The organism is Sphingopyxis sp. LARHCG72, assembly GCF_052871675.1.
In genome coordinates this window covers 275,467-332,806 of record NZ_JBIXJU010000006.1, presented here as the reverse complement: position 1 = coordinate 332,806, position 57,340 = coordinate 275,467, and the positions used below count along the sequence as shown (strand labels likewise).

49 protein-coding genes (1 of these 49 cut by a window edge) are annotated in these 57,340 nt (G+C 65.0%); 18 read left to right on the top strand and 31 right to left on the bottom strand.

The genetic code is table 11. From position 1 onward, the window contains the following. Positions 1-984 precede the first annotated feature (984 nt). Positions 985-1,488 (bottom strand): hypothetical protein, encoded by a 504-nt coding sequence (locus tag ACIPPQ_RS15870; protein WP_446545028.1) that lies wholly within the window; start codon positions 1,486-1,488, stop codon positions 985-987. Between the two features lie 515 nt (positions 1,489-2,003). Between ACIPPQ_RS15870 and ACIPPQ_RS15865 the strand changes: the two genes are divergently transcribed. After that, a complete protein-coding gene (locus ACIPPQ_RS15865) occupies positions 2,004-2,414 on the top strand; it encodes a hypothetical protein (protein WP_446545027.1) in 411 nt (136 codons plus the stop codon). Between the two features lie 41 nt (positions 2,415-2,455). Here ACIPPQ_RS15865 and pal read toward each other — a convergent pair whose 3' ends face one another. The 6 genes from pal to ACIPPQ_RS15835 form a co-directional block, all read right to left on the bottom strand. Beyond that, complete coding sequence (pal, locus tag ACIPPQ_RS15860) at positions 2,456-2,956, bottom strand: peptidoglycan-associated lipoprotein Pal (RefSeq protein ID WP_446545026.1); 501 nt, start codon at positions 2,954-2,956, stop codon at positions 2,456-2,458. Positions 2,957-3,010: 54 nt separating this feature from the next. After that, the gene (locus ACIPPQ_RS15855) at positions 3,011-3,730 is read right to left on the bottom strand and encodes an anti-sigma factor family protein (protein WP_446545025.1); all 720 of its coding nucleotides are present in this window, start codon (positions 3,728-3,730) and stop codon (positions 3,011-3,013) included. Continuing rightward, positions 3,711-4,253 carry a sigma-70 family RNA polymerase sigma factor gene (locus tag ACIPPQ_RS15850; RefSeq protein ID WP_446545024.1) on the bottom strand — a complete coding sequence of 181 codons (543 nt, stop codon included), beginning with the start codon at positions 4,251-4,253 and terminating at the stop codon, positions 3,711-3,713. The genes ACIPPQ_RS15855 and ACIPPQ_RS15850 overlap by 20 nt, the downstream gene beginning before the upstream one ends. After that, a complete protein-coding gene (locus ACIPPQ_RS15845; protein ID WP_446545023.1) occupies positions 4,250-5,488 on the bottom strand; it encodes a glycosyltransferase family 4 protein in 1,239 nt (412 codons plus the stop codon). Before ACIPPQ_RS15845 ends, ACIPPQ_RS15850 begins: the two co-directional genes overlap by 4 nt. A gap of 112 nt (positions 5,489-5,600) precedes the next feature. After that, complete coding sequence (locus ACIPPQ_RS15840; RefSeq protein WP_446545022.1) at positions 5,601-7,301, bottom strand: sulfatase-like hydrolase/transferase; 1,701 nt, start codon at positions 7,299-7,301, stop codon at positions 5,601-5,603. Positions 7,302-7,335: 34 nt separating this feature from the next. Then, positions 7,336-9,597: a TonB-dependent receptor gene (locus ACIPPQ_RS15835; RefSeq protein ID WP_446545021.1), complete on the bottom strand. Its 2,262-nt coding sequence runs from the start codon at positions 9,595-9,597 to the stop codon at positions 7,336-7,338. Between the two features lie 240 nt (positions 9,598-9,837). On the opposite strand from ACIPPQ_RS15835, the gene ACIPPQ_RS15830 reads away from it, so the two are divergent. Then, entirely contained in the window at positions 9,838-10,533 is a 696-nt protein-coding gene (locus ACIPPQ_RS15830; protein WP_446545020.1) for a CerR family C-terminal domain-containing protein, read from the top strand. Between the two features lie 69 nt (positions 10,534-10,602). On the opposite strand, the gene ACIPPQ_RS15825 is transcribed toward ACIPPQ_RS15830, so the two are convergent. From ACIPPQ_RS15825 to ACIPPQ_RS15810, 4 genes are read right to left on the bottom strand one after another with little or no spacing between them, the layout of a single operon-like run. After that, a complete protein-coding gene (locus ACIPPQ_RS15825; protein WP_446545019.1) occupies positions 10,603-11,280 on the bottom strand; it encodes a helix-turn-helix transcriptional regulator in 678 nt (225 codons plus the stop codon). A 57-nt stretch (positions 11,281-11,337) separates the two neighbouring features. Further along, the gene (locus ACIPPQ_RS15820) at positions 11,338-12,354 is read right to left on the bottom strand and encodes an ornithine cyclodeaminase family protein (protein WP_446545018.1); all 1,017 of its coding nucleotides are present in this window, start codon (positions 12,352-12,354) and stop codon (positions 11,338-11,340) included. Continuing rightward, positions 12,351-13,676: a spinster family MFS transporter gene (locus ACIPPQ_RS15815; protein ID WP_446545017.1), complete on the bottom strand. Its 1,326-nt coding sequence runs from the start codon at positions 13,674-13,676 to the stop codon at positions 12,351-12,353. The genes ACIPPQ_RS15820 and ACIPPQ_RS15815 overlap by 4 nt, the downstream gene beginning before the upstream one ends. Positions 13,677-13,701: 25 nt before the next feature. Then, positions 13,702-15,855, bottom strand: coding sequence for a TonB-dependent receptor (locus ACIPPQ_RS15810; RefSeq protein ID WP_446545016.1), 2,154 nt, complete (start codon positions 15,853-15,855; stop codon positions 13,702-13,704). Between the two features lie 277 nt (positions 15,856-16,132). Here ACIPPQ_RS15810 and ACIPPQ_RS15805 point away from each other — a divergent pair, with 277 nt between their 5' ends. Next, on the top strand, positions 16,133-17,503 hold the full coding sequence (locus tag ACIPPQ_RS15805) for an amidohydrolase family protein (RefSeq protein WP_446545015.1): 1,371 nt from the start codon (positions 16,133-16,135) through the stop codon (positions 17,501-17,503). A 41-nt stretch (positions 17,504-17,544) separates the two neighbouring features. After that, positions 17,545-18,720, top strand: coding sequence for a dipeptidase (locus ACIPPQ_RS15800; protein WP_446545014.1), 1,176 nt, complete (start codon positions 17,545-17,547; stop codon positions 18,718-18,720). A 1-nt stretch (position 18,721) separates the two neighbouring features. On the opposite strand, the gene gnd is transcribed toward ACIPPQ_RS15800, so the two are convergent. The 11 genes from gnd to ccoN all read right to left on the bottom strand — a co-directional run bounded on the left by gnd (position 18,722) and on the right by ccoN (position 29,097). Further along, on the bottom strand, positions 18,722-19,705 hold the full coding sequence (gnd, locus tag ACIPPQ_RS15795; RefSeq protein ID WP_446545013.1) for a phosphogluconate dehydrogenase (NAD(+)-dependent, decarboxylating): 984 nt from the start codon (positions 19,703-19,705) through the stop codon (positions 18,722-18,724). 105 nt (positions 19,706-19,810) lie between these two features. Further along, positions 19,811-21,115, bottom strand: coding sequence for an oxygen-independent coproporphyrinogen III oxidase (gene hemN, locus ACIPPQ_RS15790; protein WP_446545012.1), 1,305 nt, complete (start codon positions 21,113-21,115; stop codon positions 19,811-19,813). A 59-nt stretch (positions 21,116-21,174) separates the two neighbouring features. Then, positions 21,175-21,405: a hypothetical protein gene (locus ACIPPQ_RS15785; protein WP_446545011.1), complete on the bottom strand. Its 231-nt coding sequence runs from the start codon at positions 21,403-21,405 to the stop codon at positions 21,175-21,177. Then, positions 21,402-21,560, bottom strand: coding sequence for a cbb3-type cytochrome oxidase assembly protein CcoS (ccoS, locus tag ACIPPQ_RS15780; RefSeq protein WP_446545010.1), 159 nt, complete (start codon positions 21,558-21,560; stop codon positions 21,402-21,404). Before ccoS ends, ACIPPQ_RS15785 begins: the two co-directional genes overlap by 4 nt. Next, positions 21,557-23,671 (bottom strand): heavy metal translocating P-type ATPase, encoded by a 2,115-nt coding sequence (locus ACIPPQ_RS15775; protein WP_446545009.1) that lies wholly within the window; start codon positions 23,669-23,671, stop codon positions 21,557-21,559. The genes ccoS and ACIPPQ_RS15775 overlap by 4 nt, the downstream gene beginning before the upstream one ends. Then, positions 23,668-24,096: a FixH family protein gene (locus ACIPPQ_RS15770; protein WP_446545008.1), complete on the bottom strand. Its 429-nt coding sequence runs from the start codon at positions 24,094-24,096 to the stop codon at positions 23,668-23,670. Before ACIPPQ_RS15770 ends, ACIPPQ_RS15775 begins: the two co-directional genes overlap by 4 nt. Positions 24,097-24,134: 38 nt before the next feature. Next, positions 24,135-25,592: a cytochrome c oxidase accessory protein CcoG gene (gene ccoG / locus ACIPPQ_RS15765; RefSeq protein WP_446545007.1), complete on the bottom strand. Its 1,458-nt coding sequence runs from the start codon at positions 25,590-25,592 to the stop codon at positions 24,135-24,137. Continuing rightward, entirely contained in the window at positions 25,579-26,514 is a 936-nt protein-coding gene (ccoP, locus tag ACIPPQ_RS15760; protein ID WP_446545006.1) for a cytochrome-c oxidase, cbb3-type subunit III, read from the bottom strand. The genes ccoG and ccoP overlap by 14 nt, the downstream gene beginning before the upstream one ends. Beyond that, complete coding sequence (locus tag ACIPPQ_RS15755) at positions 26,507-26,665, bottom strand: cbb3-type cytochrome c oxidase subunit 3 (RefSeq protein ID WP_327455895.1); 159 nt, start codon at positions 26,663-26,665, stop codon at positions 26,507-26,509. Before ACIPPQ_RS15755 ends, ccoP begins: the two co-directional genes overlap by 8 nt. Next, positions 26,662-27,426, bottom strand: a complete 765-nt coding sequence (ccoO, locus tag ACIPPQ_RS15750; RefSeq protein WP_446545005.1) for a cytochrome-c oxidase, cbb3-type subunit II — start codon at positions 27,424-27,426, stop codon at positions 26,662-26,664. The genes ACIPPQ_RS15755 and ccoO overlap by 4 nt, the downstream gene beginning before the upstream one ends. Positions 27,427-27,438: 12 nt before the next feature. Next, entirely contained in the window at positions 27,439-29,097 is a 1,659-nt protein-coding gene (gene ccoN / locus ACIPPQ_RS15745; protein WP_446545004.1) for a cytochrome-c oxidase, cbb3-type subunit I, read from the bottom strand. Between the two features lie 170 nt (positions 29,098-29,267). Here ccoN and ACIPPQ_RS15740 point away from each other — a divergent pair, with 170 nt between their 5' ends. Continuing rightward, positions 29,268-29,939 (top strand): OmpW/AlkL family protein, encoded by a 672-nt coding sequence (locus tag ACIPPQ_RS15740; RefSeq protein WP_446545003.1) that lies wholly within the window; start codon positions 29,268-29,270, stop codon positions 29,937-29,939. 10 nt (positions 29,940-29,949) lie between these two features. On the opposite strand, the gene ACIPPQ_RS15735 is transcribed toward ACIPPQ_RS15740, so the two are convergent. Both ACIPPQ_RS15735 and ACIPPQ_RS15730 read right to left on the bottom strand, forming a co-directional pair. After that, the gene (locus tag ACIPPQ_RS15735) at positions 29,950-30,639 is read right to left on the bottom strand and encodes a Crp/Fnr family transcriptional regulator (RefSeq protein WP_446545002.1); all 690 of its coding nucleotides are present in this window, start codon (positions 30,637-30,639) and stop codon (positions 29,950-29,952) included. A 53-nt stretch (positions 30,640-30,692) separates the two neighbouring features. Further along, complete coding sequence (locus ACIPPQ_RS15730) at positions 30,693-31,487, bottom strand: universal stress protein (RefSeq protein WP_446545001.1); 795 nt, start codon at positions 31,485-31,487, stop codon at positions 30,693-30,695. 187 nt (positions 31,488-31,674) lie between these two features. Here ACIPPQ_RS15730 and ACIPPQ_RS15725 point away from each other — a divergent pair, with 187 nt between their 5' ends. The 3 genes from ACIPPQ_RS15725 (at position 31,675) to ACIPPQ_RS15715 (ending at position 36,286) form a co-directional block, all read left to right on the top strand. After that, a complete protein-coding gene (locus ACIPPQ_RS15725) occupies positions 31,675-32,433 on the top strand; it encodes a response regulator transcription factor (protein ID WP_446545035.1) in 759 nt (252 codons plus the stop codon). 3 nt (positions 32,434-32,436) lie between these two features. After that, the gene (locus ACIPPQ_RS15720) at positions 32,437-33,756 is read left to right on the top strand and encodes an ATP-binding protein (protein ID WP_446545000.1); all 1,320 of its coding nucleotides are present in this window, start codon (positions 32,437-32,439) and stop codon (positions 33,754-33,756) included. 166 nt (positions 33,757-33,922) lie between these two features. Then, positions 33,923-36,286 carry a TonB-dependent receptor domain-containing protein gene (locus tag ACIPPQ_RS15715; RefSeq protein WP_446544999.1) on the top strand — a complete coding sequence of 788 codons (2,364 nt, stop codon included), beginning with the start codon at positions 33,923-33,925 and terminating at the stop codon, positions 36,284-36,286. 34 nt (positions 36,287-36,320) lie between these two features. On the opposite strand, the gene ACIPPQ_RS15710 is transcribed toward ACIPPQ_RS15715, so the two are convergent. Further along, the gene (locus ACIPPQ_RS15710; RefSeq protein ID WP_446544998.1) at positions 36,321-37,076 is read right to left on the bottom strand and encodes a helix-turn-helix domain-containing protein; all 756 of its coding nucleotides are present in this window, start codon (positions 37,074-37,076) and stop codon (positions 36,321-36,323) included. Between the two features lie 144 nt (positions 37,077-37,220). After that, positions 37,221-38,114 carry a MurR/RpiR family transcriptional regulator gene (locus ACIPPQ_RS15705; protein ID WP_446544997.1) on the bottom strand — a complete coding sequence of 298 codons (894 nt, stop codon included), beginning with the start codon at positions 38,112-38,114 and terminating at the stop codon, positions 37,221-37,223. Positions 38,115-38,392: 278 nt separating this feature from the next. On the opposite strand from ACIPPQ_RS15705, the gene ACIPPQ_RS15700 reads away from it, so the two are divergent. From ACIPPQ_RS15700 to ACIPPQ_RS15680, 5 genes are all read left to right on the top strand, one after another. After that, positions 38,393-40,537: a TonB-dependent receptor plug domain-containing protein gene (locus tag ACIPPQ_RS15700; RefSeq protein WP_446544996.1), complete on the top strand. Its 2,145-nt coding sequence runs from the start codon at positions 38,393-38,395 to the stop codon at positions 40,535-40,537. A gap of 87 nt (positions 40,538-40,624) precedes the next feature. Next, a complete protein-coding gene (locus ACIPPQ_RS15695) occupies positions 40,625-41,560 on the top strand; it encodes a phosphate/phosphite/phosphonate ABC transporter substrate-binding protein (protein WP_446544995.1) in 936 nt (311 codons plus the stop codon). Beyond that, positions 41,557-42,282, top strand: a complete 726-nt coding sequence (locus ACIPPQ_RS15690) for a phosphonate ABC transporter ATP-binding protein (RefSeq protein ID WP_446544994.1) — start codon at positions 41,557-41,559, stop codon at positions 42,280-42,282. The genes ACIPPQ_RS15695 and ACIPPQ_RS15690 overlap by 4 nt, the downstream gene beginning before the upstream one ends. Then, the gene (phnE, locus tag ACIPPQ_RS15685; RefSeq protein ID WP_446544993.1) at positions 42,279-43,274 is read left to right on the top strand and encodes a phosphonate ABC transporter, permease protein PhnE; all 996 of its coding nucleotides are present in this window, start codon (positions 42,279-42,281) and stop codon (positions 43,272-43,274) included. The genes ACIPPQ_RS15690 and phnE overlap by 4 nt, the downstream gene beginning before the upstream one ends. A gap of 34 nt (positions 43,275-43,308) precedes the next feature. Next, a complete protein-coding gene (locus ACIPPQ_RS15680; RefSeq protein ID WP_446544992.1) occupies positions 43,309-45,420 on the top strand; it encodes a phosphocholine-specific phospholipase C in 2,112 nt (703 codons plus the stop codon). An 18-nt stretch (positions 45,421-45,438) separates the two neighbouring features. Here ACIPPQ_RS15680 and ACIPPQ_RS15675 read toward each other — a convergent pair whose 3' ends face one another. Next, positions 45,439-46,197 (bottom strand): AraC family transcriptional regulator, encoded by a 759-nt coding sequence (locus ACIPPQ_RS15675; RefSeq protein ID WP_446544991.1) that lies wholly within the window; start codon positions 46,195-46,197, stop codon positions 45,439-45,441. A gap of 176 nt (positions 46,198-46,373) precedes the next feature. On the opposite strand from ACIPPQ_RS15675, the gene ACIPPQ_RS15670 reads away from it, so the two are divergent. Genes ACIPPQ_RS15670 through ACIPPQ_RS15660 form a run of 3 tightly spaced genes read left to right on the top strand, consistent with a single transcriptional unit; the run spans position 46,374 to position 48,909 of the window. After that, complete coding sequence (locus ACIPPQ_RS15670) at positions 46,374-47,330, top strand: alpha/beta hydrolase (protein ID WP_446544990.1); 957 nt, start codon at positions 46,374-46,376, stop codon at positions 47,328-47,330. Next, positions 47,327-47,905, top strand: coding sequence for an FMN-binding negative transcriptional regulator (locus tag ACIPPQ_RS15665; protein ID WP_446544989.1), 579 nt, complete (start codon positions 47,327-47,329; stop codon positions 47,903-47,905). The genes ACIPPQ_RS15670 and ACIPPQ_RS15665 overlap by 4 nt, the downstream gene beginning before the upstream one ends. Next, positions 47,902-48,909, top strand: a complete 1,008-nt coding sequence (locus ACIPPQ_RS15660; RefSeq protein WP_446544988.1) for a histone deacetylase family protein — start codon at positions 47,902-47,904, stop codon at positions 48,907-48,909. Before ACIPPQ_RS15665 ends, ACIPPQ_RS15660 begins: the two co-directional genes overlap by 4 nt. Before the next feature lie 48 nt (positions 48,910-48,957). On the opposite strand, the gene ACIPPQ_RS15655 is transcribed toward ACIPPQ_RS15660, so the two are convergent. Next, positions 48,958-51,150 (bottom strand): TonB-dependent receptor, encoded by a 2,193-nt coding sequence (locus ACIPPQ_RS15655; RefSeq protein WP_446544987.1) that lies wholly within the window; start codon positions 51,148-51,150, stop codon positions 48,958-48,960. A gap of 293 nt (positions 51,151-51,443) precedes the next feature. Here ACIPPQ_RS15655 and ACIPPQ_RS15650 point away from each other — a divergent pair, with 293 nt between their 5' ends. Continuing rightward, the gene (locus tag ACIPPQ_RS15650; protein ID WP_446544986.1) at positions 51,444-53,579 is read left to right on the top strand and encodes a S9 family peptidase; all 2,136 of its coding nucleotides are present in this window, start codon (positions 51,444-51,446) and stop codon (positions 53,577-53,579) included. A gap of 4 nt (positions 53,580-53,583) precedes the next feature. On the opposite strand, the gene ACIPPQ_RS15645 is transcribed toward ACIPPQ_RS15650, so the two are convergent. Both ACIPPQ_RS15645 and ACIPPQ_RS15640 read right to left on the bottom strand, forming a co-directional pair. Beyond that, positions 53,584-54,375, bottom strand: coding sequence for a sulfite exporter TauE/SafE family protein (locus tag ACIPPQ_RS15645; protein ID WP_446544985.1), 792 nt, complete (start codon positions 54,373-54,375; stop codon positions 53,584-53,586). Continuing rightward, positions 54,372-55,730 carry an ATP-grasp domain-containing protein gene (locus ACIPPQ_RS15640; protein WP_446544984.1) on the bottom strand — a complete coding sequence of 453 codons (1,359 nt, stop codon included), beginning with the start codon at positions 55,728-55,730 and terminating at the stop codon, positions 54,372-54,374. Before ACIPPQ_RS15640 ends, ACIPPQ_RS15645 begins: the two co-directional genes overlap by 4 nt. A gap of 203 nt (positions 55,731-55,933) precedes the next feature. On the opposite strand from ACIPPQ_RS15640, the gene ACIPPQ_RS15635 reads away from it, so the two are divergent. Continuing rightward, on the top strand, positions 55,934-57,052 hold the full coding sequence (locus ACIPPQ_RS15635; protein WP_446544983.1) for a diguanylate cyclase: 1,119 nt from the start codon (positions 55,934-55,936) through the stop codon (positions 57,050-57,052). Positions 57,053-57,125: 73 nt separating this feature from the next. On the opposite strand, the gene ACIPPQ_RS15630 is transcribed toward ACIPPQ_RS15635, so the two are convergent. Further along, on the bottom strand, positions 57,126-57,340 hold the 3' portion of the coding sequence (locus tag ACIPPQ_RS15630; RefSeq protein WP_446544982.1) for a sugar MFS transporter. It continues 1,081 nt past the right edge of the window; 215 of the gene's 1,296 nt are visible here — the last part of the coding sequence; its start codon lies off the right edge, out of view — the gene reads right to left on this strand; the stop codon is at positions 57,126-57,128.

Genomic DNA, 57,340 nt, shown 5'->3' with positions numbered 1-57,340 from the left:
CACCCGCCGAGATCGCCGGCCAATGGTCCTGGGGGCATGCCCCCAGGACCATTGCCATCCCATCAATCAACCATCATGAAGGAGCCGGACTCTACCTCTGACTGGTAACAATCAGGGGAGCACGTCACCTGCCCCTCGCGCCGCGCCTGGCTCACGGCCATCAACGCCATCTGATGGTGGTGGAGAAGTTGGTTGAGGTCCATGATCTTGCTCCTTCGGCGGGAGCGCAATGGTCTCTCAGTCGCCAGCACGCGGTGGAAGCGGGCGATGCCATAGAGGTGGTGTCACCTCCCCTCGATTACAATGAGCACGCATTCAGAATTGTCGGCGACCGACGAGAAGCTGCTCATATATCCGTACTTCCTTCGCAACGAGCTTGCCCTTTTCCGACATTTTGCGGACGGAGGGTTTCGGGCAGTCGCTTCGTGACCGCCTGCAGCCTAGTCGCGGGCGCGAAGCCGCCAAGAGAATCGGGATAGGCTGTAGGTGAATTTGTGACGTGCTAGCTGTCGATCAACGTTATTCCCTGTCTTTCATTGCCATCCAAACCGAACACGAATGCATCCAAGATCCTGATTTATTTATCTAAATCTCTTAATCCGCAGGTCCTAGGTTCGAGCCCTAGTGCGTCCACCATTTTCTCTCAATGAAATCAGAGAGCTGGAAGAAGACTGGCGAAGCAAATGCTTCTCGCCGGCCTGCTAAGACGACATCTTGGCAGGGCTATGGCATCGGCATGGCAACATCCCTTCGAGTTCCATGAAAGGGCTTGCAACGGCTTGAGACGAATTCTGGTAAGTTTTCCCGGCGGCCCGCTGATCTTAGGGCGCGGCATTCAAGCTCAAGTCCGCTTCGCTCCGTCAGCAGCGCCAGAGTCCATGCATGGCCGGTAGCGGACTGGCAGCTTTCAGACGCAGATCGCGGAAAGCAGACCCTGGCCCTTTACTGGCATGAAGCGACCATTTCTATACACTCGACCTTATGTTACGCGATGCCCGACTGAGCTAGAGCAAAGGCAGCCAGACCATGGCATGGCATCGACAATTTCCAGTCGGGTTCTTCGGTGTCGCGGCGTTGCTCGCAGCGGCTGCCGCGAGTGCTGATCCATACACTGCGCCGCTTCCGCCAGGATATCAGCCATCCGGAGAGAGATTGGTCGATGGCCTGTACGCCGAAGTCAACGGATTGAATTCGGTCTTCGATGATCAGGAGATCCAGGAATTGGAGAGCGCGTGTCAGGCCGACGGCAAAGAGGTTAGCTGGCAGGATCGGGATCTGGGTTCCAGTGGTGCAGTCCGGATCTACCGCACAAGCAAGGCTGTGGCAGTTATCCGTGACACCGTCCGGCTGGTTACCGATCGCAAGACTTGCGTCGCTAGATACGCGATTGACCGGCAAGCGACTGTAAAGACCGGCCGATGGAAATACAGCGATGTACCTAACTTCGAGGACCCGAACTTCACGTGCAGCAAGGTATTGATTTTCCACCGATGCGCCGAGGGAACCGTCACAGGAATCAATGTCACCTGCCTCAATCGCGGAGACGGTTTTGTCGGTGACGTGATCTGTGTCTCACGCCGACGTGACCTTACGCGCGGGCTACTTGTAAGCTACTCTTCTTACGTCGATGACGGCTCGGTCCCGACCGGCGAGTGGCAATTGTCCAGGGTCGAGCCAACCGCCCTGATAGATCCCGTAATTTTTCGTACCCGGCCGAATGATTAAAGAAGCCGATTTGGACAACGCGCCCTGGTGCATCTCCGACGTCGCGCAACTTGCGTAGCTCGGACCTCCTCAACGCGGACCGGAATCGTCTCTCTTCCCGGCAGTTTCATTGATCCTGATTGGACAGCGACTAAACTTCCCGTGCCGCTGTCGTTTCGTTTCACTTAAGTGCCTCGCGCTCGACTTTTCCCGATTGCCGCCCCCCACAATCTAAATTAGACGTCGCTTCATCGCTGGGCGCGAAGCACTTGCGGAACAGGGGTTGGGGGCTGCACCGAATGAACGCGATCTTCGCCCGAGCGGGGCTAGCTGCGCTTGCGCTCGGAATCGCCGTGCCCGCCCATGCGGGCGTATCGGAAGATTTCTCCGAATGCGACGGGCTCAAGAAGCCCAAGAGCAGCGACGACGGGGTGCGGGGCGAGGCGACTTTCCCTTCCTACCGCTTCGGCGGCCGCGATGCGCCCAGCCAGACGCTGGCCGCGTGCAACCGCGTGCTGGAGAGCGGGAAACTCCTGCCCGAGCAGACACTGCGCCGCGCCCATGTGCTGCGAGGCGAGCCCGAGCCCGAGGGCACCGCCGTTGATGATTACCTTCTTGCCGGCCAGACCCAAGTCCATCACGTCCTCCTCTCGCTATTTTGCAAGGAGGTTATCGCGGTGACGCGCTATGGGACATCAACAAAAATGTGAGCGGTGTCCGGCGGGCACGACAAGAACCCGCCAGCGCTTCGCTACGGGCGCTCGATCACCACCGTTACCGCCCGCCGGTTCTTCGCATAGGCCTCTTCGTCGGATCCGACGGCCGCCGGGCGTTCCTTTCCATAGCTGATCACGGTGATCCGCCCCGGATCGACGCCAAGCGTCGAGAGATAATTTTTCGCGGCATTCGCCCGCCGCTCGCCGAGCGCGATGTTATAATCGCGTGTCCCGCGCTCATCGGCATGCCCCTCCAGCGTCACGCGGACGGCGGGATTGCGCGCAAGCCACGCAGCTTGGCTTTGCAGCGTCGCCATATCCTCGGCATCGACATTATACTGGTCGAACCCGAAGAAGATGCGGTCCGAAGACACATTCGCCACGAAATCCTGCTGCGAACCCGGGACGACGCGATCGGTTTCCTCCGGCCCGCAGCACGCGGGCGGCGGCGGCAGGTCCTTCGGCGCCTTCTTGGCACAGCCACCGACCACGAGCATCGCGGCCATCGCACCCATTATAATCGCTTTCTTCGTCATATTTCCCCCCTCATGCTGGAGAACCCACCCTGTCGGTTCCGGAAATCGTCTTTGTCAGGAGCGTGTTCGTGCGAGCGTTTCCGCACGAGCGTCGATTGCTGCGGGCCCGCTGTCGCCGACCAGCGCGTAGGACATGTCGCCGCGCCGCCAATAGGCGACCGAATGCTCGCCTTCGCGGACGGCGTCGGGCCGTTCGGGCGCCCCTTCGCGTCCGCGCTTGGCAAAGAGCGACAGATGGTCGCCTTCGCCGGTCTTGAGCGCCATCACCAGCGCCGGCCCGCGTTCGGTCGGGAACAGCTGCACATCGGTGACCTTCCAGTCGGCCGGGACTTCCGGGACCGAAATCCTGGTCGCGCGCCGGATTTCGCGCGCATCGAACTTCGGCGCCTCGAGCTGCGAGACCATGTCGGCCCGCATTCCCGCCACCAGGTGTGACGTTAGCGCGTCATCGACATAGCCGGGCGGTCCCTGGAATGTCACCAGCAGCACCGCCGCGATTCCGGAAGCCGACAATCCTGCCGCCGGTGCCCAACGCCGCCAGCGTGCGCCCACTGCCGGCGAACCGCCCCGCATGGCTTCGCGTATTCCGCGCGGCAGTGGCTCGCTGCCGCGTGCGAGCAGTTGCAGTGCGCTCCGCGTGCCCAGGTCGCCCATCACGCGCGCCGCGAGGTCGGGATGCTCGCGCAGATAGTCTTCGACGGCAAAGCGTCCCTCGGTATCGAGCTGCCCGTCGACATAGGCGTCGATCTCCTGATCACTTGGTGCGGCTGTCATCCCGTCCTCCCACGATACGCAGCGCCGGTTCGGCTTGCCGCTCGTCCTGTTGCCTCAGTGTCGCGCGCGCGCGCGCAATTCGCGACATGATTGTTCCCACCGGGACGCCGAGCACGTCGGCGCACTCCTGGTAACTCAAACCCTCGATCGCCGTCAGGTGAAGGACGGCGCGGTGATGTTCGGGCAGTGCGGCAAAGCTCCGCGCGATCTCGCCGAGACGCGCATGATGTTCCTGCGACGCGTCCGTATGCGCGACCTGCATCTCGGCGAAGCGATCGTTGCGCCGCGCCTCCGCCACCTCGCGCCGCGTTCCCGAGATAAAGACATTGTGGACGATCGCGAACAGCCAGCGCCGCCGGTCGCGTCGCGCCTGATAGGTGGCCTGACGCTCGATCGCGCGGACCAGCGCATCCTGCACCACATCGTCGGCATCGTCGCGATCGCGCGTCAAAGACCGCGCATAGCGGCGCATCGCCGCGACATCGTCGGCAAAGCCGCTGGATTTTCCCCAACGGATCTTCATGCCGCATATTGCCGGGCGAGTGCCGGAGAATGCAAGGCCACATCACGGCCGGCCAGCCGTTCATAGACGCGCGCTACGTCGGCTAGGACCGCATCCCAGCGATAGCGGTCCGCCACCTCTGCCGCTGCCCTGCCCAACCTGTAACGGCGCGCGGGCTGGTCGATCAGCGAAGCGGCGGCGGCGGCATAGGCTCCCGGATCATGCGGCGGGACGAGCAGCCCCGTACGGCCGTGATCGATGAGCGCCGAGGCGCTGTCGACATCGGCGGACACGACGGCGAGGCCCGACGCCATCGCTTCGAGGTTGACGTTGCCGAACGCCTCGGTGACGCTGGGGTTGATCAGGATATCGGCGCTGGCGACGGCCTCGCCAAGCGCCGCGCCGTCGAGGAAGCCGAGAAAAGTCACGTTGGGGAGCCGCCGCGCGAGCCAATCGCGCGCAGGCCCATCGCCGACCACGATCGGCCGAACCATATGTCCGCGTTCGCGCAACGCCGCGATCGTCCCGGCGAACACATCGAGGCCCTTTTCAAGGACGAGGCGCCCGAAGAACAGTGGCACCAAGTCGTCCGGCGTATAGCCCAGAAGCTGCCGGAAAGCCTGGCTACGCAGCGCCGGCCCGAACATCTTCGGATCGACCCCGCGCGACCATATCGACACTTTCCCTGGCCCGAATTGCTCGCCCAACGCGTCGCGGATCGGGGGCGTGGGTGCCAGGATATGATCGGCATCGCCGTAAAAGCGCGCGAGATAGCGGTCGACCGGACCGCGCAGCAAGCCGAGGCGATAATAGTGGAGGTAGGTTTCGAAGCGCGTGTGCAGGCTGGTCACCACCGGAATCCCTGCTGCCCGCGCATAATTCTGCGCTTGCCGCCCGAGGATGTCCGGCGCCGACAGGTGAACGATGTCGGGTGCGAACGCTTCCATATCCTCGCGCGCTGCCTTGGTGAAACCCAGCGCGAGCCGATACTCGGGGCGTCCCGGAATGCAGGCCGAGCGCACCGGAACGATATCGCCGACCGACGCGAAGGCCTTTTGCGGAGCGACCGGCGAGTATATGCGCACCTCGGCCCCCGCTTGTTCGAGCAAATAGGCGACGAGACGGTTGAGCGCGCGGTTCGCACCATCGCGGACGCAGTCGTAATTCCCCGAAAACAGCGCGACACGCAGCGGCCGGGGCGCGAAGGCTCGATATTCAGGGACAATGGGGGAAATGGCAGGGAGAATCGTCGTCATGCGGCGCATACGCCTGCCGCACGGATTCTATTCCATGTGCCATGGACCAACGGGGCCCTGGACTATCCTTCAGACCGATCCCCGGCTGGCGGCTATGCCCGCCGCCGCAACCTCATCCGGGCCATGCGCGATTATATAGCCCCACCGGTCCCGGATATTCGCTTCCGTCGTCTCTTCCGACCTCACGCGCGATCAACGCGTTGACCATGGCATTCAGGCGCAAGATGTTGCGCCGTTGATCGGGATGCGATGCGAGATTGACGAGTTCGTTCGGGTCGGCCTGCGTGTCGTACAGTTCGAGGTCGCTATTCCCCGCCAATTGCTTCCAGTTTCGCGGTTGCTGATGATGCTCGGGCGCAAAATAACGCGCGAACTTCCAGCGACCGTCGTGGACACCGCGGTGCAGCCGGCGGCGTGACAGGTCGAAGCGGTCGGTGAACGGCGCGGTCGCGGGCTGGCCTGCCTTCGGCGCCCAGCCATAGGCCACCGCATAGTTGAACAGATGCCCCCGAATGTCGCGCTCGGTCCGCGCGTCGGGATCGGTCAGCAGCGGCGTCGCGTCGATGCCCGGCAGGCCCGGAAAATGCGCCTTTCGCCAGGCCAGATCCTTGCCGCCGAGCGCGAGCAGCGTCGGGGCGATATCGACCGCGCTCATCAGCCGGCGCGAGCGGCGGCCGCCCGGCGCATCGGGGTGGACGATGATCATCGGCACGTTCGTTTCCTCGCGATAGATCGTGCCGCCCTTTTGTCGCATCCCGTGCGCCCCGGCGCGCTCGCCATGGTCGGAGGTGTAGACGATGATCGTGTTCTCGAGCTGCCCGCTCGTCTCGAGCGCCCAGAGGAGCTGGCCGATCCGCCGGTCGACGTCGCGAATGCAGTTGTAATAATAGTTGCGGAAACGGCGCCACGAGGCCTCGTCGCCATGATCGAGCGTCCCGTAGGTACGGACGTTCGATTGGGCGATCGCGCGATGTGCCTCGGGCTTGCCGCTCAGGTCGTCGCGATAGAAGCTCTCCGGCAGTTCGAAGCCATTGTCCTCGGCATAGAGCGGGTCGCCCGGCTCGCGCCGCAGCGGCCCCAGAAGATAGGGATACGCGCGCGTTTCGGTCTGCTTGCCCGTCGCATCGTAGAACATGATGTCGTGCGGGTTGAGCAAGCCGACGACCATGAACCACGGCTTGCCCCCGGCCTTGTCGCTCCCCTTGAAGTCGAGGATGCTGCGTGATGCGTCGGCAGCGATATATTGATCGTGCCGGTAGCCGTCCCACGTCAGGCCGACCGCCTCGCCGTCGAAGCCGTAATCGTCGAAGCCATATTCTTCCATGGCCTTTTCGGTGGCGGGATAGATCATGCCCGACACCTGGTTCCAGTTGCGCTTCTCGTTGATCGGCGAAAGGTGCCACTTCCCCTTGTAGCTGGTGTAATAGCCCGCCGCGCGCATCATATGGCCGAGCGTCGGCAGGTCGGTCGGCAGCACCGGATCGTCGGCGCCGCTCGAATTCAGATAGATGCCCGTGCGCTGGGTATGATGTCCGGTGAAGATCGTTGAGCGCGACGGGCTGCAAGGGGTTGTCTGGACATGGTAATTTTCGACGAGCAGCCCGCGCGCCATCAATTCGCGATGCCCCGGCAGTTTTTCGAGCAATCCGGGCGGAAAGCTCGCGATGCCCTGCTCCTGATCGGTGACGATCATCAGGACGTTGAGCTTGCGCCCATCCACCGCGGACACATTGGCCCGCGCGCCGGACGCCGCGAGCGCCCCGGCGCCCCCCATGCCGGCAACGAACGTACGACGATCAACAGTCCAAACCATCCCGGAACCTTCCTTATCGCGTTCGCCGTTCCGCCTAGAAGCGCAGCACAGCTTCCAGATTGACCGTCCGCGGCGGGTTGATCATCACGACATGGCTGTTACCGCCGAGCAGCGGCGTGTTGATCGCCTGGCTGAACGTCACCTCGTTGGTCAGGTTGCGCCCGACGAGCGCGAGTTCCCAGGCGCCGTCTTCCTTGCGGATCGCGAGGCGCGCGTCGAACTTGGTATAGCCCGGCTGCGCGTTCAGCGGGTTCATGTCGCCCTGCAGATAGGAGGTCGACGTGTAATCGGCCGCGCCGCGGGCGCTGACGATCAGGTCGTCGCCCACCGGCACGTCGAACTGCACATAGCCCGACGCCTTCCATTCGGGCGCGCGCGTCAGGCGCACGCCGGACAGGTTGTTCGTCGCGGGCGTGCAGGTCGACGGGGCGTTGTACAGGCAGGGTCCGCCCGGATAGTCGTTATATTTCGCGTCCAGATACGCCCCCGTGGCGCCAAGACTGACAACCGAACTCGGCCGGTAGCGCGCCTCGACCTCGACACCTTGCGCGGTCGCCTTCGCGGCGTTGCCGGTGATGAAGGCGGTGCCGTTGTACGACGACACCTGCAGATTGGCGAAGCGGGTGCGGAACAGCGCGATGTCGAGGTCGAGCTTGCGGTCGAACAGCCGCATCTTGGTGCCGAGCTCCCACGCCCGCGCGCGCTCGTCGTCGAAGTCGAAACGGCCGTTGTTGTTGCGGATGTTATAGAGCAGCAGGCCATCGTTCGACAGGAAGCCACCGCCCTTCGTCCCCGTCGCATAGCTGACATAGGCCGAGACGGCCGGGCTGAATTCGTAACGGAGGCGCAGCGAATAATCCCAGAGCTTTTCGGTGCGTTCGCCGCTGATGTCGAAATCGAGGTTGTTGGCGGGAATACGCGGCCCGACATTGGTGCTGGTCCCGCGCGCCTCCTTCTTTTCATAGCTGTAGCGGAGGCTGCCGCTGAAGGTCAGCGCATCGGTCAGCTCCGCATCGACGATCGCGAAGGGCGACAGCGACCAGGATTTCTGGGTGAAGCCGCGCGTCCCTTCGGCCTGCGGCAAGGTCGTCCCCACCAGGTTGCCGTTGTAGCTGATGAGCTGGAGGATATCGAGATCGGCGTCGGTGTAGGTCGCGCCGAATGCGAGGTTGACGCCCGCGGCGACATCGCGCGAGACGCGCAGTTCCTGGAAGAACTGGCTGCTCTCCTCGGCCTGCAGCGTGTTGAGCAGGTTGATCGGGCCCGGGATGGTGTTGAATGTGCGTTCCGAATCCACAGCCTGGTAAGCGGTGATCGACGCGATCGTCCAGTCGCCGGGGGTCCAGTTGACCGTCATCGCACCGGTGCGCGACTTGGTGACATCATATTCCTTCGGGAAGCCGCGGCTGAACCGCCAGAAACCGGGCTTGTCCTGCGCCGCCGCGCCGCCGCTGGCGTTGCGGACGATGTTGCAGAGATTGCAGTTCGCGTTGCCGATATTGTTATAGACCGCGTTCGATCCGTTGATCTCGTTGCGGAATCCCTCGACCTTGAGCAGCACCTCGAAATCGTCGCTCGGCTCCCACAGGAGCTGCGCGCGCCCCGACCGGTATTTCGAGCCATTGTCGTCGAACCCGGTCAGCCGGTTTTCGATATAACCGTCGGCCTGCCCGGCGCCCCCGCTCACGCGCAAGCTCAGCGTGTCGCTGATCGGCCCCGACAGGAAACCGCTGAAATTCATGCCGCCCTGCGCCAGTTCGGTACCGGCGCGAAACTCGGCCTCGAAATCGCGCGTCGGGCGGCGCGTCACCATGCTGATCGCGCCGGCATTGGTGTTCTTGCCGAACAGCGCGCCCTGCGGCCCGCGAACGACCTCGATGCGCTCGACATCGAGGAACGGCACCTGCAGCGACCGGGCGCGGCTCGAATAGACACCGTCGACGAACAGCCCGACCGACTGCTCGAACGCGAGGTTGTTCGCGCCCGACCCGAGCCCGCGGATGGTGATCGCGTAATTGCCGTTAGTATTATCGATCTGGAGGTTGGGAACCGACGACTGGAGGTCGGTGAACAGGCGCTGCCCCTGCTGCTCGATCGCGGCACCCGTCACGACGCCGACCGAGATCGGCACTTCCTGCAGCGTCTGCGGACGGCGCGACGCGGTGACGATGATGTCCTCATTGCCCGCGTCTGTCGCGCCCGCCGCTTCGGCTTCCTGCGCCGCCGCCGGAATGGCGATGGCCATCATTAGCGTTCCGGTGGCGAGTGCCGTCATGGCTCGGTGGTTGCGTGTCATCCCTCTCTCCCTCGTGCGCAGCCACCGTCGGGATGACGCATCTGCGCTCCTCGACTCCATGGCCTTTCCTATTATGTATCAATTGATATATTTTGAGATGGCGAAAATCAATAGTATTCTAAGTATTTTTCCAAAGGTGTCGAAAGCCCGATATTCCGCCGGGAATCGGATGTTTGCCAACCCGCGGGCATTTGCTTTACGCACATGAGGTCCGTTGCAGCGCAGCGCATTGAGGTGATCATGACGATGGGAGATTCGGTCGAAGGACCCGGTGCACAGCCCGGACGGGACGCGGTGTCGAATGCGTCGCGCAAGGGCGACCAGTCGCGCCAGCGCATATTGGAGGCGGCGCTGATCGAGTTCGGGGCGGCGGGCTTCAAGTCCGCAACCACGCGCCGCATCGCCGAACGCGCGAAGACGACGCTTCCGCCGCTGAACTATTATTTCGGCAACAAGGAAGGGCTGTATCGCGCGTGCGCCGAAGAGATTGTGGCGCGCTATGGCCAAGCGACACAGGACGCCGTCGCACGCGCCAGACAGACCATCGCGTCGCCTTCGGGGCCAGAGGAGGCGCGCGAAACGCTCAAATATTTGATGGCGGCGTCGGTCGAACTGATTATCGGCAGCGACGCCTATATATTGGGCAACGGAATCATCGCCCGCGAATTGGCCGAGCCTGGGCCGGCCTTCGAGATTTTCTATAATCGCTTGTGGTTGCCCGGCATCGAGCGGAACTCGCGCCTGATTTCCCTGATCAAGTCCGAACCGCAAGTGTCAGCCGAAACCCGCATGCAGGCGATCCTGCTCGTATCGAGCCTCCCCTCCCTCCACACCCGACGGGCCGTCGCGCAAAGGGCGATGGAATGGTCCAAGATCGGCGAGAAAGAACTGCACCTCATCACGCGGACCCTGCACCGGCAAATCGATCATCTCTAGATTGAGCGTGTTCCAGCGATCTCTTTGCGGGCTGACGGCCCATTGCGCCCGGCGGCGATGCAGCTCGTCCTATCGGGTGGGAAACGCCGAAGCGGCATCCAGTTTTTCCGCCTCCCGGTCACGCTCGTCGCGCACCCGGCCAAGGATCGTGTACATCGATGCGCGGCTGATGCCGAGCGCCTTGGCGACGAGTTTGACCGAATTCCGGGCGGCGAACAACCCGGTCCTCTCCAGCTGGCCGACACATTCCTGCCGTTCATGCCGGCTCAGGCTTTCCGCCGTCCGGTTCACCGAGATCAGATAGTCGCGCACCAGATAATTGACATGCTCTTGCAGGTCGTTGCGGTAGATCGGCTCGGGCCGCTCGGTCGCAAACGCCACGAAATTCCGGATTCCGTCGACGACATTGTCGAGCGCCGACACATTGAGGTTGATGCAGAAAAAACCGATGATCGTACCGCCATCGTCGCGGATCGCCGCGGTCATCGACTTGGTACGCCCCAGGGCGCCCAGGGACTTTTCGTAAGGACCCAATATGCTCTCGGCGGTGAACAGGTCGGGCGCGCCCTCAAGATGCGACGGATCGCCCGCGCTGCGGCTGGTGAAGGCATTCCAGATGCGCACGATGGTCCCCGACCGCGTGTCGTGCAGCACCACTTCCGCAAAGGGATGGAGCAGCAGCGAAAGCGCCTCGCCTATCGGGAAATAGGACTCGAAGTCGCGCTCCGGATGTTTTTGCTTGGCCATAGATTTTCGATTGCCCCTTTTCCGGCCGACGCCTGTTCCTAGCGACGCGAGGGGCGGTTAGACAATAGGCCGGGCGAGCCGCCAGGCCGCTTCCGCGACCACCAGGTCCTGCGCCGCGTGGCCCAGCGACTTGTAGATGGTAATTTCCGACGGATTCGATCGGCCGGCCACTTTTTCCGACAGGACTTCGCCAATCTCGCCCGCAATCCATCCCTCGTCGACCACCCCCGCATCGATGGCGCGCGACAACTCCCCGGCCTGCGCGCGGCAATGCGTGGCACAATCGGCAAAATAGCGTCCCCCCGCTACCACGGCTTCGTCGACCTCGCATTGATCGATGGTGCTGGCTCCGACCAGATTGAGATGCTGCCCCGGGATCAGCCACCGGCCTGCCACGATCGGCTCGGTCACCGACGTCAGGGTACAGACGATATCGGCCGCTTTGACCGCCGCTTCGACCTCATCGTGGATTGTCGCCCGCACCCCGTTGGCGCGCAGCTGCGCTGCGAGCGACTCTGCGCGCAGGTGCGAGCGGTTCCACAAATGCACTTCGTCGATCGGGCGCACGGCGGATATCGCGGCGACATGATAAGGTGCCTGGTCCCCGCACCCGACCAGCGCCAGGGTGCGCGCGTCCGCGCGGGCAAGCGCCCGCGTCGCCACCGCGCTCGCCGCTGCGGTCCGCAGCAGCGTCAATTGCGCGGCGTCGACGATCGCCACCGGCCGCCCCGTCTCGCCTTCGAACAGGAGCATCAGCCCCTGATGGCTGGGCAGGCCGGACGTCGGCCCGGTTTCGAACATGCTGAGCACCTTTACGCCGAACAGCGACGGATGCTTCAGGACCCCGGGCATCAGGCCCAACTTGCCGTTTGCCGCTACCGGAACCGCCCAGCGCTGCGGTGCGCTGACATCGCCGGCGCTCAGCTTGCGCATGGCTCCGTCCACCAGCTCGATCGATGCCTCGAGCGAGACCAGTTCGATCAGGTCGGCACCGCTGATGAGAACAGGAGTATCAGGCGAACGCGAACGGCCGCCCGCCAACGACGGCTGGAAAGGAGAGGGTTCCGCGGTCATAGATTATCCCCGGGCGCAGACCCGTTTAGTCGATTTGAGAAGGGCCGCGCGCCGCTGGCGAGGAGCATCGCGGCGACCAGGCCGGCGACGCCGGCCACCAGCGGCAGCGAGGACTGGACGCCCTGTGCTCCGGTAAACAACCGGTCGTTCAACAATCCGATCATCGCGGCTCCGAGCGAGAGGCCGATCATCGAGTTGAAAAAGAGGAAAACCGCCGAAACCCTCGCCCTGAGCCGAGAAGGCACGATGGTCTGGATCGCGAACGCCGACAGCGGCATCGGAAAGGAGGCGAAGAACATCGCGACCGCCAGCGCCGCCAGCGCCTGCCACGGCTCCTGCGCCAGATAGAGCATGGCAAGGGCCGGCAAAGTCCCCAACGCCGCGATCGCACCGAGGCGAAATGGGCCCGGCCGGCCGAACCGCCGGACCCCGCCGTCGAGCAGCCAACCGGAAACAAGGACCCCGCCGCCGCACATGACGACCGCGATCGTGCCGAGCCAATAGCCGGCCTCTTGCGGCGTGAATCCATAAACCCGCATCAGCAGGGCCGGCGACCAGGCGAGCAACCCGAACAGGAGCATCGCATAGAAAGAGAAGCCCAATATATGCGGCACGAAGACATCGCGGTGCGCGGAGAGATAGGCGGTGACGCCGGTTTCCTTTGCCCCCGCGGGCGAAGTCCGGCCGCTCTCGATCCGCCGCGGTTCGGCGATGGTCAGATAGATGACGATCCCCAGCAATATTCCCGGCAGGCCGAGGATCACGAATACGAGTTGCCAGGGTTTCAGCACCGTTCCCAGCATCGAGACCGGCCCGATCGTTTCCAACGCCGCGATCGCGGCGCCGCCGACCAGATAAGCGAACCCCGCCCCTAGAAACGAGCCGAGCGAATAGACCGCGGTCGCCCGGCCGATCCCCGACCGGTCGAACATGTCGCTGATCATCGAATAGGTCGCGGGGGAAAGCGACGCCTCGCCTGCCCCGATCATCATCCGGGTCAGGAAAAGCTGCCCGAACCCGCGCGCAAACCCGCACGCCACCGTCGCCATGCTCCAGACGATGACGCCCGCGGCGATAATCAGCGGCCGGGGATGCCGGTCCGCGGCCGAGGCGATCGGCAAGCCCATCACGGCGAAGCAGAGGGTGAAAGAAAAGCCCTGCAACAATCCGAATTGCGTGTCGCTGATCCCCAGATCGGCCTGGATCGGTTCGATCAGGAGCGAAAGGACCTGCCGGTCCATGTATGAAAAAAAGAAGGCGATGGTGCACATGATGACGGCGTACCATCGCCTTTTATAACGCATATCAATCTGATCGTTCATCTTGTCGGACTGCCCCCGGGGTTCTTCAGAACTGATACCGCGCCGTTATGCCAATCTGGCGCGGCAGGGTAATCCGGATCAGATCGGGAAGGCCAGCCACGTTCTGCACCGTCCACCCGGTCGGTTTCCGGACGTCGAACAGATTCTGGACATACAGCGCTGCGCTCCAGCCGCCCTGCTCCACCCCGGCGCGCAGGTTGACCAGCGTATAGTCGCCATAGCTGCGTGCGATCGGGTCGGCGGGATTGAAGGTCGTACGCGCCTTGCCTGTGTAGGAAATGTCCCCGCGAACATATCCCGAAAGCTCGCCCAACGGGAAACTCTGTTGCACGCCAAGGTTCGCCGAGAAGGCCGATGTCCCCGGAATGCGGTCACCCTTGCGTCCGGCGTTCGGATCACCGGCTGGCCCTACCGCGAGTGGATTGTCTTCGGTCAGTTCCTGCCCCGATAGCCGCGCCGAGAAATTGGCGTGAAAACCGGGCAAGGCGCGCGGGCGCATATTGCCTTCCAGCTCGAACCCGATCAGCCGCGCCTTGCCCGCGTTGATCGTGTAGGCAAAGGCGCCGGTCGGATCGGTCTGCGACACCTGGATATCGTCCCATTTCATATAATAGGCGCTGCCGTTGAGGGTCAGTTGCTTGTCGAACAGCTGGGTCTTCAGCCCCGCCTCGAAATTCTTGACGAAATCCGGCCCGAAGCTGAGCGGGTAATTGCCGAGGAGCGCCGGCGCGTTCGGCCCGCCCTCACGAAACCCTTCGGAGAAGGTCGCGTAGCCGAGAATATCGTCGGTGAAATCATAAGAGACCTGCACCCGCTTCACATTGCCGCTCGATCGCGCGCGCTGGGTCGGGTCCTCACCCGGCGGGCGCCCGAAGGGGTCGAGGAAGAGACGGCCTTCGTCGCGGCGCCGGGACTTGAATAAACGGATGCCGCCTTCGATCTGCAGGCGATCGGTGACGTCGAAGGTGACATTGGCGAACGCCGCCTTGTTCCGCACATATTGCTCGGACTCGGTATCGAAGAAGAGCGCAGCGGGCTCAATCGGCTTCCCGTCGCTGCCGGTAAAGCCGCCATAGCTCGACGAAATCCGGTCGCGCTTTTCGTAGAAGACGCCGACGATCGTCTGGAACGGTCCCTGGAAATTGGACGCGAAGCGAAGTTCGGCGGTCGTCGCGTCGGTTTCGGCCGGCTGGTTGACGCGCCCGCTGCCGGGAACGAACTGGCTGACGTCGAACGTGTAGAAGGTCTCGCGGGTATATTTCGACCCCGTTGCCGTCAGCGTGCCGAAACCGAAATCATGCTCCAGTGTCAGGTTGAAGATCCGCAATTCGTCCGAAAAGGGCGAACGAACGGTGGCCGGGTTGATATTGGCTGTCTCGATGACCTCGTTCGAATTCTCGACCTCGGTCCGCTGATAGTAGAAAGAACCCAGCAGCGTCGTGTCCGCGCTCAGCTTGGCCTGCAGGAGCAGGCGTCCGCCATAATTGCGTTCGACATCGGCTTCGCCGAGGCCGAGCGTTGGCAGATCGACGAAGCCGTCGGCGCGGCGATAATAGCCGACGGCGCGGAGTCCGACAGCTTCGGGCACCAGCGCCACGTTGACCATGGCATCGAGGTCGATGCGCTCGCCGCCGCCCTTGGTGACCCCAAAACGCGTTCCCACGGACGCTGCATAATCATCGAGGTCGGGCTTGTTCGTGATGTAGCGTAGCGTCCCGCCCTGCGAACCGGCGCCATAAAGCGTACCTTGCGGCCCGCGCAGCACCTCGATCCGTTCGATATCGTACAGCCCGAGGTCCGATTGCCGCACGTTCGTGCCGCCGATGCCCGACAGCGGAATTTCGTCGACATAGATGCCGACCTGCGCCGCGCCCGCGTCCGAAGCGAGGCCGCGGATGACGACCGTCTGGTTGCCCGGGCCGCCCTGCGAGGTAATCCCCGGAACAAGCCTCGCGAGGTCCTCGAGCGACGTGACGCCGGTTTTCTCGAGCAATTCCTCGCCTACCGCGGAGATATTATAGGGGATGTCCTGCAACGCCGCAGTGCCGCGCTTGGTCGCGGTCACGACGATCGTCCCATCGTCCGAAGCCGCCTCCGCCTGGGCCAGCGCCGGCTGGCAGATTGCCAACGGCGCCAATGCGGCGCCCAGCCGCATGATCCGGTGCAATTTGGTCGTCATTCTCTTCCCTCCCATCATATCGCCGAGTCCGAAGCCCTTGCGGGACACGAGCGATGCTCGCGGCCGCGCCATCCCATTTTCGCTTTGATCGAATCGTCGAAGTCGGATTAGACAATATGTCTTATATGACACTTCGTAAAGTCATTTGACAAGGTGCATGTTATGGACGATCTGTAACAATGGAGATGGAAGGGGATTCGATATGCGGGACGAACTGAAACAGGAATCCGCCGCGCGTCGGGGAGCGAACGGGCAACGCGGAGCGCGGTGGTTAGGCGTGGCGCTCGGCAGCCTCCTGATCGGCTTGCCGGTGCAGGCTTCGGCTTTCGACGTCGCACCGGCCAAGTCGGCTGAAGCAACGGCGAAACAGCGCGTGATCGCCTATCGCAACGCGACGCTGATCGATGGTACGGGCCGGCCCGCGCAGCAGCATATGACGATCGTCATTGCCGGCGACACGATCAAGGCGGTGGCACCCGATGCGAGCGCAGTTGTCCCCGCCGATGCCGAAACGGTCGATGCCGCCGGACTCTACGTGCTTCCGGGGTTGATCGACACGCATATGCACCTCGCCACCCTGCCCGTGCGCCGCTGGGCCGAGGCGACGATGCGGCGCAGCCTTTATGCTGGCGTTACGGCGGTTCGCGACCTTGCCGGCGACACGCGCTTCCTCGGCGAACTCCAGCGTCAGGTTCTGGTCGGGGAGGTCAAGGGACCCGACATCTACTATTCGGCGCTGATGGCGGGGCCGAGCTTTTTCGAGGACCGGCGCACGCAAGCGGCGGCGCGCGGCGCAAAACCGGGCGAGGTCGCGTGGATGCAGGCCATCGACGATACGACCGACCTCAAGATCGCGGTGGCACGGGCACGCGGCACCGGCGCGAGCGCGATCAAGATTTACGCAAATCTTTCAGGCGAAATCGTCAAGCGCATCGTGGACGAGGCTCATCGCCAGAATTTCCGGGTGTGGGCGCATGCGATGATATTCCCTGCGACGCCGGCGGAGGTCATCGCCGCGAGCCCCGACGTGATATCGCATGTCTGCTACATCGCCTATCAACTCTCGCCTAAACCGAACAGTTATCATGATCGGATGACGGTCGACCTCAAGCAGTTCGAACGCGGCGACCGGCCCGAAATTGCCGCGCTGTTCCGCGAGATGCAGCAAAAGGGCATCGTCCTCGACGCCACCGCCCGCATCTATGCGAAGCAGGAAGCCGCTGCCGCAGAGGGAGGAGCCGTCCCCGGAAACTGGCGCTGCCCCGGCGGGCTCGCATTCCGTCTGATCAACCAGGCGCACCGCGAGGGGGTGATGATTTCGGCGGGCACCGACGGCGACACGGATTGGAACAATCCCTATCCCGCGCTCCACGAAGAGCTCGAACTGCTCGCAGATCGGGCGAAAATGCCAAACATGGACGTGATCCGCGCCGCCACCTCGGTTGCCGCGCGCACGCTTGGCCAGCAGGACCGGATGGGGACGGTCGAGGCCGGCAAGCTCGCGAACCTTCTTTTCGTTCGCCAGAACCCGCTCGACGATGTGAGCAACCTGCGCAGCGTCGCCTTCACGGTGCAACGCGGCGCGACATATCGGCGGGAGGATTACCGGCCCGTCACCGAAGACGAGATGCGCGCGCCGGATTTCTGACAAGCCGGCCGACATGCACCCATGCCAAGGGAGAGGGTAATATGGACAGCGAATTCGGGCACGAACGGAATATGGGCGTCAGCCGCCGCCAGGCGTTGCTGCTTGGCGCGGCAGGCGCCGCCACGATAGCGGCGCAGCCCGCCATGGCGCGCGCGGTGGGCGGAACCGACCGCTGGCGCGACAACATCATCGTCAATGCGCTCGGCGGCCTGTCCAATCCCAACCGCCGCGGCGAACCATCCCCGCTGGGCCGCCGCCAGCCGGTCGAACCGCGGGTGATCGCCGACGCCCGGGCATCAGGCATGACCGCGGTCAACATCACGCTCGGCTATGTCGCCGGCGATGCGGATCCGTTCGAAGAAAGCGTCAGCGAGATCGCCGCGTGGGACTGGATCATCCGCAACCAGCCGTCCGACCTCGTCAAGATCACGAGCGTCGCCGACATCAAAAAGGCCAAGGCCGACCGGAAGATCGGGTTGATCTATGGCTTCCAGAACGCGGCGATGGTCGGCGACAAGCCGGAGCGCGTCGACATCTTCGCCGACCTCGGCGTCAAGATCATCCAGCTTACCTATAATCCGTCCAACCAGATCGGCGACGGCTCGATGGCGCCGGGCAACCGCGGGCTGACGCCGCTGGGGCACAAGGTGATGGAACGGCTTCACGAAAACCGGATCATGGTTGACCTGTCGCACAGCGGCGAACGGACTTGCCTCGACGCGGCGCGCGCCTCGACGCGGCCGATCTCGATCAATCACACCGGTTGCCGGGCGCTGACCGATCTGCCGCGCAACAAGACCGATGAGGAGCTACGCCTCGTCGCTTCGCGTGGCGGCTTTGTCGGCATCTATTTCATGCCGTTCCTGAACCTGTCCGGCCACGCGACGCCGGACGACGTCGTCGCGCACATCGAACATGCCATCAAGATATGCGGCGAAGACCATGTCGGGATCGGCACCGATGGCGGCACGACGTCGATCGATGACATGGACGCCTTTCGCCAGAGTCTGGCGCGCGAAGTGGAACGGCGGCGCGCATCGGGCATCGGCGCAACCGGCGAGCGCCCCGATACGCTGCCCTTCGTTCCCGGGCTCGACGGCGTCGATCAGTTCTTCAAGCTCGCCGCCATGCTCGAAAAGCGCGGCCATTCGCAAAGCCGGATCGAGAAGATATTGGGCGGAAATTTCCTGCGCTTTGCCAGTGACATATGGGGCTAGCCTACTGCGGAATCTCGACATGCCCGCCGAACCCGGCGCGCATGGCCGAGAGGAGTTTTTCGCCGAACGTGTTGTCGGTGCGCGAGCGGAAACGCGCAAGCAGCGCGGCTGACAGGACATAGGCGGGCACCGCCTCTTCCATCGCGGCGTCGATCGTCCATCGCCCTTCGCCGCTGTCGTTGACCTTCCCGCTATATTGCGAAAGCTCGGGGTTCCCCGCGAGCGCCGCGGCCGAAAGGTCGAGGAGCCACGAGGAAATCACCGACCCCCGGCGCCAGACTTCGGCGATGTCGGTGAGGTTGAGATCATATCGCTCTTCGGGCGGCAGCCGCTCGGCATTCTTGCCGCGCAGGATATCGAACCCTTCGGCGTAAGCCGCCATCAGCCCATATTCGATGCCGTTGTGGACCATCTTGACGAAATGCCCCGCCCCCGCCGGGCCCGCGTGAATATAGCCCTTTTCCGCCCGGCCGTCATATTCCGGCGGGCTGCGTCCCGGCGTCCGGGGGATCGTTCCATATCCGGGCGCGAGCGTATCGAAAATCGGGTCGAGCCGGTCGATCACCGGCGCCTCGCCCCCGATCATCATGCAATAGCCGCGCTCGGCGCCCCAGATGCCGCCCGACGTGCCGACATCGATATAGTCGACACCGAGCGCTTGAAGCTCGGCCGCGCGGCGCACGTCATCCTTGTAAAAGCTGTTGCCGCCGTCGATCACGACGTCACCGGCATCGAGGCGCAGCGACAGGCGCCCGATCGTCTCCTCGGTCGGATCGCCGGCCGGCAGCATGACCCAGACCGCGCGCGGGGGCTGGAGCAAATCGGCCAGTTCATCGAGCGAAGCGGCGCCGACGGCACCCGCTGCCACCAGCTCCGCGACGATGCCCTCGTTCCGGTCGAAAACGACGACCTGATGACCGGCGTGCAAAAGGCGCCGTGCAATATTGCCGCCCATCCGCCCGAGTCCGACGATCGCGATCTGCATAGGGCCATGGCCTCCTTTACGGGATTGATGTCCCTTCCCTATCGCACTTCGCGCCCGACGGGCAATTGTGCTGCGGCCGCGCGAGGGCACGGGAGTCAACGCCGATCAGAGGGTCTCGATATGCCCTCGCAGGCTGTCGAATTGCGCGGCGACGTGCCGGGCATAGGGCAATCCGCTGTCGCGGATCACAAGATCGCCCTTATTCCAGTCGATAACGCCGCGCTGTTCATAGTCCTTGAGAGCATCCCGAACCCGAGCGCGGCTCCGGGGTGCGAGATGCGTGCGGCCATTGCAGAGAATATCGCGGATATGCCCCGCCCTCGCCCGCTGCTCGTCGGGGACCTCGACCCCGCGCACCGCCGCGAGGCGGCCATCATTCACTAGGTCGCGATAGGGGCCGGCGCGTTTCTCGTTCTGCACGATGAGATCGGGAAAGCGACTGATCGCGCTGGCGCCGAAGCCCAGCAGGACCGGGACGCTGTCGCTGGTGAAACCCTGAAAATTGCGGTTCACCCGTCCTTCGCGCGCCGCAATCGCGAGGGGGTCGCCGGGCCGCGCAAAATGGTCGAACCCCACCGGGACATAACCCGCATCGGTCAGGCGCCGGTATCCGAGTTCGGCCTGTTCGAAGCGCAGCCGCTGATCGGGAAGATTGGTGGCATCGATCCGCCTCTGGCGCGGGATCATGTCGGGAAGATGGGCATAGCCGAACAGCGCGATCCGGCTCGGCGCAAGGCGGATCGTCTCGTCGAGCGTCGCGTCGAGGTCGGCGAGCGTCTGCCCCGGCAAACCATACATCAGGTCGAAATTGATTGCGTCGATGTCACGGAGGCGCAGCGCTGCGACGACGCGCTCGATATGCGAGAGCGGCTGGATCCGCCCGATCGCCTGCTGGACATGCGGCGCGAAGGTCTGGACGCCCAGACTGACGCGCGTGACGTGCGCCGCCGCGAGCACGAGCGCCCATTCGGCCGAAAAGCCGCGCGGATCGAGTTCGATCGAAACCTCGGGCCGGTGCGCATCGAAAACGGTCAGGATGCGGTCGAGCAGTCGCACCAGTTCGACCGGTGCGATGGCATTGGGGCTGCCGCCGCCGAACGCGATGCTCTGCACCCGTCCGCGCCCGCCCAGTCGCTTTGCAACAAGCGCGATCTCGGCCCGCAAGGCCGTCAGATAATCGGCCAACCGCTGCTTGCGCCCCGCCGCGCCGGTGTTGCAACCGCAATACCAGCAGATTTGCTCGCAGAAGGGGATATGGACGTAGAGCGAGATCGGGGTCGCCGCCTCGATCGCATCGAGTGCGCGCGCATAGGCATCCGCGCCGACATCGTCGGTAAACTCCATTGCGGTGGGATAGCTGGTGTAGCGCGGCACCGGCCGGGCGAGCAGATCGGGATGATAGGACCACATGAGAAGCGTCCTACGTTCGCGATCCGCCAACAACATTGACCGGGATCAACGTCCGGGCGTCAGCAGCAATCCTTTTTGACGCCGCCCGACTTGCCGCGCCGGTCGGTGACCGCATGGCATGCCTTTGCGCAATCGCGGCGCTGCGCGGGGTCGGCGGGATCGCCCGGGACCATCGTCCGGTGCGCCGCGCCACCACAGGACGGAAGCGTCAGCACCCGTGCGTCGACAGCGATCGGCGGCTGCATCAGCGCCAGCGTGCCCATCGCGACGAAAAACCGGGACGCGGTCATGGCCTTCCACCCTCTTCTTCTTCTTCGACAAAGATACGCAGCGCGGCACCGTCGAGATCGTCGAACTGCCCCCGGCGGAGCGACCAGAAAAAGGCCGCGAGACCAAGCAGGCCAAGCCCGAGTGCGATCGGGATCAGGAAAATCAGCCCGTTCACCGAATCGCCCTTTTCAGGCGCAGCGCGTTGCCGACGACGATCAGCGACGATCCCGACATCGCGATCGCCGCAACGAGCGGGGTCACGAAACCGAGGAAAGCGAGCGGCACCGCGACGACATTATAGCCGATCGCGAGGATGAAATTCTGCCGCACGATCGCCTGTGTCCGCCGCGCCATCCGCACCGTCTGCACCACGGGCATCATCCGGTCGCCGAGGAAGATGCAGTCGGCGGCATTCTTGCCGACGTCGCTCGCCGACCCCGGCGCCATCGACGCATGGCCCGCCGCGAGCGCGGGCCCGTCGTTGAGGCCGTCGCCGATCATCAGCACCTTGCGGCCCAGCGCGACCTGCCGCTCGATCGCCTCGAGCTTTTGCTGCGGGTTCATCCCCGTCTGCGCCGTCAGCCCGAGTTCGCGTGCAACCGGCGCGACCGCGTCGGCGCGGTCGCCCGACAATATCATGGCGTCGATGCCCTCGCAGCGCAGGGCGTGGATCGCTTCGGCGGCGTCGGGGCGCAGCTTGTCGGCGAAACGGATCGTCGCGACCGGCCGGCCATCGACCGTCAGCTCGGTCGCGAGCGCATCGCCGAGATCGGCGCGCTGCGGCCGACCAAGCGTGACGACGACGCCCGCACATCGCGCCTCGACGCCGAAACCCGGCGTCTCGCGGATCGACGTCACTTCGGCGGGGCGAACGTCGAGCGCTTGCAACCCGCGGGTCAACGCCTCGCTGAGCGGATGGCGGCTGGCCTGCGCCAGCGCGAGCGCCAGCGGCTTCACGCCATTGTCGAGCCGGTCGAGGTCGATCGCTTCGGGACGCCCCAATGTCAGCGTCCCCGTCTTGTCGACGAACGCACGGTCGACTTCGGCGAGCCGTTCGAGCGCCGATCCGTCCTTGATCAGCACCCCCGCGCGCATCAGTTCGCCCGCCGCGACGATCTGCGCCGCGGGTACCGCGAGCCCGAGCGCGCACGGGCAGGTGATGATCAGCACGGCTGCCGCGATCAGCAGGCTATGATGCCACCCCGCCCCCGCCATCATCCAGCCCGCGAACGCCATCAGCGCGAGGCAGTGCACCGCTGGCGCGTAGAGCCGCGCGGCGCGGTCGGCGATGCGGACGTAGCGCGACTTGCCTTGCGCCGCCTCGCCCATCAGCCGTGCGATGTCGGCGATCGCCGTGTCGGCTCCCGCCGCCGTCACGCGCACACGGATCGGCGCATCGAGATTGAGCGTGCCGGCATGGACGCGGTCGTCCGGGTGCACACGTTGCGGCGCGCTTTCACCGGTGAGCAGCGACAGGTCGATCTGGCTCTCGCCGCCGACGACGACGCCGTCGGCGGCAAGCCGCTCACCCGCCGCGACAAGCATCGTCATCGCAGGTTCCAGCGCGGTTGCATCGACCCAGCGGGTGCGGCCATCGTCGCCGACCACCATCGCGCCCGTCCCCATATTGCGCAGCAGCGCGGTCACCCCGCCGCGCGCGCGGTCGCGCATCACGCTGTCGAGCCAGCGGCCGCAAAGCAGGAAGAAAAGCAGCATCGCCGCGCCGTCGAAATAGGCATGCGGGCCGCTCGTCGCGGTTTCGTAGAGACTGATGGCACAAACGAGCGCGACGCCGATGCTGATCGGCACGTCCATATTGGTCCCGCCGTGGCGCAGCGCGCGCCACGCCGACCGGAAAAAAGGCCGGCCGGCATAGGCGACGGTCGGCAAGGCAATCGCCGCCGACAGCCAGTGGAACAGGTCGCGCGTCGCACCCGTCGCGCCCGACCAGACCGACACCGACAGCAGCATGATGTTCATCATCGCAAAACCCGACACCGCGACCGCGCGCAGCAATTCGCGGCTCGTCTCGGCCTCTGCATCGGCTTCGCCGGGCCCGTCGCCGATCGGATGCGCTTCGAACCCCAGGTTCGAAAAGGCGCCGATCAGGTCGGGCATGTCGGTGTCGGGCATGTACGACAGATGCACGCGCTTTTCGGTGAAGTTGACGCGCGCGGCGGCAATGCGCTTGTCGCGCACCAGCCCCTGCTCCAGCTTGGCGATGCACCCCGCGCAGCGAATATCGGGAACCGCGAAGTCGCGCTCGATCAATGCGGCGGCGCTCATTGCACATCCTTCCGATACCGTGCCTCATCAGCGCCGTGCCGGACGACGAGGTCGAGCCGCCAGCGCCCTGACGCCAACGGACGGGCCGAGCGCAACACGCCATCCGCCGCCGGCTCGAAGCGGAGCGCGGCGGGTGCGGTGCGCCCAACCGGGTGATTCACCGTCGCCGACACGCCGAGACCCGCGAGCGGCTGGCCGTCCTTGCGGACGGTCAGCAAGACGTGCCGCGCGGAATCGAGGCTGACGCTCTCGTCCCATCCCAACCGGTCCTGCGCTTCGGCGCGTCGCAGCCATTCGTTATAGTGCTGGCTCGCGACATAGCTGTTTTCGACCACCTTGCCGCCAAAGGTCGACATGGCGAAGCGCGCCATCGTGAAATTGACCGCGATCACGACCGCGAAGAAGGCGACGAGGATCGCCGTCATATGCCGTCCAGTGAAAGCCCTGGGTTTACGCCTGTCGGTCATTGTCCTGCCTCCGGCCGGTCGAACTGGATGATGTCGCTGTCGCCGCGCGGATCGCCGTCGAGGCCGCGCGTGCTGATCGTGAAGTCCTGCCGCGCCGGTCCAGCGCCCGGCGCCGCGATGAAGAGCTTGAGGCTTGTGACGCTGTCGGGCGAGAGCGTCAGCCTGATCTCCTGCCCCGCGCCTTCGCGCGCGCCGCCTTCGGTCCAGACCGCCGCGCCCGGAAGCCCGCTGACCGTCACCGCCACGCGGCGCGGGCGCGTTTCCATGTTGCGCAGCTTCAGCGTGTAATTGTTGCGGACATGCCCGTCGGACAGCTGGACATAGAGCGGGCTGCGTTCGTGCTGGACGGCGAGGTCGAGCCGCGTACGCTGACCGAGCGAAAAGAGCATCGCTGCACCGATCGCGATCCACACGCCGAAATAGATCAAGGTGCGCGGCCTGGTCAGCGTCTTGCGGATCGGCTGCCCGGTGCCGCCGGCCTTTTCGGTAGCGGCATCGTCGAGCGTGCAATAATCGATCAGCCCGCGCGGGCGACCGACCTGTGCCATCACCCCGTCGCACGCGTCGATACAGAGTGCGCAGGTGATGCAGCCGATCTGCGGACCTTCGCGAATGTCGATTCCCGTCGGGCAGACCGCGACGCACTGGTTGCAGTCGATGCAGTCGCCGAATGCGCCCGGATGCGCCTGCGCCTTCTTGACGCTGCCCCGTGGTTCGCCGCGCCAGTCCTTGTAGGTCACCAGCAGCGACTTTTCGTCCATCATCGCGGTCTGGATACGCGGCCAGGGACACATATAGACGCACACCTGTTCGCGCAGGAAGCCGCCGAGGATGAAAGTCGTCGCGGTGAGGACGGCGACCGTGCCATAGGCAACAAGCGCCGCCTGCCCGGTCCAGAAATCCACCGTCAGCGTCGGCGCATCGGCGAAATACATGATCCACGCGCCGCCGGTCCAGAAGGCGATGGCCAAGTATATCAGATATTTAAGGCCGCGCTTTGCCACCTTCTCGAACGTCCATGGCCCCTTGGCCAGCCGGACCTGTGCATTGCGGTCGCCGTCGACCATCCGGTCGACATGCTGGAAAAGGTCGGTCCACACCGTCTGCGGGCAGGCATAGCCGCACCAGGCACGCCCGACCGCGCTGGTGACGAGGAACAGGCCGATCCCCGCCATGATCAAAAGGCCCGCGACATAATAGAATTCGTGCGGCCAGATTTCGATCTGGAACATGTAGAAGCGCCGGTTCGCGAGGTCGACGAGCACCGCCTGGTCGGGCGCATAGGGGCCGCGATCCCAGCGGATCCACGGCGTCCCGTAATAGATCGCGAGCGTGACCGCCATGATCGCCCATTTGAAGCGCCGGAAGGGGCCGTTCACCGCTTTCGGGTAAACGCCCTTCCGCGCTTCATAGAGCGGCGCGGGCTGGCCGGCGAGGTCCTCAGGGCTGGCCATCGGCTCCCTGCCCTTCAACTGCTCCCTCGTTCGCGGGCGCGAGCCCCTTCTCGCCGCCGCCCAGCGAATAGACATAGGCCGACAGCATCTTGATCGTCACCGGACCGAGCCGGTTGTTCCAGCGCGGCATCACGCCGTTGCGCGGCTGGTTCACCGTAGCGGTCAGGCTGTCACGGTCGCCGCCATAGAGCCAGATGGCGTCGGTCAGCTTCGGCGCGCCGAACTGGCGGCCGCCCTCGCCGCCTGCACCGTGGCAGACCGCGCAATTATCGGCGAACAGCGTGGCGCCGCGCGCCGACGACGCGCTCGCCTTTTCTTGGCGGCTGATCGTGCGCACGAAGCTGACGACGTCGCCGATCTGCGCCGCATCGAGGATCCCGTCGCGGCCGAAGGCAGGCATCAGGCTGGTGCGTGTCGCCTTGTGATCGGGATTCCGGATCCCGTGCGTGACCGTATATTCGATGGCGGAAAGGTCACCGCCCCACAACCAGTCGTCGTCGGTCAGGCTGGGGTAGAGATTCTTCACCCCCGCCCCGCCCGCACCATGACACTGGACGCAATGGACGCGGAACGCCGCGCCGCCGCCCTGTACCGCCGCCTGCATCAGTTCGGGTTTCGTCGGCAGGTCGGCGATCGCGGTCGCTGCGATCGCACGCACCGTCGGCGCACGGCGTTTCGAGTCAGCCGCCATTTCCTTTTCGAGGTCGCCGCGGCTCGACCAGCCGAGCACACCCTCGGTCGCGCTGTTGACGAGCGGCCATGCCGGATAGAGCACGACATAGGCGAGCCCCCACACGATCGTGGCGTAAAAGGTCCACAGCCACCAGCGCGGCATCGGCGTGTCGAGTTCCTCGATACCGTCCCACTCGTGACCGACCGTGCTCGTGCCCGTCGCTTCGTCGATGCGTTTCTGCTCAGCCATGCTCGTCGTCCTTGAAGATCATGTTCGCGGCTTCGTCGTTGCGCGCGCGGGCGCTCGGCCGGAACGGCCAGGCGATGAGGGTGAGGAACAGCAGGGTCATGGCGAGCAGCCCCCAGCTGTCGGCAAAATGCCTGAGGTCGTTGTAGGTCATCGTGCCGCCTCCGTTTCGGACGGGCGTTCCTGCGGCGCCGCCTTGTCGACGTCGACCAGCGTGCCGAGCATCTGGAGATAGGCGATCAGCGCATCCATTTCGGTCACGCGGTCGGGATTGCCGTCGAAGTCGCGAACCTGCGCCTTCGGATAGCGTTTCTGCAGATCGCCCGCGCCGGCATCGGGGTCGGCCTGCGCCTTGATGTCGTCGTTCGCCTTGGCGATGTCGGCCTTTGTATAGGGCACACCGACGCGATAGAGCGCGGTCAAGTCGTTCGCCATGTCGCCCGTCTGGAGATCGCGTTCGGCGAGGAAGGCATAGGGCGGCATGATCGATTCGGGCACGACGCTGCGCGGATCGATCAGGTGCGCCTTGTGCCATTCGTCCGAATAGCGGCCGCCGACGCGCGCAAGGTCGGGTCCGGTGCGTTTCGACCCCCATTGGAACGGGTGGTCGTACATGCTCTCGGCGGCGAGGCTGTAGTGGCCATAGCGTTCGACCTCGTCGCGGAACGGACGGATCATCTGGCTGTGGCAGGTGTAGCAGCCCTCGCGCATGTAGATGTTGCGTCCGGCGAGCTCGAGCGGGGTATAGGGGCGCATGCCCTCGACCTTCTCGACCGTGTTGTCGATCCAGAAGAGCGGCGCGATCTCGACGATGCCGCCGATGGTGACGGTGAGCAGCGCGAGGGCGCCGAGCAACGTCACATTGCGTTCGATCTTCTTGTGGCTGAAGCCCTGTTTGGCGGGTCTGGTGGCCATGATCCGGGCTCCTTATTCGGCAGGGACGGGCGCGAGCGGGCGGTCCGCTGCGGCGTTGTAGGGGGTTTCGGTCATCGGCTTTTCGGCACGGACCTTGCCGCTGAGCGTCGCCCAGACGTTGAAGACCATGATCAGGAAGCCAGCGAGATACATCGCCCCGCCCGCGGCGCGGATCAGGTACATCGGGTGCATCGCCGCGACGCTTTCGACGAAGCTGTAGACGAGGTAGCCGTCGGCTCCATATTCGCGCCACATCAGGCCCTGCATGATGCCCGCGACCCACATCGACGCGGCGTAGAAAACGATACCGACGGTCGCGAGCCAGAAGTGCCAGTTGACCATGCGCAGGCTGTAGAGCCGCTCGCGGCCCCACAGGCGCGGCGCGAGGTAATAGACGCAGGCGAAGGTAATCATCCCGTTCCAGCCGAGCGCGCCCGAGTGCACATGGCCGATCGTCCAGTCGGTGTAATGCGACATCGAGTTGACCCATTTGATCGACATCATCGGGCCTTCGAAGGTGCTCATGCCGTAGAAGGCCAGCGCCATCACCATCATGCGGATGATCGGGTCGGTACGGATCTTGTCCCACGCGCCGTTCAGCGTCATCAGGCCGTTGATCATGCCGCCCCAGCTCGGCATCCACAGGATGACCGAAAAGACCATGCCCAGCGTCTGCGCCCAGTCGGGCAGCGCGGTGTAGTGAAGGTGGTGCGGCCCCGCCCAGATGTAGAGGAAGATCAGCGACCAGAAATGGATGATCGACAGGCGATAGCTGTACACTGGCCGCTCGGCCTGCTTCGGCACGAAATAATACATCATCGCGAGGAAGCCCGCGGTCAGGAAGAATCCGACCGCATTATGCCCGTACCACCATTGCGTCAGCGCATCCTGCACCCCGGCGAAGGCAGCATAGCTCTTCGACCCAAAGATGCTGGCGGGCATCGACAGATTGTTGACGATGTGGAGCATCGCGATGGTGACGATGAAGCTGAGGTAAAACCAGTTCGCGACATAGATATGCGGCTCGCGGCGCTTGACGATCGTGCCGACGAACACGACCAGATAGGCGACCCAGACGATCGTCAGCCACAGATCGACATACCATTCGGGCTCGGCATATTCCTTCGCCGCGGTGACGCCCATCAGATAGCCCGTCGCCGCGAGGACGATGAAGAGCTGGTATCCCCAGAAGACGAAGCGCGCGAGCGTCGGGAACGCGAGCCGCGCGCGGCAGGTGCGCTGGACGACATAATAGCTCGTCGCGATCAGCGCGTTGCCGCCAAAGGCGAAGATCACCGCCGAGGTGTGCAGCGGCCGCAGCCGCCCGAAGGTCGTATATTCGAGGTTGAGGTTCAGCGCCGGGAAAGCGAGCTGGAGTGCGATAAAGAGCCCTGCGGCCATCCCGGCGACACCCCAGAACAAGGTCGCGATGACGCCCCAGCGGATCGGGTCGTCGTCATAGACGCCCTGATCGGCGGGCATCTTCAACAGGCCGCGCTCAAGGCCGCTGTAATCGGCACGCGTGACGGTCGCCCACAGCATGGCGAGGCATGCAAGCGCGACGATGATCATATGCACCGCGAAGGGCGCATCGACCGCGAGCGCCGCCATCACGAGCGCCAGCAGGGTCAATCCCAACCAGCCCCCCGCCTTTGTTACCAGACCGTCCATATCGCTTGTCCCTGCTTGGCGCAGCCCTTCGGCCACGCGGTTCACCGCCGCCATGGACGCGCGGGCGCGACGAAACATTGACCGGGATCAACGAACTTGTTGCGCCGCATCAATGCGGGCGCATTCCGCCGGGCGCAGGGACGGCTTCGTCAAGCAAGGAGCCTAGACCCATGAAAAAACAGACTCTCTCCCTCGCCGCGCTGGCCGTCGCGCTCGCGCTTCCCGGCCAGGCCTTCGCAAAGGCGGGCGACGTGCAGGTCAAGCTGCTCGGGACGCTCGTCGCGCCCGACGGCAAGATCAAGGATGTGAAGATCGACCGGATCGGCCTGCCTGCGGGAACGCAGACGAAGGCCGACGACAATATGGTGCCGACAATCGCGGTCGAATATTTCGTCGCCGACAACATCTCGCTCGAAACGATCGCCGGGGTGACGCAGCATGATGTCGACGGGCGCGGCGCGCTCGCCGGTGCTGGGCTGGTGTCAGACGCGAAGATCGTGCCCGCGACGCTGACGCTAAAATATCATTTCGGCAAGGATGGCGGCGTCCAACCCTATGTCGGCGCCGGACCCAGCTATTTCATCTTCATCGACGAAAAGCCCGGCGCGACCGCAGTGGCGCTCGGCGCGACGCGGCAAAAGATGAACGACACGTTCGGGGTCGCGCTCCAGGCCGGGATGGACGTCCCGGTGAACGACAAGGGACTGGCCGTGACCTTCGATGCGAAGCGCTATTTCCTGCGCCCGACCGCGCGCTGGTTCGCCGGGACGACCGAAGTGCTGCGCACGAAGCACAGGCTCGATCCATGGGTGCTGAGCGCCGGGGTCGCCTTCCGCTTCTGAGCGGGAGGTCCTAGCCCGCCATATCCTCCATCGCCGCGCGATCGTTGATCACGATTTCGCGGCGCGAGGGCAGATCGACGACGCCGTCGGCTCGCATCTTCGTGAGCTGGCGGCTCGTCGTTTCGATCGTCAGGCCAAGGATGTCGGCGATCTGCTGGCGGCCGAAAGGCAGCTCGAACCCGTCGCGCGCGCCCGACTGGCATCCCTGCCCCGACAGGCGCTCGGACATTTCGAGCAGGAAGGAGGCGACCTTCTCCGACGCCGACTTGCGCCCGAGCAGCATCATCCAGTGCCGCGCGCGGTCGAGTTCGTCGAGCGTCCGGCGGAGCAGCTTCTGCTGGAGATCGGGATGCGTACTCGCGAAATCGTCGAAATTATTACGGTTGAAGATGCACACTTCGGCGTCGGTCATCGCCGTGACGCTGTACGGGCTTTCCTTGCCGAACGGGCGGCCGATGAAATCGGACGGAAAGACGACGCCGACGATCTGCTCGCGCCCGTCGGTGGTCGAGACGACGAGTTTGAGCACGCCTTCGAGGACATTGGCGACGACGGGGGCGCCGTCGCCTTCCCAGAGCAGGGTCTGCCCCTGCCGTACTTTCTGTCGGCGCCCCATCTTGCCCAGCGCGGCTAGTTCCGCGGGGTTCAGGCTCGCGCAAATCGCGCGGTTTCGGACAACGCAGGTAGCACAATCGGTCACGCGGCCGCCCTACAGGAAGGCGGCCGGTTTGAAAAGCGTAGCGGACCGAAACCCTAATGCGCGAGAAGCAAAGGGGCCGGCGCGGCTTCGAGAAGGTAACGGGTCACGCCGCCGAACAGCGTCTCACGCAAGCGCGGCCGGCCAAAGGCGCCCATGACGATCAGGCCGGGGGCGATCGCCTTCGCCTGCCACTCCAGCACTTCCTCGGCAGTATCCGCCCCGCGCTCGACCTGACGGAAATCGGCATGGATCCCGTGGCGCGACAGATACAGCATCGCATCCTGGGCCGGGATCCGTCCGTCGTCGGCACCGACCGTGACCAGGATGACCTCGCTCGCGTCGCGGATCAGCGGTACAGCCGCGCGCAGCGCGTGCGCCGCCTGCGGGCTGCCGTTCCACGCGACCATCACCGGCGCGTCGAGATCGACCGGCCCGCCGCTTTCGGGAATCGCCAGCACCGGTACAGGCACGGTCATCGCGAGGTCGCCCGCCCTCATCGGCGCGTTCGGCTGTCCGAGCGAAACGATGGCGAGGTCCGCCAGCGTTGCGGCGAGCGACATCACGGACAAGGCATCGCCGTCGGCGATCGCGATATCCCAGGGCACATCCTCGCGCGCCAGCTCGGTCCCCAGCCGCTCTGCCAGCTCCTGATCGGCAAGCTCGGCCTTCGCGAGTTGCCCGGCCGCCAGATACATTCCGCCGAAAGGATCGGTCGCGATGAACTGCTGAAAGGGAGAGGCGATCACAAAGCTGAGATGTGAACGGTTCCGTCGGCCGATCGCCAGTGCGGTTTCCGTTCGCGCCGCCATGGCCCGGCTCGCATCGGCGTGGATCAACAGGTTTCGCATATCATTCCTCCTGCGGTTGCGGGGAACTCTTGCCGCGCCCTTCAAAGGCGGTCATTGATCGCGGTCAAATGGCGCGGCCATTGATATTTCGCATAATGCGAATAGTTATCACACCGTCTGTCCGGGCCGCCCCAAAGCCGGGATCCGACAATGGACCCGTCACCAAGGAGCCCCGATCTTGCCGGCCATCGCCACGCGCCCCGAGCCAGCGCCCGTCCCAACCCGGACTCCGGCGCTTGCCCATCATATCGTCGTCGTCGATGACGACGCAGGGGTGCGCACGCTGCTGACGCGAATCTTGCGCGAATGCGGTTATGAGGTCAGCGGCGCGCGCGACGGCGCCGAATTGCAGGAGATCATCGGGGCGGGACGGATCGACCTGATCCTGCTCGACATCATGCTGCCGGGCGACAGCGGCATCGAGCTGTGCCGGACGATCCGCAAGCAAAGCCATGTGCCGATCATCATGATCAGCGCGCGCGGGCAGGAAAGCGACCGGGTCGCCGGGCTCGACGTCGGCGCCGACGATTATATCGCGAAGCCCTTTGGCCGGTCCGAAGTGCTCGCCCGCGTGCGCGCGGTGCTGCGGCGGATGCGCGATCCGCACGCGCCGCTCGACGCGCCGATCCCCGAACGTTTCGAATTTGCCGGTTGGCAATATCACGCGCGGCGCCGCGAGCTGATCGCGCCGTCGGGCGCCGAGGTCGACCTCACCGCTGCCGAACAGGACCTGCTGGCACTGCTCCGCAATCCGCAGCGGATGATCGGCCGCGAGCGCCTGCTCGAACTGTCGCGCAGCCGCATCGGATCCTCGACCGATCGCAGCATCGACGTGCTCGTCAGCCGGCTGCGACGCAAGCTCGGCGACGGCCGGAAGGTGCGCCCGCTGATCCGCACCGTTCGCGGGGTCGGCTATATGCTCGCGGCCGACGTTATCGTGACCTGACCGATGCGCCTGAGCCTTCCCGAGGCGATGGTCGGGCGAATCCTGCTCGTTCTCGTCGGCGCGATCCTCCTCGAACTGCTTGGCAATATCGCGCTCCAGCGCTGGCAGGAACGCGAACTCCTGTCCGATCAGGAGATCGGGCAAATCGCAAGTCGGCTGACCGAAGCCGAACGCACCGCGCTGGCGCACCACGCGCGCGACCGCGGCGAACGCCTTCGCGACCTCGCGGAGGGCGATCTCTCGCTCAACTGGGTGCCACGCACCGTCATCACCGACTTCAGCGCCTCCTTCGCCCAGCTCCAGAGCCTGCGCGCGCGCCTCGTCCGCTCGGCGCCGGACCTGACATCGCGCGAACTGCGGCTGACGCTGATGCCGTCGGCCGCGCGCGGCGAGCGCGACCTCGTCGGCGCGCTGCGGATCGCCGACGGCAGCTTCGTCACCTTTCGCCTCAGCCCCTATCTCGGTGCGCCGCCCGACCCGCGCATGGTCATCCTGCTCCACCTCTTGCTCGTCGCGGCGGTGCTCGGAATCGCGCTCGTCATGATCCGCGCGCTCGTCCGCCCGCTCAGCGATCTTGCCGCCGCGGCGGATCGGACCAGCGGCGGCCGTCCGAGTCCGGTCATCGTCGATGGGCCCGCCGAAGTGCGGCGCGTCGCGACGGCTTTTTCGGCGATGCAGGAACGCCTGCTGCGAGCGATGAGCGACCAGACCGAGGCGCTGGTCGCCGTGTCGCACGACCTGCGAACGCCCATCCAGCGCCTCCGCCTGCGCGCGTCGTTGCTAAGTGATAGCGAAGCGCGCGAGGCGATAAGCGCCGATCTGGCTGAAATGGAAAGCTTCATCGAAGCGACTTTGTCCTATTTCCGGAGCGGCGAGGAAGAAGTGCCGCGGCTGATCGACGCCGCGGCGCTGCTCGCCACGGTTGCCGACACCGCCGCCGACCTCGGCGACGATATCGCCTATCGCGGCCCCGACGCTTTGCTGGTCACCGCCCGCCCGCTCACGATCAAGCGCATTCTCGCCAACCTGATCGACAATGCGCGGCGCCATGCGAACCGCGTCGAGCTCTCCCTTCGCGACGATGGCCCCGACCGGTTCACGATCGACGTCGACGACGACGGGCCGGGCATCGCGCCCGACCGGCGCGACGAAGCACTGCTGCCGTTTCGCCGCCTCGACGAAGCGCGCGCACGCGATTCCGGCGGCGCAGGGATCGGCCTTGCCGCCGCGCACAAGGCCGCCGCCGCGATGGGCGGTGCGCTGACCCTGCGCGACAGCCCGCTCGGCGGTCTCGGGGTCAGCCTGATGCTGCCGCGAGACTGAAAGCCGCTACCCGCCGCGAATCCCCCTCTCCTCCCTGCTGCCCGCGATTGTGACAAAGTGTTGCTGACACTCGCCTGACCCCGATTCCGAATTGACCCCGCACGGCGTCCGCATCAGGTGCGCGCCGATCTTTTGCAAATCATTCGCATTATCGGGGGACTATCCAATGACCGCTTTCCATCGCTCGGCTGCGCGCCTCGGCTGCAGCAGCTGCTTAATGGCGATCGCCGCGCTGATCGCAGCGCCCGCCGCCGCGAACGAAGGCGACGAGGCCCCTGCCGGATCGGACATCGTCGTCACCGCCGCGGGGTTCGAACAGAAAATCACCGATGCCCCCGCCAGCATCACGGTCGTCACCGCCGAGGAGCTGCGCGAACGGCCCTATATGACGCTGATCGACGCGGTGCGCGATATCGAGGGGGTCGACGTCGGCGAAACGTCGGACAAGACCGGCCAGCGCACGATCAGCATCCGCGGCATGGGATCCGACTATACGCTGATCCTGATCGACGGCCGCCGCCAGAACAACCATGGCGACATCTATCCCAACAGCTTCGGCGGCAACCAGTTCAACCATATCCCGCCGCTCGACGCGATCGAGCGGATCGAGGTCATTCGCGGCCCCGCATCGACGCTCTATGGCGCCGACGCGCTGGGCGGCGTGATCAACATCATCACGAAGAAGGTGCTCGACCGCTGGTCGGGCTCGGTGACCTTCGGGCGCAGCATCCAGGAAGACAGCGATTTCGGCGACGACATGACGTTCGACGCCAACGTCAGCGGCCCGATCGTCCCCGGCATCATCGGGATGAAACTGCGCGGCTCCTTCTACAAGCGCTACCCTTCCGAACCCGATTTCGCGCCGGTCGTCGATCCTGCGGGCGTGTCGCATGTCGGGCTGGGCTTCGGCGGCGGCGGCAAGACGGTGAAGAACACCAACCGCAGCTATGGCGGGTCGCTGACCTTCACGCCCTCGCCCGACCACAGCCTGATCTTCGACATCGATTATTCGAAACAGGTCTATGACAACACGCCGATCATCGACCCGGTCAGCGGTGCGATCACCTATCCGCTCGGCACCCTCGACGGGATCGAGAGCATCTGGCGCGCCTCGGGCGGCATCGTCCAGCCGCGCGTCGGCTATACCGAAAACCAGGTCTTCGACCGCCTGTCGTGGGCCGGAACCTATAATGGCGACTTCGGCTTCGCGCGGACTTTCCTGTCGTTCGCCTATATCGAAACGAACAACAAGGGCCGCACCATGCCCTTCTCGGTCGCCGAACGCCAGTTGCTGCAACAGATGTTCAGCGGCACCGGCCCCTATGCCGGGATGCCGACCGCGCAGCGCCGCGCGCTCGCCGAAAGCACCTTCCTGCCGCGCCCGCTGCGTACGCTCGAAAGCGCGCAATATACGCTCGACGCACGGATCGACATCCCGGTCGAGAATCTGGCGGGGCGCCATCATTTCGTGGTCGGCGGCCAATATATCGACGGCACGCTCGACGATGGCGTGTTCGGGCTGGAGGCTGCGGTCGGCGGGATCGAGGCGGTGCAGGATCACCGCATCTGGTCGCTGTTCGCCGAGGACAACTGGACGATCTTCGAAGGCTTCACCCTCACCGGCGGCATCCGCTACGACAATCACAACCTGTTCGGCGGCCATGTCAGCCCGCGCATCTATGCCAATTATTCCATCACCCCGACGCTGACGGTGAAGGGCGGCGTCAGCACCGGCTACAAGACGCCGAAGACCACCGACCTCTATGACGGGATCCGCGGGTTCGGTGGACAGGGCACCAGCCCCTTCATCGGCAACCCCGATCTGAAGCCCGAAACCAGCGTCAACAGCGAGGCGGCGATCTACTGGAACCCGACCGCCAACAGCGGGATCAACGTCACGCTGTTCCACAACAAGTTCAAGGACAAGATCGACACGACGATTGTCCGGCCGTGCGCACTGACCAATTTCGTCCGGCCTTGCGCCAATCTGGGCGACTATTACGCCGTGCTCGGGCTGGGCAGCACGATCAGCATCCCGTTCAACGTCGACAAGGCGCGGATCAAGGGCGCCGAGGTCGCGGGCCGCTATCAGTTCTTCCCCGGCCTGTCGCTGCGCGCCAACTATACCTATACCGACAGCAAGCAGCTCACCGGCGCCTCTGCGGGGCAGCCGCTGACCCAGTCGGCGAAGCATATGGCGAACGCGACGATCGACTGGGAGCCGTTCGACGGCCTGTCGACGCAGCTCTCGGCCGAACACCGCTCACGGCGCTATCGCGGCGTCGCGACGAACGGCGATCATCTCTATTACAACAGCTACACGGTGCTGAACCTTGGCGCGCAATATCGCCTGAACGACCATCTGACGATCAGCGGCCGCGTGAACAACCTGCTCGATCGCGACTTCCGCGGCTATGATGTCGACTTCGGCAATCCGGTGAACGGTGCCTATACGCCGACCTACATCGATCACTACAACAACAAGGACAAGGCGCGCAGCTATTGGGTGAGCGTCAACGCGCACTTCTGAGACAGGCCATGGGGCGTCCGGACGCCGGGCGCCCTCAGGCGGTCATCTCGCGTCGGCGCATTTCGGTGGGAACGACGCCGAAGCGGCGCGCGAAGGCGCGGGTAAAGCTCGCGTTGCTCATATAGCCACAGCGATAGCCGATGCTCGAGATCGACAGGTCGCTTTGCGCGAGAAGCTGGCGCGCGCGCTGGAGCCGCCGCTCGCTCACCGCCTCGGCGACGCTGCATTGATACAGCTCGCGAAAGCCGCGCGTCAGCTTTTCCTTGCTCAGCCCGCAGCGCCGCGCGACGCTGCTGACGGTCAGCCGTTCCTGCCAATGCTCGTTGACGAGCTGGTGCGCCGCGGCGACGCGGGTGATGTCGTCCTCGCTCAGCGTCGTCGCGCCGCCGACTTCGACCATGCGATTTTCGGCCAGCGCCGTAAAGAGCTGGCACAAGAGTTCGAGGCTGCGCGCGGACCGCAGGATGTCGGGCACTTCGCCCTCCCCTTCGACCGCAACGACGGAGCGGCCGAGCCCGCGCAGGTCGGCGGGAAGATACCAGCGGCCCGCAGGCTTCGGCAGCAGGGCGAAAAGGCGAAGGCAGGCGGCTTCGCTGACCGCGAACACCACCAGATGATCATTGGCATTGCCGTCGAGATCTGACGCGACGAGGACGCTGACTGCGGGTTCGCCGATATCCCCGAAGCCGAGGATGATCGCATCGGGCGGAAGAACCGCGGGGTCGCAAGGGCCGCGGCCGATGTAGCTCGTGAACTCCGGCGTGATGGCCAGAGGCAGTTTGTTGTCCATGACGGTCATCCGAAAGAGCAGCCAGTCCCATTGATGCGCTCCGCAGCGGAGCTCAAGCCCCTTATCATATAAGAGGCTAAAGGCTGGCTTTTCGTACTTTCCCGGTAATCGCCCGCGACGCGGGGCCCGCGCCCTAGCCGGGCGTCAGAAACGCTTGATCGACAATACCTCGAAGGTTTGCCGCAGCGTCTCCGTCGAACGGTCGTAATCGTCGAGCGCCAGCGCCGCGATCAGCGCGTCGGCAACGCAAAGCTGCGCGATGCGGCTCGTCATCGCCTCGGTGCGAAAGCGCGTTTCGCGTGCCATGGTGAACAGCACGACGTCGGCATAGGCCTGGATCGGTGAGCGCGCGAAGTTGGTGATGACGATCGTTCGCGCCCCCGCTTCCTTCGCGAGACGTGTCGCCGCAACGGTCTCGTGCGTCGCGCCGCTGTGCGAAATCGTCAGCACCGCTACGTCGGGGTCGCAGCGCGAGGCGCTGATCGCCTGGATATGGCTGTCGATCACCACGCGCGCGTCGAGCCCGATGCGCAGCATCCGGTAATGCGTGTCCTCGGCAATCGGGGCCGAAGACCCGATGCCATAGATTTCGATGCGCTTTGCCGAACGGATCATGTCGACCGCGTTCCGCAGCGCCTGCGGATCGAGCACCGACAGCGAGTCGCGCAGTGCCTGGATGCCCGAATGGAAAACCTTGCGACAGATCGTATCCATGTCGTCGTCGCGGCCGATATCCTCGTGGATGAACTGCACCGGCTGGACCACCTCGCGCGCGAGGCTCAGCTTCAGGTGCTGGAACCCCGACAGCCCGATGCTGCGGCAGAAATTGACGACGCTGCCTTCGCTGACCCCGACCGCCTCGGCGAGCTCGGTGATCGACATGCGGACAATCTCTTCGGGCTGCGCGAGGATATGGTCGGCGATGCGCCGCGCGCCCCGCGCCATCGTGCCATGAGCCATCCTCATTCGTTCGAGCGCATTTTCGATCGGCGCCCGATCGTCGCCTGCCGCTTTCGAAACCCCACCCTTGTCATTCATCTTACGCAATTCTCCGTCAGAATCCTCACGTCCGCCACCGCGACAGAGAATGCTAGCCGAGATCGGAATCATCCGAAAGTACAATTTGCTCATTATTATTTAAATCTAAAACTGAGCCTATTTCACTCAACTGTCACATGCCACCCCTAGCGGATGCCTCGCACATTGGTGCGGCGCAGCATCGAGTCGTGAACACGGCCGCCCCTGCTCCGCCAATGTGACCGGGATTCTTCAAAAGGGGCATGATTGTGCACATCTCTTCCAAAACGCGTGCGGCCATGGTTGGCCTGTTGCTCTCCGCCAGCGCGCTGCCGTCGGTGGCGTTTGCGGCCGTCGATGAAGCAGGCGCCGACAGCGCCGATGCCGGCTCGGGCGCGGGCGACGAGATCATCGTCACCGGCACCGCAGCGGTCGAAGCCACCCCGCTCGCCGCCGCGGCGGTCGAATATGGCAACGCCGTCCAGATCGTGACCGCCGAGGAAATCGCCGCGACGGGCGCGACCAACTTCGCCGAAATCGCGCAGTTCCTGATCAAGGGCGCCAACATCGGCTATTCGCCCGACGAAGGCGAATATACGATCCGCCTCGACGGCGGCAGCGACCGCGACACGCTGGTGGTGCTCGACGGCGTGCCGCTCTACGACCGCGGCCCCGCACTCGAGGATATCTGGGGATCGACGACGATCGACCCGCACATGATCGAGCGCGCCGAGGTGTTCCGCGGCGGCAACAGCCTCTTCTTCGGCAGCAACGGCGGCATCGGCGTGATCAGCCTCGTCACGAAGCGCCCCGACGGCAGCAGCAAGTTCGAACTCGGCGCGCAATATGGCGCGTTCAACACGCGCGAAATCTGGGGCAACGCCAGCTTCCCGATCGACCCCGAAGGCCGCCACAGCCTGATGATCTACGGCGGCACGATCCAGACCGACGGCCCCCGCATCTTCGCCCCCGAAGCCTATGTCGACAATGTCGCCAAGGCGGGCGGCATTCAGGATTATCCGCTCAACCGCAGCAATATCGGCATCAAATATCTGTGGAAGGTCGATGACAAGAGCGAACTCCGCATCAACGGCCAATATACGCAGATCGAATTCCACGACCCCTTCCCCGACGCCGAAACCTTCTCGCCGAACCGCGTCCGCTATCCGATCGTCGATTTCTCGCTCGACCGCCGCTGGTCGGAGAATTTCTACACCGAGATCGCCGGCTACTGGAGCAACCCGCGGCTCAACAACACCGAGACCTTCGCCGAAATCTGCAAGACGCCCGCGGGCTGCACCGATCCGACGACGGGCCGGTTGATCCGTTTCGGCGACGCGACGGGCAAGTCGATCCCCTTCCCCAACAAGGGCTTCGGTAAGGATTCCAAGGTCGGCGGCTTCCGTGAAATGGGGCTCAACGTCCGCAACACGCTGTCGCTCCCCAACATCCTCGAGGTGGTCGCGGGCGTGCAGGTCGTGTCGTACAAGAATGACTCGGACCCGGTCTTCCCGATCTCGAACAAGGCGAACACGATCACCGGCGTCTATGCAGACTTCCGCCCGGTGATCCCGTTCAGCCCCGACACCAAATTGTCGCTCGCCCTGCGCACCGACTTCGCCGACAGCTTCGGATCGCGGACGATCTGGAAATTCGGGTTTCGCCAGCCGATCGGCGCTTTCTATATCCGCGGCAACGGCGGCACCTCGTACAGCCTGCCGCGCACCAACGAACTGTTCGCGCAGAGCCCGACGCTCGTCGGCAACCCCGACCTCAAGACCGAGGAAACCGAAACCTACAATGGCGGCATCGGCTTTTCGCAGAGCTTCGGCAACGTCCAGGTGAATGCCGAGGTCGGCGCATTCCGCACCGACGTGACCAACCGCATCCAGACGACGTCGGGCCTCACCCCCAACACCTATTTCAACAACGACCGCATCACCGAGATCCGCGGGCTGACCGCCGAACTCGACGTGCGCGTCGGCAAGGGCTTCTCGTTCAACATCAACTACACCAAGCAAAAGGCGCGCCTCGACGGCAGCAAGCTGCAGATCAACGAGACCCCCGAATATATGATCGGCGGCAACCTCCGTTGGACCAGCCCCGACGACCGCTTCTCGGTCACGCTCTTCCCGCGTTACCAGGGTCCCGAATATGCGACGGGCGGGGTCAATAGCTCGCTACGCCACAATTTCGGCAATTATTTCCTGATGAACGGGTCGATCGGCTATCGCCTCGGCGACGAGCGCCAGCACCAGTTTCAGCTGCGCGTCGTCAACATCTTCGACCAGAAATATGCCGAACGTTACGGCTATGGGAACATGCGCTACAGCTCGGCCTTCATTCGCGGCGAGATCGCGCTGAACAGCCCCGAATATTTCTACGGCTACGAGTTCGAGGGCAAGCCGCGCAGCGTCTATATCTCCTACTCGACCAAATTCTGACCGGCCCGGCTCGAGGAACCCGGTTCATGCCGCTGTCACAGCCCCGTCGTAGTTGCCCCCCGTTTCTCGGGTCGACGGAGGTTGTTTATGCGGCGGTGGATGATTGCGGCTGTGCTGGCGGCGTTATGCGCTGCCGGCGCGGCCTGGCTGCTTTTGCCGCCGCGCACCGCGCAGCCGCCGCCGCTGCGCGTGCTGCTGATCCCCGCCGACGGCGGGACCGAAAGCGGCACGCTCGCCGACTATCGCCCGGTCTTCGACGCGGTGGCGCGCGGCACCGGACTCCGTTTCGACCTCAAGGTCGCGCAATCCTATGGCGGGGTCGTTGAGGCCATGTGCAACGATGCCGCCGACATCGCCTTTGTCGGACCCGTCACCTATTTGCAGGCGAGGCGCCGCGGCTGCGCCGAAATGCTCGCCGTCGCGGTCAAATCGGGGCGCTCGGTCTATTATGCCGGGCTGTTCGTCCGCCCCGACTCCGCCGTCCGCTCGATCGGCGACCTCAAGGGGAAGCGCGTCGCGTTCGGCGATATCAACTCGACCTCGGCTTTCGTCTTTCCCGTCGCGATGTTCCTCGACGCGGGGATCGATCCCGCACGCGACCTGTCGGCGGTACGCATGACCGGCACCCACGCGAACAGCCTCGCCGCATTGGTCAATGGCGAGGTCGACGCCGCCGCGCTTTCCTTCGACAGCTATGACAAGGCCGTCCGTGCGAACGTCCCCGGCGCAGCGGACCTTCGCGTCGTCGCGCGCAGCGGCCCGATCCCCTACCCGCCGCTGATCGCGAGCACGCGCCTCCCGCCCGCCGTGAGTGCGCGGCTTCGCGCGGCGTTCGAGAATATCAGCCGCACCCCCGGCATCACGCCCGAGATGATCCGCGGTTATGGCGGCGCACAGGTCGACGGCTATACGGGCGCGGTCCCTGCCGGTCATTTCGATCCCGCCGCGCGGAAAATGGCGCAGGTCGGCCCGGCGTTGAAGGGCGAGATGCTCCGCAAGGCGGCCGAAAGGCCGGTCCGATGATCGACATCGGGATCGCCGGTCTCGGTGTCCACCATGCCCCCGGCAGCGCCGCACTCGCGGACGTCACCCTCTATATCCCCGCTGGCCAATTCTGCGCGGTGCTCGGCACATCGGGCGCGGGCAAATCGACCTTGCTCCGCGCCGCAGCGGGCCTCGTCGACGCAAGCGAAGGGCGCATTCTCTATGACGGCGCCGCGCCCGACCGCGCGCTTCGCCGCCGTATCGGCCTGATCCCGCAGGATTTCGCGCTGTGCGGCCGCGCCAGCGTCGCGCAGAATGTCATGGCGGTCGCCGGCATCGCCCCCTGGCGTTGCTTCACCGGCCTCTATCCCCATCCCGAACGCGAGCGCGCCGCGCGTCTGCTTGCCGGACTGGGGCTCGATGAAATCCATCTCGCGCGCCGCGCCGACAGCCTGTCGGGCGGACAGCAACAGCGCGTCGCGATAGCACGCGCGCTGCTCCATCGCCCCGCGGTCATCCTCGCCGACGAGCCCGTCGCCAGCCTCGACCCCGCGACGAGCGAAGCGACGCTGGCGCTGCTCCGCAACGAAGCTCGAAGCCTCGGCGCCACGGTAATCTGCAGCTTGCATCAACCCGCGCTCGCACGCCGCTTCGCCGATCGCATCGTCATGCTCGACGCCGGCCGCGTGGTCTTCGACGGGACGCCCGCGATGCTCGACAGCCATGCCGCGCCGCCGCGCGTCCGGGCAGTGGCGCGATGAACGCCGCCGTCCCCTGGCGCTTTCCCGCAATGCTCGACGCACGCGCGGTTGCCCTGCTTTTCGGCGCCCTATTGTTGCTCTGGTACACCGGCCAACGCGTCGAGATCGGGCGGATGCTGACGCTCAGCGGCGAAGCGGTGCTGGCGGAGGCAGGTCTCGCCGATCGCTCGCAGGTCGCCGAAGGTCTCGGCACCACGCTGGGGCAGCTCATCTCGATCCAGCTTTCATCGCGGCGCGAGGTCAGCCGCATCGCCGGTTTCGACCCCGCCCGCCTGCCTCCCTTCGCGCACATCGAAACCGTCGAGACGCGCGTGTCCGAACTCGATCCCGAAACGCTGCGCCGCAAAGACCGGATCGTGCGGACCGCCTGGCTGGTCGAGCCCTTCGGCTATCTGTTCCATGTCGCGGCAAAGATGCTCGAAACGCTCGAAATCGCGCTCTGGGGAACGTTCATCGCCGTGCTGATCGGCCTGCCGCTCGCGCTCTTCGGTGCACGCAACATCACCCCGCACGCCGCTCTGCGCGCCGGATCGCGCGCGACGTCGGCGTTTCTGCGCGCGGTGCCCGAACTCGTCGCTGCGCTGTTCCTCGTCATCGCCTATGGCTTCGGCCCGATCGCCGGCGTGCTCGCACTCGGCCTCCATTCGGCGGGTTTCCTCGGCAAATTCTACGCCGACGATGTCGAGGATGCCGACGCACGGCCGCAGCAGGCGCTCGCCGCGATGGGCGCCGGACGGCTCACGGTCTGGCGCAGCGCGATCCTGCCGCAGGTGCTGCCGCAGCATATCGCCTGCACGCTCTATACCTTCGACCGCAACGTCCGCATGGGCGCGGTGATCGGCCTCGTCGGCGCGGGCGGTATCGGGCAGGAACTCAAGGGCCGCTTCGACATGTATGAATATGGCCATGTCGGCACGATCCTGATCGCGATCTTCCTCGTCATCCTGACCCTCGACCTCGTCGCCTCGCGCGCGCGGCGGGCGTGGCGATGACCTCCCTCTTTCCTTTCAATCCGGAGTAGTTTGGATGTCCAATTCGAGACGTGATTTCCTGAAGGCCGCCGGCGTCGCGGCGGGCTCGGCCGCGGCCTTTCACGCCAGCATCGGCCGCGCGCTCGCCATCCCGGCGAAGCGGACGACGGGCACGATCAAGGATGTCCGCCACATCGTCATCCTGATGCAGGAGAACCGCTCGTTCGACCATTATTTCGGGACGATGAAGGGCGTGCGCGGTTTCGGCGACCGTCACCCGATCCCGCTCGCCGGCGGCAAGAACGTCTGGTCACAGAGCAACGGCGCGCGCGACCTGCCGCCCTTCCACCTCGACACCGCGCGTACCAACGGCCTGAAGGTCCCCGGCACCCCGCACAGCTTCTCCGACGCGCAGGCGGCGTGGAATCAGGGCAAGTTCGGCCTGTGGCCCAAGTTCAAGACCGATTATTCGATGGGCTATTACAAGCGCGAGGACATCCCCTTCCAGTTCGCGCTCGCCGAGGCCTTCACCATCTGCGATGCCTATCATTGCTCGATCACCACCGGCACCGATCCCAATCGCATCGTCTTCTGGTCGGGGTCCAATTTCGACCCTGAGGTTGCCGCCACCGGCACCAATTGCCGCGACGACAAGTCCGAACCCAATAACCTCCGCTGCTGGATCAAGGGCGCGCTGCCCGAACCCGGCTATACCTATGCCGGAAACGCGCTCGAATGGGCGACGATTCCCGAAGTGCTCGAAGCCGCGGGCGTCGACTGGCGCATCTATCAGGACCCCAACGACAATTGGACCGGAGCGATGCACGGCGGCCTCGCCTTCAAGGGCTTTCGCGACGCGAAGCCGGGTTCGCCGATCTACGAACGCGGCATGTCGCACCATTCGCTCGAAAAGCTCGCCGAAGATGCGAAGAATGGCACGCTGCCTGCGGTATCGTGGGTGCTGCCGCCCAAGCAATGGTCCGAGCATCCCTCCGCCTCGACCCCGATCGAGGGCGCCGAATTCACCGCAAGCGTGCTCGACGCGCTGACGGCCAATCCCGACACCTGGGCGGGTACGGTCTTCTTCCAGACCTTCGACGAGAATGACGGGCTGTTCGATCATTTCCCGCCCGCCGCGCCGCCGTCGTACAATGCCGACGGCACGCTCGCGGGCAAAGCGACGCTCGCGCTGCCCGGCCATTATTTCGACGATCATGAGGACAAATATCTGTCGCGCGACGACAATATCTCGGGAACGACGCGCCCGTTCGGCCTCGGCCCGCGCGTGCCGATGTATGTCGTCTCGCCGTGGAGCAAGGGCGGCTGGGTCAGCAGCGAGGTTTTCGACCACACCTCGGTCGGCCAGTTCCTCGAACAGCGCTTCGGCATCACCATCCCCGCGATCAGCCCCTGGCATCGCTCGGTGTGCGGCGACCTGACCTCCTGCTTCGACTTCGCGAAGGGCGCCGACGCCGCCTTCCCCGCGCTGCCCGACGTCAGCGGCTCGACAACGATCCTCGGCGCGCACCTGCAACGCCCGAAGGCGCTTCCGCCGCGCGCGCCGCAGCAGCTGTTCCAGGAAAAGGGCATCCGCCGTTCGCGCGCGCTGCCCTATATCCTCCACGTCGACGCGCGGATCGACAGCGCGGACAAGGCCATCGTGCTCGATTTCGTCAATCAGGGTACGGTTGGCGCAGTCTTCCACGTCTATGACAAGCTGCACCTCGACCGCATCCCGCGCCGCTATACCGTCGAAGCAGGCAAAGCGATCGACGACCGCTGGAACGTCGGCTCCGACGGGAGTTTCGACCTCTGGGTGCTCGGCCCCAACGGCTTCCACCGCGCCTTCCGCGGGACAGTCGACGAAGCCGCGCGCGCGCCCGCAATGACCGCGCGCTACGACCGCAAACGCGGCGGCCTCACCTTCACTTTCGTCAACGCGGGCAGCGACGCGCAGGAGGCCAAAATCGCCCGCGACGCCTATGCCGCGTCGGCCGCAAAGTCGGTGACCGTCGCCGGCCGCGGCAAAGCTGTCGAGGCATGGCCGGCGCCGAAGGACCATGACTGGTACGACGTGACCGTCGCGCTGCCGGGTATGGAGGTCCGCCTCGCCGGACGCGTCGAGCGCGGCGGGCATGGCATCAGCGACCCGCTGACCTTCGGCTGACAGCGGCGAAACGCCGGGTCAGTGTTTCAGATACTGGCTCGGCGGCACGCCGAAAGCGCGGCGGAACATCGCGGCGAAACCGCTGGGGCTGTCGTAGCCGACGTCGTACGTGACCTGCGTGATCGACGCCCCGGCGGCGAGCAGCGAGAGCGCCTCCATCAACCGCACCTGCTGGCGCCAGACCGCGAGCCCCATGCCCGTTTCCTGCTTGAAGCTGCGGGTGAAGGTCCGCCGCCCCATCGCCGCGAGCGCCGCCCAGTCGTCGATATCGCGCGGGTCGGACGGATCGGCGATGATCGCGTTGCACACGCGCAGCAGGCGCGGGTTCGACGGCATCGACACCTGATAGGGCGCGTTCGGCATCCGCCCGATCTCGTCGAGCAGCAGCGTGATGATCCGCCCCTCTCGCCCGTTGACGTCGTAGAGTGCCGGAAAGTCGACGACCTCGAGGATCAGCGATTTGACAAGGTTCGACACCTCGAAAACGCGGCATTCCCTCTCATGCTCATGCCCCGCGCACGGCAGGTACAGGGTGCGAAGCGACACCGGGCCGCGGCACGCAACCTCATGCCTTGTCCCGGCCGGCAGCCAGACGGCGCGCTGCGGCGGGATCACGAAACTCGTCTCGGGCGTGCGCACCGACATCACCCCTGCAGACGCGTAGAGGATCTGGATATGGTCGTGGCTGTGCATCGGATCGATGAAGCCCGCGGGATATTCATCCTGCAGCGCAATGACCGGCCGGTCGTTCACAAGGACATCGACACTATGCTTCATGGCCCGATCCTCGCAACTATTGGACAAATGCACGATATAGGCCGCACACCCTGTTGGCCAGCGAGGATGCGACCGCTGGCCTGTCCGGCGCGGTGATTGGCCCGAACGGGCGATAGATGCGGCGGTGTAAAAGCTATCAGGCGATCAAGGATCGTTTCGAGAAGGATATGCCAAATATGTCAAAGGGCTTGAGCGCCATGCAGGACGACATGGCCGACCCCGATATCCGCCGTTTCGTCGATGCGATCAACGCCGCTTATGTCGAGCACGGCGCCCCCGCGGGCGCCAGCATGGCGGTCCGTCGCCAAGTCGCCGAACGCGTCCGTAAGCCTTGGCGCGAAGATGGCCCGATAATGGCCGAGAGCAGCGAACTGGATATGGGCGGCGTCCGCATGCGGCTTCATCGCCCCGTCGCGGACGAGAAGCTGCCCGTCATGCTCTACATCCACGGAGGCGGCTGGATGTTGTTCAGCATCGACACGCACGACCGGTTGATGCGCGAATATGCGGCGCGCGCCGGTATCGCGGTGCTTGGCATCGATTACAGCCTTTCGCCCGAAAGCAAGTTCCCTGTCGCACTCGAGGAATGCGCCGCGGCGCTCGACTGGATTGCGGCGCAGGCGGACGCGCTGAACCTCGACGCGGGCCGCGTGCTGATCGGCGGCGATTCAGCGGGCGCCAACCTGTCGGTCGCGGCGTGCCTGCTGCAACGCCGGCGCGGCCGCGCCCTCCCCGCGGCGATGCTGCTCAACTATGGCGCCTTCGCGCCCGAACGCACGCCCAGCTATGCGCGCTTCGGCGCGGGCGATTATTCTCTCGAAGCCGACGAGATGGACGCCTTCTGGGCCGCCTATGTCGATGGCCCCGAACAGCTTTCCGATCCGCTTGTCGCGCCGCTGCGCGCCGACCTCGCCAGCCTGCCCCCCGCCTTTCTCGCCATCGCCGAATGCGACATCCTCGCCGACTGCAACCACGCCTTCGCCCGCAAGCTCGAAGAGGCCGGCGTGCCGACGACCGCGGTGACTTACCGCGGGGCGACGCACAGCTTCCTCGAAGCGGTATCGATCGCCCCGCTCGCCGCCCGCGCGCTCGACGAGCAGGCAGCGTGGATCCGTGATATCGTCGGCGGATGACCGGACCCTATGAACCGCGCGATGCCGCCGACATCGCACAACTGGTCGCCGAATACCCGCTTGCCTGGCTGGTATCGGGCGCCTTCCACGCCAGCCCCCTGCCGCTGATCGCAGAGTGCGACGACAGCGGCACCGTCGTCGCGCTGCTCGGCCATTGCGCGCTGCGCAACCGGCTTGTCGGCGATTTCCGCGCTGACCCGCGCGGCCTTGTCCTGTTCAACGGCCCATCGGGCTATGTACCGACGTCGCTCCTCTCGAAAACCGACTGGGCGCCGACGTGGAACTATGCCGTGCTCCGCTTCACCGTCGAGGTCGAGTTCGTCGGCGAGGAGACACGCGATGCGATCGAGCGGCTCGTCGCGAAGATGGAGGGCGGCGCCTGGTCGACAGCCAGCCTCGGCCCGCGCTATGACCGGATGCTCGATCAGATCATCGCCTTTCGCGCGCACGTCCGCTCAGCCGAGCACAGCTTCAAGCTCGGGCAGGACGAAAGCCCGCAAGGCTTTGCCGAGATCGTCGCGGGACACGGCGACCGGACGCTGACCCAATGGATGGAAGGACAGGCCCGAAGGTGAAGCTCTTCTTCGACGATCGCCAGATGGCGCACGCCCCTTCGCGCGAACTGCACAACGGCGACTGGGTGCCTCATGCGGAAAACGTCGAACGCCCGCGCTCGATCGTCGAACAATTCGCCGATTGGGCTCCCGTACGCGACTTCGGCATGGCGCCATTGCTCGCGGTGCACGACGCGGACTATCTCGCCTTCCTCGAACGCGCGCATCGCGACTGGCTTGCGGCGGGACGCGATGGCGACGCGATCGGCTATACCTTCCCGATCCGCCGCCGCCGGCCGCTCGCCTTCGGGCGCATCGATGCCGATCTCGGCGCGTACAGCTATGACGCCGGGACGCCGATCGCGGCGGGAACGTGGGAAGCGGCCTATTGGTCGGCGCAGGGTGCGCTGACCGCGCTCGATCATCTCGCGACCAGCGGCGAGGCCCATGCCTTCGCGCTGTGCCGTCCGCCCGGCCACCATGCCGGGCGCGACTATTTGGGCGGCTATTGCTACCTCAACAACGCCGCGATCGCGGCGCGCGAAGCGCAGAGCCGCGGCCTCGGGCCGGTCGCGATCCTCGACATCGACTATCATCACGGCAACGGCACGCAGGATATCTTCTACGAGGATCCCGCCATCTTCTTCGCCTCGATCCACGCCGACCCACGCACCGACTACCCCTTCTACTGGGGCCACGCCGACGAGCGCGGCGAAGGCGCGGGCGAAGGCAGCACGCTCAATATCCCCCTGCCCCGCGGGACCGACGGGTCAAGCTATGCGCCCGCTCTCGATACGGCGCTCGCCGCGATTTCGGGTTGGGGCGCGAAATTTCTTGTCCTCTCGTTCGGCGCCGATACGCACAGCAGCGATCCGATTTCGAGCTTCGCGCTCGAGCGGGAGGATTATGTCGAACTGGCCGGGCGCATCTCGGCGCTCGGTGTCCCGGCGCTGATCGTGATGGAGGGCGGCTACGCCGTCGGCGATCTCGGCAAGAACGTCGCCGCATTTCTTTCGGGCTTCTGAAACGACAAAGGGCCGCCCTGCCGAAGCGGGGCGGCCCCTTTCCGGTCATCAGTTCAGGCTGAAACGCACCGTCGCGCCGATCGTCCGCGGCCGCGCAACCGAGCCCGCGAAGGCGAAGGGCGCGTTCGAGATGCCATATTGGTCGAACAGATTCTTGGCGAACACGCCGAGCTCGATCTGGTCGGTCACCGCAATCGAGGCATTCAGGTCGACGATGTGGAAGTCGCCCTTCTCCAGCGAACCCGCAAAATCGACGGGCGCGCTCGACAGGTAGCGATGCGCAATGCCGAAGCGCGGCTTCAGCTTCGAGTCCGGGAAGCTCAGATCGATGCTGTTCGACAATATCCATTCGGACGCGCCGGGCAGCCGCGATCCCTTCGCATAGCCGCCGCCGGCCGCAAAGGTGTCGGGCAAGAACTCCGACAGACGCGCGTCATTGTACGACACGTTCGACTGGAAGGTCAGGCCGCGTGTCGGGCGCAAGGTCAGGCTGAGCTCCATCCCGTCGATGTCGGCACCGCCGCCATTGGTCGTGTAGGCGCGAACATCGGGGGTGAAGAGGCGCGCCTGGATATTGTTCCAGTCGATATGATAGACGGTCAGATCGACCGACAGCGTGTTGTCGATCACGTCGAACCGCGTGCCCAGCTCGAAATTCTTCGTCGTATCGCTGCCGAAGGTCAGCGGCAGGTCAGGGAACGGCAAGGCGAAGACGTTGAGCCCGCCGATCCGGAAACCCTCCGAATAGAGCGCATAGGCCATGAAATCCTTGCTCGGTTTGAAGGTCAGCGATGCCTTCGGAATGAAATCCGAATGCTTCTCCGCCGCCGCCTCGAAATTATAAGCGGGGACCTGCGCCGCGTTCGGGAGCAGTTCGGCCTGCGGACGCGTGCGATATTCGAACAGACGGCCGCCGAGCGTCAGCGTGAGCGAGTCGACGATGTCGTAGGACACCTCACCGAACAGCGCCTTTTCGGTCACGCGGTTGCGGCTGAACGTCCGCTCCGAAAAATCGCCGGGAGCAAGCTGGTCGCCGGTCTGCCCGCCGAATTCGCCGGGATTGGCGTCGATATAGTCGCTGATCCCCTCGATATAGAGCAGTCCGTTCCCGGTCGAACGCATCTTGGTATAATTGGCGCCGATCAGCCATTTGAACGGTCCCTCATCGGGCGAGGCAAGCCGCACCTCGACATAGTCGGTCTTTGACTTCGACCGGCCGCGGTCGAGCAGCGGCGTGTTCGTGCGCGGGTCGTTGCCGCCGAAGATCGAATAATCGAAGAGAACCTCGGCATTCTTCTCGATATGGCTACCGAGCGCGGTCAGCGTCGCAAAGCCCAGGTCCTGCTCGAAGCGCAAGCTGTGCAGCATGAAGTCGGTGTCCTGAAACTCGGCGAGGTTCGTCGCGCGCTCATAGGTCTTCTCGGGACCGAAGAGGACATAGGTCTGATCGTCGAGATCATATTCCTGATACATGCTGATCGCCGAAATGCGCGTCGTTTCGGCCGGCGTGAAGACGATCGAACCGCGCAGGCCGCGAACGCGCAGGTCGTTGCTGCCCTTCTCACCGAGCAACGTGTTGTCGAGATAGCCGGCATCGACGCGCTGGAGCGCGACGAGGCGCACCGCGAGCTTGTCGGTCGCGATCGGCAGGTTGACCATGCCCTTCACCGCATAGCCGACATCGCCGGCGGCGCGTTTGGTCGTCGATACCATGCCCTCAAAGCCCGCGTCGAAGCGGGCGGGGTCAGCCTCGTTCACGACATAATTGACCGCACCGCCCAGCGACGACGACCCGAAGAGCGTGCCCTGCGGCCCGCGCAGCACTTCGACGCGGCTGACGTCGAAACTGTCGACGTCGGGAATGACGACGGGAAAGCCCGGCTCGATCAGGGGGATTTCGTTGAGATAATAGCCCGTCGTCGCCTGGTTCGCCTCATGATAGGTCGACGATGCGACGCCGCGGATGACGACTTCGGACACGCCGGGCTGGTAATCGTTGAACACGACGCCGGGGACGCGCGTAATATAGTCGGAGAGGCTTTGCGCGTTGAGTTTCTGCAGCGTCGCTTCGCTGACCGCGGTCAGCGAACCGGTGACGTCGCGCGCCGATTGTTCCCGCTTGGCTGCGGTGACGACGATCTCGCTGTCATCGGTTGCCTGCGCCAGCGCGCTCGATGCCTGGCCCAGCGCGAGGATCGAAATGCCGCACGCCGCGACGCACCTGATCGATGCAAAACCCATTTTTGCCTCCCTGATTGATAATGGCTGTTGTGAGAAGATCCGATGTTCAAGCTATCACGCGAAACTGGCGTGACGGCGATGGTCGGGCCATATTCCAGCCGGATCGGGCCAGCACGCCGCCGCAGGAAAGCACGGTTTCGTAGGGGCTTGCCGCCAATTTGCCCGATCGATGGATTGGGCGGCCTGATCGGCGCAGTACGCCAGCCCGTGCGCCATAGACTGGACGCGACATCCCCGTCGGGCGAAAGAGGGTCGGTATGCACAGCATCGAGAACAAGGGTCGCAGAGCGTTTATGAGCAGCGCCGCAATGGCAGCATTCCTGCTGGGGAGCGGCGCCGGCCGGGCGCTGGAAAAGAGCCTCCCCGGACGCTGGCCGAAGATCGCGCCGCCGCAGTCGCCGCGAATCTCGCATGTGATCGATCAATTGGGCCGCCAGCGCGACGACGCCTATAGCTGGATGAAATTCATCCCCGCCGAGGGCGAGCGCAACCGCACGAACCTGCCCGCTCCGGTCGCAAAAATGCTCGCCGACGAAAATGCCTATGCCGATGCGGTGCTGGAACCCACGAAGGTCGCGCAGGCCGAGCTGGTGCGCGCGATGCTGGCGCGCAGTTCAGGCGCGGTCGCGGCGCCCGCGCTCGAAAAGGACGGCTGGACCTATTCGTCCACGATCCCCGAAGGCCAGACGCACGCGCGCTATAGCCGCCAGAAGGAAGGCGCCGCGGCCGAACTGCTCGTCGACGAAAGCGCGCGCGCCAAGGACCAGCCCTATTTCCGCAGCACGGGACACCAGCCAAGCCCCGACCATCGCTATTTCGCCTGGGCCGAGGATGTCATCGGCAACGACCGCCACCGCATCTGCATCCGCGACAATCGGAGCGGCGACATTCGCACGATCGTCGACAAGGATGCTTATGGCTATGGCGGACTCGTCTTCGCGCCCTCCTCGCGCTGGCTGTTCTGGATCTGGCGCGACGCCCGCAATCGCCCGACGCGGCTCTACCGAACCTCGGTCGACGGCAAGATCACCGATCTGGTTTACGAAGAAAAAGATCCCGCGATCTTCATGCAGGTGAAGCGCACCGCCGCCGACGGCTTCATCGCGCTCACCCTCGCCGGCCCCGAGACCGCCGAAGTCCGGTTGCTATCCGCGGCCGACGAAACCGCCGCGTCGGCCGTCGTCTGGCCGCGCAAAGCGGGAGTGCTCTACGAAATCGACGAATGGGACGGCGGCCTGATCGCACTCACCGACGCCGATGAAGCCTTTGACATGTCGCTGGCACGCCTCGATCCGAAGAGCTTTCGCAAGCTCGCGACGCTCGTCCCGCACCGCCCGGGCACACCGATCCTCCAGGTCCTGCCCTTTGCCGCTGCACTCGTACGGCTCGAACGCGTCGACGGCCTCCACCGCCTGATGATCCTTCGCGCGGACGGCACCGAACATGCCATCGCGTTCGACGATCCGGCTTATGCGATCGAACTGCCGCCCGAACAGGCCTATGACGCATCGTCGGTGATGATTGTCCACCAGTCCCCCAAATCGCCGCGCCGCTGGATCCGCATCGATCTCGCCAGCGGCAAACAGACCGTTATCCAGCAGCAACAGGTCGCGAATTTCGACCCCGACGCCTATGAGGTCGAACGGCTGTTCGCCCCCGCCCCGGACGGCGAGATGGTGCCGATCACGTTGCTGTCGCGCCGCGGCGCGGCGAAGGACGGCAAGGCGCCGCTGCTCCAATATGGCTATGGCTCCTATGGCGTGCCGAGCGACCCCGAATTTTCGATACCCGCGCTCGCGCTCGTCGATCGCGGCTGGCGCTATGCCATCGCGCATGTGCGCGGCGGCTCCGAAAAGGGGCGGCGCTGGTTCCTTGGCGGGCGCAAGTTCACCAAGCGCAATAGCTTCACCGATTTCATCGCCTGCGCCGAACATCTTGCCGCCGAAAACTATACGGCGAAGGGCAAGGTCGTCGCCTATGGCCTGTCGGCCGGCGGTCTGCTCGTCGGGGCCAGCATGAACATCGCCCCGACCTTGTGGGGCGGCGTGATCGCGCAGGTGCCCTTCGTCGACATGCTCAACACGATGAGCGACGGCGCGCATCCGCTTGTGCCGCTGTTCAGGCCCGACTGGGGCGATCCGCTCGCCGATCCCAAGGCCTATGATTATATCGCGTCGATCTCGCCCTATGAGAATGTCCGGGCGGCCGCCTATCCGCCGCTGCTCTGCACCGCGGGGCTCAAGGACGACCGCGTCGCCTATTGGGAACCCGCCAAACTGGTCGCCGAGGTGCGCCGCCGTTCGACGAGCGGCAATCCCGCGCTCCTCCACACCGACATGGACAGCGGCCATCAGGGCAGCGCCGACGTCGAGAGCGAATATCAGCAAAAGGCACTGTTCTGGGCCTTTGCGATGCGCTGCGTGAGTTGAACCGTCAAAAGCCCCGGAACGACGGCACCGGTGCAAACATCAACGCCAGAAAGCCATAGGCGCTGGCGAGCAGAAGCAACACGCCCGCCGCGCCAACCAGCCAGTCGGGGCGGAGGCGGCGAACCAGATACGCCCCGATCGGCGCGGCGATCACCCCGCCGATCAAGAGGCCGATCGCCGCGGTGCTGAAGCTTTGCCATCCAAGCGTGCCGATGAAGCCCGCCGCGATCGTCACGGTCACGAAAAATTCGGACGCGTTCACCGTCCCGATCACCATGCGCGGTTCGGCGCCCTGTGCGAGCAGGTTGGCACTGACGATCGGTCCCCAGCCACCGCCGCCCGATCCGTCGGCAATCCCCCCGACGAGGCCGAGCGGGCCGACGAGCTTGATACTGCGGTAGGTTTGCGGGCGCCGCGTGCCGCGCCAGAGCAGGTAGATACCGACCGCGCCCAGATAGGCGAGCACGACCGGGCGCGCGATGCTGTTGTCGATGTTGGTCAATATCCACACGCCGATCAGCCCGCCGACGATCCCCGGTACGACGAGGCGGCGGAACAGCCGCCAGTCGACATTACGCTGTATCGCGTGGCTCAGCCCCGACACGCCGCCGGTGAAGCTTTCCGCGACATGGACCGCAGCAGAAGCCGTTACGGGCGGCAGCCCCAGCACGAGCAGCAATGCCGTACCGATCACGCCAAACGCCATGCCGAGCGCGCTATCGATCAGCTGTGCGGCAAATCCCACGAGGATGAACGGCAACAACGCCCAGAGCGTCAGTCCGTCGAACAGCGTCATCGCGCTACCTGCCCGCGGCGCGCGCCCTTGCCCGTCCGGCGCGTGAGCAGGAATACCGCCGGGAAACCCAGCGCGATCAGCGACAATGCGCCGGCGAACACCGGCTCGCCGCCCGCGAGCCACGGCAGCACCGCGGCCCAGATCGAGACGCCGAGCACGGTCAGCAGCGTCTGTTCCTGATCGATGTCGGTGTCGACCGCCAGCGGCACCCCGCGCGCGTCGGCGCGCAACGCTTCCAGCCGGCGCGCGACCGGGCTGTGCGGCGCCGAACGCTGGCCGGGCGCGAGGGACGACAGCACCGACCCCAGCCCCGCACCAACCAGCCGGACGCCGACCGCGCGCGCAAAGGCCCGCGGCTCCTCGACCCGGTCGCCCACCGCTCGCAGGCTCAACCGCCCGCCGAAAACGAGGTCGATCAAAGCCTCGCCGGTCACCGCCTTGATCGGCCGCGCCTGAACCTCGTGGCTCGCCTCGATCCAGTCGAAGATCGCGCCGGGCACATCGATCCCACACGCCCGCTCCAGTCCCTGGAACCCCGGGGCGCTGTTCGCTTCGCAGATCCGGTAGCCTTCGTCGTCGAAAAGAATGTCGATTCCCGCGACCTCCAGCCCCAGCGTGTCGGCAGCGCGCGCCGCGAGGTCGGCCATCTCGCCCGTCGGCGTATAGGCGATCCCGACCCCGCCCAGCGACACGTTCGATTTGAAATGCCCAGCCGGGGCGCGCCGCTCCATCGCCGCGATCACGCGCCCACCGATGACGAGGACGCGTACGTCGCGGCCGTGGCTCGACCGCACATAATGCTGGAACAGGAAATCGGCCTTGGCCTCGGCGCTCTCGAGCAGACCCGCGAGGTCCTCGAACTGGCTGCGGTCTTCGCATTTGAGCACGCCCGTGCCGCGCGTGCCGCGCAGCGTCTTGACGATCAGCGGGAAGCCGAGCTCCTCCTCGACGATATCGACCCCCATCGGGAATTTGCCGAGGATCGTCGCGGGGATCGGCAGCCCCGCGCGCGCCAGCCGCTGCATCGTGTGCAGTTTGTCGGCGACAAGGTCGATCGCTTCGGGTCCGTTGATCAGCCGCACGCCGCGGCGCTCGAAGTGCCGAAGCACGGCGAGCGTGAAATAGTCGGTTTCGGCGCCGGTACGGCACAGGATGAAGTCGGGGCGGGCCAGTGAATGGCCTTCGTAGTGGACCGACCAGCCGTCGACCGGCGCCGCGACGATGTCGAAATTATGCGGCTTCAGCACGTGCAATTCGATCCCGCGTGCGGCCGCCACCTCCTGGAACCGCAGGATTTCCGGTACTTCCGGCAAAGCAGGATCGAGGTCCCGCCCGAAGAAAATCCATCCCAGCAAAGATCGCTCCTTCGATAACGCACGTTCACTGCCAGAGAACGTACCGCTCGCGCAATCGTTCAAGCGGCAAAGCGGGCTAAGCGATTGTTTTGACGGTTCGATTGCATCGATCCTCCTTGCACCGGGCAAATGCGACCAGAAAATCCCGCCGATCTACGGTGAATCGGCCTTAAACCTCCGTTCTTGCGCTCGTTAAATGTCGCATGACCACCAAAGCGACACAATCGAACGAACCGGTAGGACGGTTCCTGGGTTGGCTGGGGCTTCGCCACGCACGTGGCGGCGCGCCCGATCGAGGAGAAGCGCCGCCCGACCGTGCCCGCGCCGCGCGTTACGAACTGGCGGCGTCGATTACCTCTTTCCTTGTCGACAACGACCTCGACGTCTCTCCAGCGAACCTGCTACTCGCACATGGCGCCTTTTCGGGGCGGAACCCGCGGCTCGCGCGGCAGATCGTCGCGCAGGCGCAAACCCCCGAAGGTATCAGCCAGAAATGGCTCAACGAACTCGATGAACAGGAAAGAAACCAGCCCGATCACGTCGAAATCGACCGGCTGATGACGCGGCTCGAAACGAATATCGAGGCCTTTCAGGCCAACACGAAAGAAGCGCGCTCTGTCACGAGCGATTATGGCACCGAGCTCGAACAGCATGTCGTCGATCTCGAACAGCTCCAGAAGACGGGCCGCATCGTCTCCAGCCTCGCCGACCTCGCCAAAGTCATGCTCGACCGCACGCGCAAGGCCGAGGACGATATGCGCAAGAGCGAGGACGAGGCGAAGGCGCTGCGCCGCAGCCTCGATCGTGCCAAGCGCGACGCCGAGCTCGACTATCTGACCGGCCTGCCCAACCGCCGCGCGTTCGAAATCCTGCTCGACCGGCATTACAAGGAAGCGCGCGCCATGGTCGAACCGCTCAGCATCGCTTTCTGTGACATCGACGAGTTCAAGAAGGTCAACGACCTCCACGGCCACGAAGCGGGCGACCGCGTGATCAAGGCGATCGCCGACACATTGGCGCGCATCTCGAACGATCATTGTCACGTCGCGCGCCACGGCGGCGAGGAATTCGTCATGCTGTTCCGCGGCCTGACGCCGACGCAGGCGGCCGAAAAGCTCGACGACGCGCGCGAAGCGCTCGCCGACCGGCGGCTCATCAATCGCAAGACCGACGAACCCTTTGGCCAGATCACCTTCTCGGGCGGGGTCGCCGACGTCTTTGGCTATGCCGACACGCGCGCGGCGCTGAAAGCTGCCGACGATGCGCTTTACAAAGCGAAGGCCAGCGGGCGGAACCGCGTCGAACTCGCCGGTCCGGCCTAGAAGAATTCCCGCGAGGGGGCGGGGCGCCGCGGACTATCGTGCACCATAGCGCGATCGTCCGCGGCTTTAACCGTCAGACAGCGGGGCGCCGCGCATAATAGCCGAAGGCCGCAATGACCGCATAGCAGAGCGCGGGCAGCAACAATGCCGTCGCGAGACTACCGGTGAGGTCCGCAAGCGCCCCGGTCGCGAGCGGCACAACCGCGCCGCCAAAGATTGCGACATTGATGATCCCAGATCCGTCGGCCGCGCGGCTGCCGAGCTTTTCGGACGCGAGGCTGAAGATTG

What these genes read in the sequence shown, in the direction of transcription:
- ACIPPQ_RS15775 (WP_446545009.1), bottom strand. Translation starts at nt 23,671, where the DNA reads ATGAGCGCCGCCGCATTGATCGAGCGCGACTTCGCGGTTCCCGATATT.
- ACIPPQ_RS15700 (WP_446544996.1), top strand. Translation starts at nt 38,393, where the DNA reads ATGGTTGGCCTGTTGCTCTCCGCCAGCGCGCTGCCGTCGGTGGCGTTT.
- ACIPPQ_RS15680 (WP_446544992.1), top strand. Translation starts at nt 43,309, where the DNA reads ATGTCCAATTCGAGACGTGATTTCCTGAAGGCCGCCGGCGTCGCGGCG.
- phnE (WP_446544993.1), top strand. Translation starts at nt 42,279, where the DNA reads ATGAACGCCGCCGTCCCCTGGCGCTTTCCCGCAATGCTCGACGCACGC.
- ACIPPQ_RS15665 (WP_446544989.1), top strand. Translation starts at nt 47,327, where the DNA reads ATGACCGGACCCTATGAACCGCGCGATGCCGCCGACATCGCACAACTG.
- ACIPPQ_RS15705 (WP_446544997.1), bottom strand. Translation starts at nt 38,114, where the DNA reads ATGAATGACAAGGGTGGGGTTTCGAAAGCGGCAGGCGACGATCGGGCG.
- ACIPPQ_RS15670 (WP_446544990.1), top strand. Translation starts at nt 46,374, where the DNA reads ATGTCAAAGGGCTTGAGCGCCATGCAGGACGACATGGCCGACCCCGAT.
- ACIPPQ_RS15770 (WP_446545008.1), bottom strand. Translation starts at nt 24,096, where the DNA reads ATGACGGCGATCCTCGTCGCCTTCTTCGCGGTCGTGATCGCGGTCAAT.
- hemN (WP_446545012.1), bottom strand. Translation starts at nt 21,115, where the DNA reads ATGTGGTCCTATCATCCCGATCTGCTCGCCCGGCCGGTGCCGCGCTAC.
- ACIPPQ_RS15800 (WP_446545014.1), top strand. Translation starts at nt 17,545, where the DNA reads ATGGACAGCGAATTCGGGCACGAACGGAATATGGGCGTCAGCCGCCGC.
- ccoN (WP_446545004.1), bottom strand. Translation starts at nt 29,097, where the DNA reads ATGGACGGTCTGGTAACAAAGGCGGGGGGCTGGTTGGGATTGACCCTG.
- ACIPPQ_RS15690 (WP_446544994.1), top strand. Translation starts at nt 41,557, where the DNA reads ATGATCGACATCGGGATCGCCGGTCTCGGTGTCCACCATGCCCCCGGC.
- ACIPPQ_RS15720 (WP_446545000.1), top strand. Translation starts at nt 32,437, where the DNA reads ATGCGCCTGAGCCTTCCCGAGGCGATGGTCGGGCGAATCCTGCTCGTT.
- ACIPPQ_RS15675 (WP_446544991.1), bottom strand. Translation starts at nt 46,197, where the DNA reads ATGAAGCATAGTGTCGATGTCCTTGTGAACGACCGGCCGGTCATTGCG.
- pal (WP_446545026.1), bottom strand. Translation starts at nt 2,956, where the DNA reads ATGACGAAGAAAGCGATTATAATGGGTGCGATGGCCGCGATGCTCGTG.
- ACIPPQ_RS15830 (WP_446545020.1), top strand. Translation starts at nt 9,838, where the DNA reads ATGACGATGGGAGATTCGGTCGAAGGACCCGGTGCACAGCCCGGACGG.
- ccoO (WP_446545005.1), bottom strand. Translation starts at nt 27,426, where the DNA reads ATGGCCACCAGACCCGCCAAACAGGGCTTCAGCCACAAGAAGATCGAA.
- ACIPPQ_RS15715 (WP_446544999.1), top strand. Translation starts at nt 33,923, where the DNA reads ATGACCGCTTTCCATCGCTCGGCTGCGCGCCTCGGCTGCAGCAGCTGC.
- ACIPPQ_RS15825 (WP_446545019.1), bottom strand. Translation starts at nt 11,280, where the DNA reads ATGGCCAAGCAAAAACATCCGGAGCGCGACTTCGAGTCCTATTTCCCG.
- ACIPPQ_RS15845 (WP_446545023.1), bottom strand. Translation starts at nt 5,488, where the DNA reads ATGACGACGATTCTCCCTGCCATTTCCCCCATTGTCCCTGAATATCGA.
- gnd (WP_446545013.1), bottom strand. Translation starts at nt 19,705, where the DNA reads ATGCAGATCGCGATCGTCGGACTCGGGCGGATGGGCGGCAATATTGCA.
- ACIPPQ_RS15810 (WP_446545016.1), bottom strand. Translation starts at nt 15,855, where the DNA reads ATGACGACCAAATTGCACCGGATCATGCGGCTGGGCGCCGCATTGGCG.
- ACIPPQ_RS15840 (WP_446545022.1), bottom strand. Translation starts at nt 7,301, where the DNA reads ATGGTTTGGACTGTTGATCGTCGTACGTTCGTTGCCGGCATGGGGGGC.
- ACIPPQ_RS15755 (WP_327455895.1), bottom strand. Translation starts at nt 26,665, where the DNA reads ATGACCTACAACGACCTCAGGCATTTTGCCGACAGCTGGGGGCTGCTC.
- ACIPPQ_RS15655 (WP_446544987.1), bottom strand. Translation starts at nt 51,150, where the DNA reads ATGGGTTTTGCATCGATCAGGTGCGTCGCGGCGTGCGGCATTTCGATC.
- ACIPPQ_RS15635 (WP_446544983.1), top strand. Translation starts at nt 55,934, where the DNA reads ATGACCACCAAAGCGACACAATCGAACGAACCGGTAGGACGGTTCCTG.
- ACIPPQ_RS15785 (WP_446545011.1), bottom strand. Translation starts at nt 21,405, where the DNA reads ATGACCGCGTCCCGGTTTTTCGTCGCGATGGGCACGCTGGCGCTGATG.
- ACIPPQ_RS15645 (WP_446544985.1), bottom strand. Translation starts at nt 54,375, where the DNA reads ATGACGCTGTTCGACGGACTGACGCTCTGGGCGTTGTTGCCGTTCATC.
- ACIPPQ_RS15740 (WP_446545003.1), top strand. Translation starts at nt 29,268, where the DNA reads ATGAAAAAACAGACTCTCTCCCTCGCCGCGCTGGCCGTCGCGCTCGCG.
- ccoP (WP_446545006.1), bottom strand. Translation starts at nt 26,514, where the DNA reads ATGGCTGAGCAGAAACGCATCGACGAAGCGACGGGCACGAGCACGGTC.
- ACIPPQ_RS15865 (WP_446545027.1), top strand. Translation starts at nt 2,004, where the DNA reads ATGAACGCGATCTTCGCCCGAGCGGGGCTAGCTGCGCTTGCGCTCGGA.
- ACIPPQ_RS15835 (WP_446545021.1), bottom strand. Translation starts at nt 9,597, where the DNA reads ATGACACGCAACCACCGAGCCATGACGGCACTCGCCACCGGAACGCTA.
- ACIPPQ_RS15695 (WP_446544995.1), top strand. Translation starts at nt 40,625, where the DNA reads ATGCGGCGGTGGATGATTGCGGCTGTGCTGGCGGCGTTATGCGCTGCC.
- ccoG (WP_446545007.1), bottom strand. Translation starts at nt 25,592, where the DNA reads ATGGCCAGCCCTGAGGACCTCGCCGGCCAGCCCGCGCCGCTCTATGAA.
- ACIPPQ_RS15650 (WP_446544986.1), top strand. Translation starts at nt 51,444, where the DNA reads ATGAGCAGCGCCGCAATGGCAGCATTCCTGCTGGGGAGCGGCGCCGGC.
- ACIPPQ_RS15820 (WP_446545018.1), bottom strand. Translation starts at nt 12,354, where the DNA reads ATGACCGCGGAACCCTCTCCTTTCCAGCCGTCGTTGGCGGGCGGCCGT.
- ACIPPQ_RS15850 (WP_446545024.1), bottom strand. Translation starts at nt 4,253, where the DNA reads ATGAAGATCCGTTGGGGAAAATCCAGCGGCTTTGCCGACGATGTCGCG.
- ACIPPQ_RS15855 (WP_446545025.1), bottom strand. Translation starts at nt 3,730, where the DNA reads ATGACAGCCGCACCAAGTGATCAGGAGATCGACGCCTATGTCGACGGG.
- ACIPPQ_RS15815 (WP_446545017.1), bottom strand. Translation starts at nt 13,676, where the DNA reads ATGAACGATCAGATTGATATGCGTTATAAAAGGCGATGGTACGCCGTC.
- ACIPPQ_RS15710 (WP_446544998.1), bottom strand. Translation starts at nt 37,076, where the DNA reads ATGGACAACAAACTGCCTCTGGCCATCACGCCGGAGTTCACGAGCTAC.
- ACIPPQ_RS15730 (WP_446545001.1), bottom strand. Translation starts at nt 31,487, where the DNA reads ATGCGAAACCTGTTGATCCACGCCGATGCGAGCCGGGCCATGGCGGCG.